The organism is Streptomyces sp. YS-3 (genome assembly GCF_045257485.1).
Classification (GTDB): domain Bacteria; phylum Actinomycetota; class Actinomycetes; order Streptomycetales; family Streptomycetaceae; genus Streptomyces.
In genome coordinates, this window is record NZ_JBJHPC010000004.1 from 1 (window position 1) to 53582 (window position 53582).

A 53582-nucleotide genomic window follows, 5' to 3' on the forward strand; every position below is an offset into this window, starting at 1 on the left:
CGTTCCTGACGGCCGCGTGTTCAGCCCGCGAACACGCGGTGCGGCTCAAGAGGTTGTGGGCACCGTTGGGCAGGCAATCGGTGTCCCCTGGGCGGGCCTCATGTACTGGTCACCGCTGTTTCGCTCATTCCCGCCATGAGGAGTTCACCGTGATGTACGAGGCGAACGTGCGGCTCGTCGACTTGCTGGGGAAGGCTCCTGGGAGTTACGAGTTGAGGGTCATTCCGTTGGTCAGCGCCACGGTCACCTGCATCGTGTCGGGGGCCGGATACACGGTCGTCCCCCTCGACCGGGGGGACTGCGTGGGGGAGGAGGATGTGCAGATTGTTGTCAGGTCGCGGACGCGGCCGGCCTCCGTGGTCGGGCGGGGCATTCTGCGCCTGCGATGGAGCGGCGGGCGCCGGCTCGTGCATGTCTGTACGAGTGACGATTTTCCGCCCAATCTGGATGTCGCCGCGGACGGCCGGGGCCTGGTGACGGTCCGGGTGCGCAGCGAGAGGTGACCGGGTTCAGAATCGGCCGTTCCTGACGGCCGCGTGTTCAGCCCGCGAACACGCGGTGCGGCTCAAGAGGTTGTGGGCACCGTTGGGCAGGCAATCGGTGTCCCCTGGGCGCCACGGGCGGCCCGTGCCCTGAGGGCCCGCCCGCAGCGCACGCCTCGCCACCTTTGGCGCCATGCAGAGGGTGCCGGCTGGACCGCTGTACGGGGGGTGGCCCAGCCGGCCGCCGCGTCAGTGCTCGCCAGGACGCGAACGTGCCCGCCGGTCCTTGTGCGGCGAACGCATGTCTTCAGCCGCCTGGGTGGGAGCCGGCGGACAGAGCGAGTGCCAGGGGGGCAGAGAGGCGGCGGGAGCCCGTCGGGCCTTCCACGACGTAGCTGACGCGCACGGTGCCGCCACCGCTGGCGGGAACCGAGAACTCCAGGTCTTTGCCCACAGCCTGCTCCGCCACCACCCGGCTCTGTGTCCATGAGGTGCGGACGACGCCGCTGTCCCACCGCAGCAGCACCTCGTCTCCGGCAGCCATGCCCTCATACGGCTCGACGCGCACCAAGACCGTCAACTTTCCCCCTTCGACGGCGAGACGGCCATCGACGGCCCCCCGCACGACAGGCTCGTCCAGCGGGCCGCGAACTGCCTGGTACCTGTCCCGTTCTTCTGGTGCACCATGATTCATGTCAACGCTCCCCAAGCGCCAGCGCGCTTCGTTGCACAGCAATCCTTCCGTCCATCATGGGCCGCCGAGGCGGCGCGAGGGACGGTAATGCCGAGTTAGGCCCCATGCGCCACGGAGGGGCGGAACAGCCATGTGCGGCGGAGTTGGCCAGGTAGCCGTAGCGACAGGCGGTTTTGCGAGAGCGGCGCAGCTCCCCGTCGAGGTTGTGTCCCGTTTGGAGCGGACCTGGCCGCCGTGAGCAAGCCGCTGCGTACTGTGTGCGCATGACCATGCAGGCGGCGACAGACGCTGCGATCGCCCAGGCCCGGCAGTGGCGGCAGACAGACGTATGGGTCGTCACCGACACCGATACAACCCTGGCCGCCGAACTGCTGCTCTCCCTGCCCTGGCCAGCCGGCCCGGCCGCACAGGCGGCTGCCGCGCCACTCGGCGACCGGCTCGACCATCTGCGCGAAGCCCTCGCCGCCCTCGCGCTCGCCACAGCGACCTCCCGCACTCCGATGGGCTGGTTCCTGGGCCATTGCGCTGTCGTCCTCGCCCCCGTCTTGCAGTGGTGGCCGGAGGGCTCCCCCGAACACGCCACTATCACCCCCACTGCCAGCCAGATCACCGAAGCCGAGACCGCCTTCGACCATGTCCACGTCTTCCTCGCCGCCCTCCAGCACGGCTGACGCATCGCCGGAGCCCGTTGGCCCATCCCTTGCGGTGCCGGGGAATAGGCCCGCGGCGCCGATGGTGGTGCCAGAGGCAGTTCGCGGGAGCGGGTGGAGCAGCCAAGGGCCTTGACGGGGGTGGCTTGTTCGGCGGTTTTTGGCCCGGAGGGCGCTGGGAGCGGCGCGGAAACGCGGAAGCAGCGGGACAGTCTGCTGTTGATCTTGAATATCGTCGACGAGGAGTCCCCGTCATGGCTCAGCACAGGGCCGTATACCGCCTTCAAGAACCCCTTACCGGCGGCAGGCTGGGGTGCGGGTCGTGACCATTGTTGTGTTCGATACCGGCTCTGGGTTGGTCAAAGCGGGCCGGGCGGGAGACGCCGGGCCTGTGGTGTTCCCGTCGCTCATCGGCCCGGTCCAGGATGCCGGTAAGAGCGGTACCCGTTTGGTGGGGGAGCAGGTGGCGGCCAGGCGGGGCGAGGTGGCGCTGACCAGCCCGGTGGAGAATGGGCGCATCCGGGATTGGGACGCCGTGGTGGCACTGTGGCGGCATGCGTTTGAGCGTCTCCGTGTCGATCCGGCAGGCTGCCAGGTGCTGCTGACCGAGTCCCCGCTCAGCCCGAAGACCGAGCGGGAAAGGGCGTCCAGATCCTGTTCGACGCCTTCGGGGTGCAGGGCTGCTATATCTCCAACACCGCCGTCTTGGCCCTGCACGCCAGCGGGCGTACCAATGGGCTGGTGGTGTCGGTGGGGGAGGGAGTCACCCACGTGACGCCGGTCTACGACGGTCACACGCTCCCTCACGCCACCGGGCAGCCCGGCTACGCCGGCGGAGATGTGCTCTTCTACCTGCGCCAGATGTTGACTGGCACCGTAGCCCTGGACACCTCGGCCGGCGGGCGGGAGGCCGCCCGGACCATCATGGAGACCTGCTGCTATGTGGCGGACGACCCGGAACGCGAAGTACAGAAGGACGTGACGATCGCCCACAAGCTCACCGACGGCAGGACCATCACGGTCGACTCTCCCCGCCACCGTGCGCCCGAGCTGCTCTTCTCACCCCGGATCGCCGGATTAGAACTGCATGGTTTGCACGAAAGCGCCCACCGCGCCGTCCTCGCCTGCGACGTCGACATCCGCCAGGACCTCTACAACAACGTCGTGCTCTCGGGCGTAGCCACATGTTTCCCGGCCTGCCCGGGCGCTTGGGCAAGGAGCTCTCCGCCCTTGCCGGAACCACGGCCAAGGTGCTCGCTTCCCCCGAGCGCGCACACGCCGCATGGGCGGGCGGCTCGGGCTTCGCCAGTCGCCCCGATTCCAGAGCAGGTGGATCACTCGCGCGGACTACGAGACGGGAGGCTTCTCGGTGGTGCACCGCAAGTGCCCCTGATACCTGAGGGTGCTCAACCACTGGGTGTTGTGGCTGCCCAGTGGGTGAGCGTCCGCGTCGCTAACACCCCTGCACCCTGCAGCTTGGCTGCCGTTTGCGGATCGTTGAGCGCACGGTTCCAGTGCATCGTGGCCTAGATCGAAGAGGCTGGCTGTCTGCGCAAGGTACGGGCCGACGGCCGCAATCCGTACATCATCACCGGCAGCAGGCGGTGGCGTCTCCCGCCTCGCTGCCCCCACCCCGTCCCCGCGTCGTCTTCGATCTCGCGAGGACGGACCCAGCGGGGTGCGTCACGCAACGGCTCCTCCCCTCCGCCTGGTTGCGGCGGGGCCACTGCGTGCAGTTCAGCCAGACGTCGTGCGTGCCGCTGCTCAACGAGGTGTTTCGGATCCGCCTTTGGCGTGGATCGCCGCGATGCTGCTGACTCCGCTGACGGTACTGACGGGGATGCCCAGTTCGTTGAGCTGCTCAGCGGTCGTGCCGCCGGTCAGCATGGGGCTGACCAGTTCCCTGCCGTGGTCATCGGCGGTCGCGGTGGCGGGGAACACGGCAAGCAGGGCGAGCATGGCAGCTGTTGCGGTGCCGGCCGCAGCTCGGCGGGCAGGTGAGAAGGTCATGATCGTCATGATGGGCGGGGCTGATGCGTCTGAAGGTGTCACAAGGGGTGGTGGCCCTCGGATGGGTGCCTGCTGGGATACGTGTGCGATGCGGGCCCCTCCCGCCCACCAGGCCCGTCCGAAAAGCGTGCTCGGGGCGCCGCGGGAGATGATCCCGTTAAGGACGCCTTCGAGCTGAGTGCCTCCGACCGGCGCGGGAGCAGGGACCTGGACAATCCTCATTCTCGCTGGTGAGAGGCCCTTTCTGTATTCCTGTTCACCCGTCAGCCAGCTGGTCTCATGAAGAAGCCGGGGCTGGGTAAGGCCTCCTGGAAGCTCTCCAGGAGGCGGGTCACCGGGACGTCATAGGCAGATGGTTATCTCGGTGTTCTCTCGGTCGCCCCGCACAAGGAACGTCAAGCGGTGGGACTGGGTGAACTGGGCTTCGTTCTGCTGCTCCCACAGGTCGGTCCAGACGTTCATCCGCAGCGTATAGGTCCCGGTCTTGCCCTCCAGGCCCATGTATGAGGGGTACTTGAGGGCGTACAGCTGGCAGAAGGCCGTGGCGGCGTCCATCCCGGCCGGCAGCAGGTTCCAGAAGGTCCGGAACTCGGGACTGTTCAGTACCTTCACCATGTCATCTCCAGTGCCGGCGAAGGTGATCCGGTCCCCGGTGTCCTTGATGTCCGGCGCCCACTTGGGGAACTCGGCCGCACACGAAAGGAAGTACTTCTTGAAGTCGTCGAACCCGGGCCAGGTCTGATCGCTCAGCTTGCGGACGATTGCGCTCATGTGATTCTCCTTGCCATGTTGGCACGGCGCTCGTCGCCGATATGGCATACCGTAGTCGCATGCCGGAAGAGAAATGTGATCTTCCGTCAAACCGTCCAGCGGCGAACTTCCGCCGCGGTCTGGGGAGCCGTTGGCGCATCAGCCCATGGCCGTGCCAGCCGAAAATGACGTCCCGAAGGTTTGAGCGCGGGGTGATCCGCCGGTCGGGGTCTCGGTTCGGCCCCTGGGTGGAGCCGTCGATATCACCGCGTCCAACCCTGTCTTGCGGGCGGTCTCGACCCAGCACAGCGCCGGCCTTTGAGACAACGTAGCGCCGGCGCGGGCGGCAAGGCTGAGCGCGGTGACTGCGACGGCCAGCATCCGCCGGGCCGGCCTGCTGTAGCCGTCATAGCAAGCCGGCCGACGCGGCCGGACTCACCCGCGACGAGCCCCCGTCACCCTCAACATCCCGAACGTGCCCGGCCGGGAACAGGACGGGGCCTGAACTTCGGGGTCGGCCAGTTCGAGTCCAAGGATCTCCAGCAACCCCTGTTGCCCGACTCTGAGCTGGTGTCGCGCGTCAGTGGAACTGAGTAGTCGTCACGCTTCTGATCTGGGGTTGTGCAGTTTGGTTGAATGGGTTGCCGACTGGCTGGCTCACTGAATTTGCGCAGGAAGCGATGCTGCCAGTCGTCTGACCTGCGGCGCTCCTAGCGTCGGGCGTGGCTGCGCCGTTTGGTTGAGCACTGCGCAGTTTCACTGATCCTCGACAGGCGTGTTTGATGGGTCGGTTACTCGCCGTCAGGCACCGGGGGCGCACGGGGGTCTGGTACGCCCCTGGGGGCTTCTGGGCGCCATTGCGTGTGGGTGCGAGGGGCTGAGGGGTGTGGAATGCTGCCGCCAATCCACCCCATGTGCCGATACGGCGCACGCCTTTGGGAGGCATCATGAGCACCATTCGCCGGTTGGTCGCCGCTAGTGCGGCAACTGTCTTTCTCGCGCTGTCAGGCATCGTGCTGGCCACTCCCGCTCACGCCGCCGACAACCCCCCCAGCCCCGGCCTCCTCGGCAGCTACGGTCTCCTCGGCACCGGCATCGGCGCCCGCCAGGGCCTCCTGGGCACCGGCCTCCTCGGCGAGAGCCTCCTCGGCGGCGAGGTCGGCAGCAGCAGCGGGAAGGGCCTCCTCGGCACCGGCATCGGCAGCAGGGAGGCCTCTCTCGGGTTCTGATCCCGATCGTGGTGTCCTGAACGGCCTGGGCGCCAGGCAGGTCATGGGCGTAGCCAGAGCCGGATCACGGTGAGCGTGACCGTGCCCGGGCCGGACCTCGTTCTCTCGGTTCACGTGCTGTCGAACCGGTTGGAGATCTGTTGCCGTCGGGGATCATCGCCCGCCCTGGAGAACGACACCATGAACCCGGAAACGGTCCTGGTGTTCGGGACGATGGCCGACGTGGCACCGGAACTCGTCGGCTCGCCTCGCCCCGACGGCCCGTCCTTTGCTGGCTGACCAGCCTGCTGCACCGCAGGCGTCCCCCGGCTCGCTCTGCTGTGGATTCCGTTCCCGTAGGGGGGGACAGGGCACCCGACCGGGCCCCAGCTACCCGCATACACCGCCGCGCCCTGTGCCGGTGGCTGGCAGCTGCCCACCGGGGCGCGTCGATGCCTGCCTGGTGCGGCGGCTGGATGCAGCGGCAACTCGCAATCGCCAACTGGAGGCGGAGGTGTGGGGGACTGAGGGTGAGCTCGCCCGGGGGCTGGGCCTGCGGCAGGCAGATCGTGGGGCCACGGGTCCTGCGCGGTCTGACCTTTTAGTGCGGATGTGCGGGAAGGCTCTCTTTCAGGTGAATTGCGCTGACGCGGTCGCGACGGTTGCGCGCGAAACTCATCCTGAACAGGACGGATTGGCCCATCGGGAGGAATGCGGCATGAGGCTTCGGTCATCTCGTTGGGCTCGTGCCGGCGTGGTAGCAGCGGTCATGGGCGTCTGTGTGACTGCCTTCGCCGGCACCGCTCACGCTGCCCCGTCGTCGACGCTGCTTTTCTCGGCCGATGGCGGTGCGACCTGGAGTTCGAGCGTCGACACAGCCCCAGGCGCCACGGTTCTGGTGAGGATTTGGTCGCGCAACGACACCGGCGCCACGATCCGCAACGCCTCGGTCACCACCTCGCTGCCCAGCGGTACGTCGCTGGTCAGCGAGTCCACGCAGGACTGTCTGAGCCCTCGTACCACCGACCCGGCCCAGCCCTCGGGCCCCGACACCACCTGCGGTGAGACGGTCAGCGACGCGGCCGTCTGGTCGGGCGCCAACCTCGCCACCAGCCCGACAGCAGGCATCCAAGGACGTTCGACCACTGCTACTTCGGGAGACCTCACGACAGGCTGGAGCTACGTGGGGTTCTCGATCGTCACGCCCTATGTGGACTCGGCTACCACCCTCACCGAAACCGCAAGCCTCAACGGGTCCGGGACAGGACATCCGTCATCCAGCGGGACGATCACCGTGTCGCCCTAGGGCTGTCCGGTGGGTCGCACGACCACCTCGCGGTGCCTCGTTCCGCTCAGCGCGGGGCGGGAGAGAGCGGGCTCGTATGGAGCCGCACTCCAGGGCGGGCAGCTCCCGCACGTTGCTTCAGGCCACGGAGCAAGCCGGCCAGCCAGTGGACAAGCGCCTGCATCAATGACTCTTTAGAGTGAAATACGCGAACCGATGGTGATTTGTATTGGCGTTTTTGCTGTTCTGGTGCTGCCCCCTGTTGGCCAGGGGATTCACGCGGAATCAGGGAGCCAACCCGTGAGACTCACTGGACGCACCGCCCCCGCATCAGCCGCTGCCTACGCTGCACAACGCAAGACCGTCACCGGACTGGCGAGTGCACTCATCGCACTGGCCGGCATGACTCTCGCCGCACCCGCCACGGCCGCCGAGCACCGCGCCGCAGTGCCATCGGGCGACTACTGCAATGCCAACCAGGGCTTCTACGGCGGCGGCCAGTACACCTACGCCGAGGTGCAGGTGTGCCTGCGCTTCGCATCCAGCGGCAACCAGGTGATCGTCAACGCCCGCAACAACCAGTACTACTACGGCGGTGCCTGGTACAACGCATCGTCCAGCTACCCCGCCCGCTGGAGTGCCACAGGCTCGGTCGGAATCGGCGGCCAGTCGGGCAACTACAACACCGGTACCGTCACGCAAGGGTCTCCCACCGGTTCGGCCAGCGGCGGCTCCCCCTCATCCATCGGCGCCTGCGGCACCTACAGCGTCACCCTGAACTTCCACCAGAACGGCCCGTACTGGACCGACGGCAGCAATGACATCAACTCCGGCCAGAAGTCCTACTCCATCAGCGTGGCCTGCTGAGGACTGTCCGGCGGATCGTCAACGGAGCCCCAACCGGATCGCGGCGAGGGTGACCGTTCCGTGAAAAACGTATGCTCACTTGTCGTACCGGGTGGCTACGGCCCGGGAGCCCTTGAGTGCATTGATGGTCCGCTCGACTTCGTTCCTGCGTCCATTATCGTGCCCGGTCGAAACCGGCGGGGCGACCGCCCCGGCTGCCGCGCCGTTGGCGGTTGGCCCGCTGGTCCCGGCGCTCGGGGATGTGCCGGATCCGCCGTCGCCGCAGGCCGGATCGCCGCTCGTTCGCCTCCCCACTCCGCCACGGCCCGGCCGGAGGGAACGCGCCTCTGCCGGGTTCAGGAAAGGGCGCGGTACCGCTGGAACTCCCCTCAGCGGAGGGTGAGTTGTCCGTGGAACTCCTGCGGCACGGGCGCGAAGCGATACGCCATGGTGACACGCTCGGCATCGGGCACGAGGAGCTGGTAGCGCATGCACATCAGATAGCACAGCGCCATCAGCTGGACGGTGCCGATATCGGCACCGATGCACTTCTTGGGCGCCCAGCCGAAGGGCACATAGCAGCCTCTGCCGAGGGGGCCGTGCGGGGTGCCGGGCAGGAAGCGGTCCGGATCGAAGGTGTCCGCGTCGCGCCAGAACCGGTGATCGCGATGGATCATGTGCGGGCTCAGTACATAACCACGTCCCTCCTCCAGCGTGGTGCTGCCGAGGTCGAACGAGGTCCGGGCATGCCGCATGAGCAGCAGCGGGGGACTCCACATACGCAGCACTTCCTTGACGAAACGGTGGGTGAGCGGCGCCGTTTTCACCGGGGCGGCGCAGAACTCGTCCGGATCGACCTTCCCCAGTTCGACGGTGAGCCGGTGGGCCCACTTCGGCTGTCGGGCGAGTTCGTACAACGTGCTCGCGGCTGCCGCGCCGGGCGGTCCGCCGATTGCTGTGAGCACCGCGGTAACCACGTCGAGCGCACGGTCCATGCCGAGTGCCGGCAACAGATCGACGAACGGGTCGGCGAGGTCGCACTCCCGTGCGCGGCGCCCGGAGGCACGCTCACGCAGCACCCGCCGTACGACGAGTCCCGCGCGGAACTGCACGGCGCCGAAGTGGAGCTGATGCCTCAGTCCGCTGCCGGGGGGACGGTCGATCAGCCGCGTCAGCTTCTGGTTCAGATCCTGGACGATCCACGCGGTCTCGCGGGCGGTGAGACCGGACAGGGCGATGGGCAGCAGGGCCTGTACGGCAGCATCCTGTGCGAGCAGGACCAGATCGATGTCGTCGCCGAGATGTGCATCGATGGTCTGTTGCATCCGGGTGATCAGGCCGGCGTGGTGCTCGGCGGTGGCGAGCGTGTGCAGCTTGGTGCGCCACTCGGTGCGCACATGGGCCCACGGCACCTGCGTGCTGCGGCGGCGCCGGATCATGTCGACGAAGCGGTCACTCATGAGGAGGCCCTGCCAGTTCGCGGCGCTGACCTTGCGTGCCGCGTCCGGCTCGAAGACGGCGAGCAGGTCGTCGTTGATCCAGAAGACTCCGCCTTCGGCTGCGCTGCGGGTCCGCAGGTCGTGCAGGAAATCGTTGGGATGGTGCGGAGTGGTCATGGTGTCGCCTCTCACGCCGCGCGGGAAGCCGCCCGTCGCAAGGCGACTTCCCGCACCCCGATGGATCAGATGTGGTGGTAGAGATACCAGAAGTGATAGATCCCGCCGTAGCCGGACCGGATGTTGAGGGCCGACTTGGCAGAGCGGTAGAGCTTCCTCATGCTGTTCACCTCCCCCCAGGCGAATCGACACGGTCGCTCAGCCGCATGGTGAAGCGCGGCGGAGCCAGCGCGGGGCCCAGATGGGGACCGCTCCCCGCGGCAGGGACCGACAAGCGCCAGTTGCGGGTGATGACGCGGACGAGATCATTCAGCAGTGCCATCGTCACTGTGGCGCCGGCGCACGTGTGTGGCCCGTATCCGAAGGGCATGAACGCCGGATCACGTGGGGGCGCCGCCCACCGCATCGGCACGAACTCCTCGGGACGGTCCCAGTGCAGCGGGTGCCGGTGCATCAGGTAGGAGCACACGTCCACGTCGTCGTGCGGACCGGCGGCGACCCCGGCCAGGTCGTGCGTATCCCTTGGCTTACGGGTGAACAGCCATGCCACCGGCCACAGCCGCATCGCCTCCCGAATGATCCACTCCGGTTCCGCGCTCTCGGTGCCGGGGTGCGTACCGACGAGGTAGACCGCCCAGCCCAGCGCGAAGCCGACCGAGCCCACCGTGGCGAACAAGAACGACAGATAGACCTCGGCGAGATCACCCGGCGACGCCGACGGGCCACCCCCGGAGACGACCACATCCAGCAGGTCACGTGGATCACCCACAGGAGCCGCACGGCGTGCCCGGATCTCCAAGGCCAGCACGTGCATGACCCTCCGGCGGAACACGAGCCGCGAGACCGTCCCATGGCGCCCGCGCGCCCCCGCCAGCACCGCACGCCCCACCACACCGTCAACTGCCTGCCGCAGTGCCCCCGGGGCGTCCCGGCACAGCAGCACATCCGCCAGGTGCTCGCGGACCAGCAGGTTGCCGGCGTCCGGCCAACGGCTGATCGGCGCCAGCCGATCCCTGACCAGCCGGGGCAGTTCGGCCTGAGTGGCATCGAGCCGGCGCCGTATCAGCGCACGTGCGCCGCGCCCGATGTCGATCTGTGCGCCTCGCGGGCCGAAGACGCCGGTACGGGTGTGGAAGAAGTCCGAGGTCTCCACGAACATGCCCTGCCGGTTACCCATCACCTCGCGTGCGGCCTCCGGTCCGGCCACACACAGACGCCCGGACGCGGAGCGCCAGACATCTCGCGTTCCGTCGAACTCCGCACTCAGGTAGGCCAGCGGGTCCCGGCGCCAGGAGGCCGTGCCGCGGTGCTTCGGGACGGGCCGCTCCTCCATCGCGCCAGTGGACGATTCCATGGCTTGCCTCCTCCGCTGAGCGGGGGAGGTTGCGCGCGACAGGACCGCATCCAATCGACGTATCCGCTACCCCGATGCCGGACGGCCAGCGTGCTCCGGCGAGGGCCGTCTGTCACTCCCCGCGCCGGTGCCGCCGCACCTGGGCCGGCGAACACACACCTCGCGGACCACGCCACAACACCAGCCCCAGCCCATGAGCTGCACAACTCGCGGGAGCGCGCTGTATGGCGCACGGCTCCTGCCGTCCGCCCGTTCTCCTGCGCTGGATGACTCGTCTTCGGCCCAGCTATGTAGAGCAGCGTCCACGGAGAGAGTAGCTACGGGCGACCTGCGGCCCCGGTCTTTCTGTTGTCTCGACGCGAACACCCACACATGCTCGTGGACAAGACCGACGGAAAGACATTGCGGAGTCCTACTAACGAGCCCGCCGGGGCCGAGCCGGGTGCGCGGCCCGACAGGCTCCAGTGGCCGGGGCCGGCCCTAAGGACTCACACACCATGCGGCGCGAGAACCGGCGCACGCAGCTGCTCGACGACAGTTCCGGCCACGGCCTGGCCGCCGACGGCGCCGTCGCTGTGGAGCACAGCGCACGTGGAGGCGGCCGGGGTGGGGCGGGGCCCCTGGGCGTTGGCGCCCAGGGGTCGTGCGGGTCATCACTGGATGATCCACCAGATGGCCAACTCGACCACGCTCCTTCCCAGGTTGCTGGTGGCGCCCTGGATGAAGCCGTGGGCCGCGGTGAGGCCGAGGGAGCGGCATAGAGCGCTGGGGGCGCTCGGCCGTGGTGGCGCGGGGCGTCGGCGGCCGGACCGTCTGGGTCGACGGCGGCGTGGGGGCCCCGTATTGTCGGGTGCGGAACTGGTGGCTCTCTCCTGTTCTGGGGAATGTGGCGCTCCGGGTGGGAGACCCTTCGGGCTACGTGTACGGCCCCCCGTTGGCGCGGGGGGCCGTAGTCATGCCGTCACCTCCGTGGTGAAGACCCGTCGTGGACTTCGCGCGGACAGCGACCCGTTGGCGCGGCGCCTGGCAAGAAGGTCCACGAACTCGTCCCGTATGCCTGGCTGTTGCTGTCCACGAAGGACTCTGAGTGACGACGCGAACAGAGCTATCTTGAAAGAAGACGTCGCGAGACATCAGGAGGTAAGGGGAGGTCAGAGGGCAGGAGGGCGTGCCGGAGCGGTGGAAAATCCCGGATCCCGACAGCGGGCAGGTCGGCCACGGTGGGGGTCCTGCTGCGCTGGTGGCTGGGCGACCCGGAGAAGGTGAGGCAGGATGTCCGAGCCGGCTCCGACGCGCCAAATCCGTTCGCCTGGGTGGACCGGCTCCCTGGTGACCTCCGGGAACTGCGCAGTCAGGTCGAGTACTGGATGTGGTGGCACGAGAATGCGGAGCGGATGCTGTCGGCACAGCGGCGGCCTCCCGCCCCGCGCGTGGTGATAGACATCCTGCCGGAGCAGAGGATCTTCATGGAAGAACTGCGCCGGGTGCTGGACTCGACAGGGCTCGGCGACCAGCCCCGGCAACTGCTCGGCCACGAACCCGGCGCCCGCGCCGCGCGGTACCTCAGCGGCCGAGTGATTCCCGGGGAGGACGAGATCTGGAGCATTGCCCGCCCCTGTGCCGAGGCCCTCAAGCCGCACTGGATCAGCCAGGAGGCGACCCTACATGAGCCAGGCGCGCGACTCCTTCCCTGAGCACTGTCTGAGCCGTCTGCTGCCCGCGACTCCCGCTCTGGGGAACGGGAACCGGACCCGGGCACTGCGGCCGGCTGCCAGAAGGGCATACGTCAGCTCGAACAACGCGTCCGCCCGTCGAAGATCCGATGTACTGCCGTATCACCCCCTGCTGATGTGGTGCCTTTCCTGACGAATCACGTGTCGTCGATGATCAGTACACCTTCCGACGTGCGCAAATCTGGGGACGCGCAGGTTCGGGGTCACAGCCCGTCTGCTTCGCGACCCTGCGCGCCGCGTTCACCAGCAGCCGCGCCAGTCCCGTGCGGTCAGCCATGCCCTGCTCCATGGTGCCTCGTCCGTGGCAACCGGGCAGGGGAGCGACCGTCCGGGACCGTTCTCCTGACCGTGAGTGGGCGGTGACCAGGCGCGCAGTGGCGTCGATGTGCCCCTGCACAGGGTCCATGCGACCCAGTGTCGTCCTCCCGCGACCCCCGCGGCTGGGGCGCGGCCAGTCGTGCCCGACCCACGGCCTCAGGGGAGGGCAGTGGCATGCGTCATCAGCGGCCTGTTCCCGACCGTCAGGCGGCTGACCAGGGCAGATGGAGAACTGGGACGGGAGTATCTAGGGTCAGCACGTGGCGTTCATCATGGTGTGCGAAGACGACGCGGCGGTCCGCGGCATCCTCAAGCGCGCCCTGGAACACGACGGCCACACCGTCTCCGTCGCCGCCACGGCCGGCAGCCTGCTGCGGCAGCTCGCGACGGTGCCCCATCTGGTCGTCCTGGATCTCGGGCTCCCGGACGCCGACGGCCGCGACGTCTGTCTGGCCCTTCGGGCGCGGGGCGTCGACGCCCCGGTGTTGATGCTTACCGCCCTGGACGGCCTGCATCATAAAGTGGGCGGCTTCGAGGCAGGCGCTGACGACTACATGACCAAACCATTCGACATCCCGGAACTGCTGGTCCGCGTCCGCGCGCTGCTGCGCCGGGCCACCGTGGCGCCCGCACCGCGCGAGGTCACCCTCGATCCGGCGAAGCACATGGTGACCTACGACTCGGTGAGCCAGAGCCTGACCCCGACCGAGTTCCGGCTACTGGGCCGCCTCATCGCCTCGCAGGGCGACGCGGTACGTCGACACGCCCTCATCGCTGCTGGCTGGCCGCACGGAGCGCAGGTCAGCGACAATACCCTCGACTCCTTCGTGCGCCGGCTGCGGACCAAACTCGGTCCGCTGGGTGTGGCGGAGCGTCTGGCGACCGTCCGAGGCGTGGGCTACCGATGGCACTGACACGGTTCCGCCGGAGGGTCGTCGCGCTCACGGTGCTGATCGCCACCGTCGTGGTAGCGGTCCTGGTCGTGGTGTCGCATGTGCTGCTGAGCCGGGTGACGGACACCGACGCGCACGACCTGGCGCGTACCCGCGCCGAGGCGGTCGCGGCGAATGTCACCGCGATGGGCGGCCGTGTCGTGCTGACGGAGAACAACAGTGAGGCGCTGGACGAGGTCGCCTGGGTCTATGCCGACGGCCGCCTGATCGACGGGAACGTTCCGGGCAGCATGGTCGAGCGCGTCGAAGCGCTGGCAGGCTCAGGGCGATCGCAGACCGCCATGGTCGCGCACTACCTCCTGTACGCGCGGGAGGTCCCGGTCGAGGGCCACCACGTCATGGTGATCGTCCGGGTGGACCTCACGCCTTATGAGACATCCGAGCAGCACAGCCTGACCTTGTCGCTGGTGCTGGGCGGCCTTGCCATCCTTCTCGCCGGCGGTGTCGCGCACCTAGTGGTGCGCCGCGCGCTGCGGGTCGTACACCAGATGGCTGCCCTTGCCGATGACTGGGGCCATCACGAACCTGGGCGCCGCTTCGACCTCGGAGCCCCGCGCGATGAGTTCGGGGAACTGGGACAGACCCTGGACCGTCTCCTGGAGCGTGTGGACAACGCTCTGGCGGACGAGCGTCGGCTTACCGATGAGATCGCCCACGAGCTGCGGACACCCCTCACCGTCCTTCGGGGCGAGGCGCAGCTCGCGCAGCTGTCCGGCGAACGGGTGGTGCCGGAGGTGGTGCTGAGCGAGGTCGACCGGCTCAATGCGGCGATCACGACGCTTCTGCGCGCCGCGCGCGCACGGACAGACGCCGGGACCCGGTGTGATCTGCGCTCCGCCGCGCGGCAGGCGATCGCCGGCCGCGCGGTCGAGGTCGCCTTTCCCTCCAAGGCCGACGTCGCTGTGGCTGCCGATGTCGCCGTGTCGCTGCTGTCGCCCCTGCTGGAGAACGGCCTGCGGCATGCACGGTCACGTGTGTGGATCACCGCGCGCATCCAGGGTGAGAAAGTCGTGGTCGATGTCCTGGACGACGGACCCGGGGTCGATCCCGCGGAGGTCGACCGGGTCTTCGAAGCAGGTGTGACCGGCGGCGACGGGCATGGGCTTGGGCTGCCGGTGGTCCGGCGCATCGCCGCCTCGGCCGGTGTGGAGGTCCGCGCGATCGCGGATGGCCGCGGTCACATCGAGGTGACGCTCCCGGCCGCGTAGTCAGGTTACTTGCAGGTTCCGCGCGCGAACCTCCCCGCATGACAACGACAACCGAATCACGCACGCGCAGCGGGCGGCTCATGCTCAACAAGGTCCCTGAGGTCACCATCTGGTTCTGGGTGATCAAGGTCCTGTGCACGACGGTTGGCGAGAGCTTCGCCGACTGGATCAACACCCAGCTGGGCGTCGGCCTGGTGAACACGGCCTGGATCTTCACCGCGGTCCTGGTGGCGGCCCTGGCCGTTCAACTGCGGCTGAAGCGGTACGTACCGTTCCCTTATTGGGTGACCGTGGTCGTTGTCAGCGTCACGGGCACCTTGTACACCGACATTCTGACCGATCAGCTGAACGTACCGCTGTGGATCAGCTGCGCGGTCTTCTCGGTGTTGCTCGCGGTGGTCTTCGGCGTGTGGTGGCTGCGTGAGCGCACGCTGTCGATCCACTCGGTCACGACGCTCCCTCGGGAGTCGTTCTACTGGATGACGGTCCTGGTCACCTTCGCGCTCGGCACCGCGACCGGCGACTGGACTCTGGAGCTGACCGGCTGGAGCCCGGGCGTTTCGGTGCTGCTGCCGCTCGGCCTCATCGCGGCGATCACGGCCCTGTGGCGGTTCGGCGCGAACCCGGTGCTGTCCTTCTGGCTCGCCTACATCCTGACCCGCCCGCTGGGCGCGAACATCGGCGACTGGCTCGCCTCCCCCAAGGCCGCCGAGAGCCCGGGCGACCCGACCGGTCTCGCGCTGGGCACGTTCACCACCAGCCTCATCTTCCTCGGCCTGATCCTGGCGACCGTGGTCTACCTGACGGTGACGCGCGCGGATGTGACCGAGACGCGTGAGGCGACCCATGCCGAGCAGGTCACCAGCAACCGGCGCACGGAGCGCATCGCGCTTGCCGGCTTCGGGGTACTGGCCGTCGCCACCGCGGCCCTGATGAGCTGGGCCCACGCTCAGCCGCACGTCGGTCCGGCGCCGGAGACCGACGCCGTCTCCACCGTTCATCTGCCTCCCGGCCAGGCGGTGAAGAACTTCCCGCCCGCGAAGGTCGGTGCGCTGCGGACCCTGGCGTCCACTTCGCTCAAGGACGCACGCTCGGGGGACGCGGCCGGGGCTCACGAGGCCGCCCAGTCGCTGCGTGACCTGTGGGATGCCGACCAGGACTCGCTCCAGCCGCTGGACGACACCGGCTGGACCTCCATCGACGCCCAGATGGACAAAGTGCTGAAGACCTTCGGCATCGACCACCAGAACCCCCCGATGCCACCGGCTCAACAGGAGAGCGAACTGGACGCCCTCCTCGCGGACCTGGGCTGACAGGCCGCACAACGCCCGGACGGCCCACTCGGCCGACGGGCTCAGTGTGCCGGCGCGGCGAGGAGAACCGCCCCCCGGCACACCCGACGAGCCGTGGACAGAGCAGGCGGACAGGGTGCCTTGGGCAGCGCGGGCATGTCCGCGGACTCCCGGTGGCAACGGTTTCTGCCGCCCCGCCGCTGTTGCACCGAGCTATCCAGTGGCGATGGTGGCGGGTGTCCCGGAAGCAGGCGTCGATGGTCACCGGGCTGGTCGCCGGTTTCCTTGTGCGACAGGGCCACGAGCAAGGTCAAGGCGGGGGGCATTCGGCTGGTCAGGGAGAGCCGTCTTCCGAGCGAGACGGCCAGGTCGCGGGTATGGGCGAAGCCGATACCCGTACCTTCCCCGCTTCCGGTGTGCCCCCGCTCGAACAGCCGCGCCGTGTCACCGTGTGTCTCGTCTCGCCCTCGTCGAGGTCGTCGAATGCCGGGGCGCCGTCGAGTGCGATGCCGGGCCGGGGTACTCACCGGCGGGTGGCCGTCCTGTGAGGGCAGCCCCGGGCCGCAGTCGTCTCTGGTCTTCAGTCCAGTGGCTGGGGCTATGACGTTCGCGGGGGGTGGTTCGGCTGCGTGGTTTCCAGACGGTAGCCGTGGCCCCGGAGGGTGGTGATCAGTGGGAGCAGGCTCGGGGAAGGCGATCGGTCGGCTGCTTCGCTGAGGCGGCGGCGCAGCGTGGCCATGGTGACGTCGAGGGTCTTGGTCGGGCCGAACCAGTTCTCGTCCCAGACTTCGGCCATGAGGGTTTCCCGGGAGACGGCCGATCCCGCGCGCCGGGCGAGGGTGGCGAGGAGCTCGAACTCCTTGGCGCGCAGGGACACTTCCCGACCGTGGAGGGTACAGCGTCGGGCTGCGGTGTCGATGAGGAGGTCACCGAGACGGATCGGCTCCTCCTCGGGCGAGGCGAGGGTATGGCGTCGAAGGTGGGCGCGGAGCCGGGCGAGGAGCACGGTCAGGCTGAAGGGTTTGACCAGATAGTCGTCGGCGCCGGCATCGAGTCCGGCGATGACGTCGATGTCGTCGGTGCGGGCGGTGAGGATGACGATGAGGAGGCCGGGGAAGCGGGCGCGGAGCCGGCGTGCGACGTCGAGGCCGTCCATGTCGGGTAGGCCCAGGTCCAGGAGGACGGCTTCGTAGGGGGCGCGTTCGGCTTCGGTGAGCGCGCCTGCGCCGGTGCGGCTCCAGGTCGGCAGGTAGTTGTTGCCGCGGAGCCCGGTATCGAGGTGGCGGCCGATGGTGGCATCGTCCTCGACGACGAGAACGCGGACGCGGGTGGGGGCGGCAGGCGTGCGCATGGTGTGCAGCGTAGGGGTGGGCGGGTCACAGGTCGCGGAGCTCTTCGACGGCGGGTCGCCCGGAGTGGCGGACGGCGTTGAGGCCGGCGGCGATGACCGCCGCGACGGCGGTTAGCGCGGTCAGTGCCAGGTAGGCGCCGGGGACCGCGATCGTGGCAGGTGGCGGGTCGAACACCCCGGTGAGTACCTTGACCAGCATCTCGGCCAGCGCCCAGCCGATCAGTGTGCCTCCGGCGAGGCCGCCTGTGGCAATCAGCAGTGCCTCGGTGAGGACCATGCCGCACAGTTGGCCTGGTTTGGCGCCGAGCACGGTGGCGATGGCGAAGGTGCGGCGGCGTTCGGCAAGGCCCAGGGCGAGCACGATCCCGCCGGCCCCGGCGGACAGGATCACCGCGAAGACCAGCTCGATTCGGGTGAGCCCGGAGAGGTCGACTGCAGTGAGGCTGGAGCCCACTTGGTTGCGGGTCTGGGTGAGGTCGGTGACGGTTGCGGTGGTGCCGAGCAGGTTGCGGACGCGGGCGGCGACGGTCTTCTGCTGGGTACCGCCGGTGTCCAGGAGGAACGCGCCGACGGCGTCACTGCCGGTGTTCTGGGCGATGTAGGAGGCGTTGGCGACGAAGAAGCTGTCCTTGGGGGCGGTGGGGAACTCTTTGACGATGCCCGCGTAGTGGAACGGCACGGTGCGCAGGGCCTTGGTGCGGCTGTCCTGGACCTTGAGATTGATCGTGTCGCCCGGGGACAGCTGGAAGTCGGCGACGGTTTCGGCGCTGACCAGCAGTGAATCGGGGTGCTGGGCGAGACGGGTCATCAGGGCGCGGGCGCTGCCGCCGGAGAAGTAGGCGTCCTGCAGGGGGGTCGCACCGGTGATGGTGTCGGGGCGTACCCCGTACAGGTCCTGGAGGTCGGATCCGATGTATGCGAACCGGTGTTGGACCGGTTCCACGTGGCGCACCCCGGGCACGGTGAGCGAGGTGCCGGCGCTCGGTGGGGTCTGGGCACCGGGGGGCTCGGTCACGGTGACGTCGGCGCCGTTGGTCAACTGGGCGTCGGCCTCGGCCTGTTGCCGGTAGGTGGCGTTGAAGGTGGCGGTGGACAGTGCGAAGGACACCGCGAGCGCGAGCAGGACGATCGAGCGTGCCAGGGGGCGTCGGCGGCGGCTCAGGGTGGCGACGGTGGCCCCGGACAGGGTTCCGGTCAGTGGCCGGGACAGAGTGGCCAAGAGGGGCCGGCCGTAGGCGAGGGCAAGAAGGCACAGCCGCCACAGGAGCAGGGCGGCACCCGTCCAGAGCAGCGCGGGCCCCAAGAAGGCCCAGTACGACACGGAGATGCTCGCCACTCCTTCCGGGGCGAGGACGAGGGCGTACTGGTTTGCCGAGGAGGCGCGGAAGACGAGCCAGGAAGCGATCAACAGGGCGAAGTCGACACCGATGCGCCGCCACCACGCCGATGCGGCCCGGTGGGCCGGCCTGCGGGTGTCCGCGACGGTGACGGCGCGAAGATCCCTCAGGGCGGGGGTGAGTACGGCCGCCATGGCCACCGCGACACCCAGGGCAACGGACAGCCCGAACCTTGTGGCCGCTGCACCCGTACCGGCTCCGAACGATGCCGTGCCGAAGGCGATCCGCCCCGCCAGCACCGCGACGCCGAGTCCGAGCAGTCCGCCGGTGATGCCGGTCAGGCCTGCTTCGAGTCCGGCCAGGGCGACGATCTGGCGGGGCCGCAGTCCCCGGGTGCGCAGCAAGCTCTGCTCCTGACGCCGCCGTTCACCGCCTGCGCCGGCAACCGCGGCGGTGAGCGCGGCGGCGAGCACGGCCCCGGGCAGACCGAGGAACAGGAAGAGAAGCTGCGCGTAGAGGGCGTCCTGGCGGGCGGCGTCCAGGGCCGCGCCGAGGTTGTCGCCGACTGTCGCGCCGCCGGAGGTGCGGGCTTCCAGATGGTGGGCGGCCCTGGTCGCTGCGGTGAACGCGGCGGCTGGATCGGCCGGCAGCCGGCCGTCTCGTGCTACGTGGATCTGGGTGGTGACGGCGGATGCGGGGTCCGGCGCCGGGGATGTGGTGAGGGAGGTGAAGAGAGAGGCGGGCAGCAGGACGACGTTGTCGGGTGGCGCGGGCGGTTGGGACTGGCTCGGCGCGCCGATCTTCTGGAACAGCGAATCAGCCTGCGGCAGATCGATGACGCCGTCGACGTGCACGGGGCGCGTGCTGCCGCCGAGCAGGGTGATCTGGATCGTGTCGCCCGGAGCGGCGTGCAGGTTGGAGGCGGTCTGCTGCGCCAGGAGTACCCCGGACGGCTGGCCGGTCAGGGGGCGGATCGCGTGGGGAAAGAGCGTGCGGTACTGGTTGGGGAGACCGAGGACCATGCCGGGGCCGGTGGTCTGTGTGGTTCCGGCGACGGTCGCGGCGAAGGCCGCACTGTGGGCGAAGCCGACCGGAAGGGCGGCCCGCACTCCCGGGGTGCTGCGAATGGTAGCCAGGATCGCCTGCGGGTCGGCCCCATTTTGCACCTCGACCTGCCAGTCCACGGCCACTGACTGGGCCGCGCGCTGCGTCATGGTTGCTTTGGAGGCGGTGAGGAACGAGCCCAGCGCGGCGATGAGGGAGACGGCCAGCGCGATGCCGGCGATCGTTGCCAGGAGCCGCCCGGTCCGGTGGCGGGCGAGTCCGCCGACCCATGCGGCGATCATGATGTCTCCTGGGCGGACAGCAGCCGTCCGTTATGCATGGGGCGCTGCTCGGCCAGTCGCGCGGCTATGGACGGATCGTGCGTGGTGACGACCAGGGCTGCACCAATCCGGTCCGCGGCGCCCAGCAGGGCAGCCAGTACGTGCTGTCCGGTGGTGTGGTCGAGTTGTCCGGTGGGTTCGTCGGCGAGGATGACGCGGGGGGCCTGGGCCAGCACGCGAGCGACGGCGACCCGTTGTCCCTGGCCGCCGGAGAGCTCCTCCGGGAGCCGGTCGGCCAGTTCGGCGGCGTCGACCAGAGCCAGCGCCGCCCCGGCGTTTTCCCGGGCGCGGTCTTGGCGTATCCCGGCGAGGACGAGCGGAAGCGCGACGTTCTCGGCGACATCCAGAGAGGGGATCAGGCTGTTGCCCTGGAAAACGAGGCCGATGTCGTGCGGACCGGTCGATGCCGGCCAGGAGACGGTTCCGCTGGTGGGCTGTTCCAGTCCGGCCAGCAGATGCAGGAAGGTGGACTTTCCCGAGCCTGAGGGGCCGGTGACAGCGAGGCGTGCGCCGGCCCGGACCTGGCAGGACGAGCCGTGCACAGCCACGACGGCGTAGGGTCCGCGGCCGAAGGTCCGGGCCACGTCCTGGCAGTCGATCAGTAGGTCAGTGGCCGGCATCGTGAACCCTCCCGTCAGACATGGCGATGACCCGGTCGGCGACCCTGACGGCCTCGGCGCTGTGCGTGACGATCAGAACCCCGCATCCGTCGTCGGCGCGGCTGCGCAGCAGTTCCAGCACCAGCCGCTCGCTGCCGCCGTCGAGTTCCCCCGTCGGCTCGTCGGCAAGCAGCACACCGGGGGAGTTGGCCAAGGCGACGGCCAGTCCCGCCCTGGCGAGCTCCCCGCCGGACAGCTGCCGGGACAGCGCTCGTGCCCGCCCGGCCAGACCGACCTGCTCCAGCAGGTCTTCCACCGTCACGGCGGGCCTGCCGCGGACGGCGCTGCGGGCGAGCCGCACGTTGTCCGTCACACTGAGATGGGCAACCAGGTTGCTGGACTGAAGCAGGACCCCGATGCCCCGCGCCCGCAGCCGGGCCCGTTCGGCCTCCGGCCGGTGGCTGATCCGTATGCCGTCGATGCGGACATCGCCTCCCGACGGCTCGTCGAGGCCGGCCAGACACCCCAGCAGGGTGGATTTGCCGGATCCCGATGGGCCGACGACGGCGACGGTTTCGCCACGCCGGACGCACAACGAGACACCCCGCAATGCCTGGGTCTCCTCCTCACCGGCCCGGAAGAACCGGTAGAGCTCCCGGGCCTCCAGGGCCACGGCCGTGGCGCTCATGGCCGTCACTGCCAGGTGAAGGAGTCGGTGACCAGGCGCCAGGGGTCGACGTTGTCGGCATGCACCGGTCCGGACAGTGTGAGGTCCACCTCAAACCCCTGACGGAAGAACGCGTACCGTTCAAACCCGTCCCGCACCACCTTGTTCGTGACCGCGTCGGGCGGTGAATTACCTTGATACGTGAGCAGCACGGCGCGGCCGGCGTGCCGGGTGACCTGCGATGCCGCGGGCGCGGCGAAGTTCGCGACCCGCTGCCGCAGCACGGGAACGATCTGCGCGCTCACGGACTGCACCGTGGGAGGCGCCGTGGCGCGCGCCGTGGCGATCTCGATCCGGTTCAGTTTGTCCGTGAACACTGCCGTGCCGCCCTGAGCCGTCTGGGCCCAGCCTTCCGGCACCTTCACGGTGAAGCCACCGGCTCGTGGGTGGTAGACGACGAACGCCTGGTTGTCGGGGATGTCACCGGGCGGATTCGCCTCGGTCGGCGCCGGTGTCCCGGGGGTGCGGGCGCCCGGGAGATGGCTGCGCGCCGCATTCACCGGATTCTCGAGCCCGGCGTTGTGACTCGAACCGGAGTCTGAGCAGCCGGCACTCACCGCTGTAGTGAGTACCAGTGCGGCGGCGGCAAGTGTGCGTCCGTGTTTCATGACACTGCCCTTCTCGGACCCCTCGGAGCCCCGCCGGGACTCGCCGGGGCGGACGGTGATGACAGCAACGCTAGTCAGCAGCGGGTTAACGTCCCGCCCGACGAGGGTTAGACGACGGCAAAACCGCGAGGCGCGACCCGGCCGGTGCATGGGCAGGCATCACCATGAAGGGCATGAGACAGCGTGTGGTGCGCGTGGCCGTCACGGCGGTGCTGGTTGCCCTGGTCCTGCTGGCCGTCCCGCTCGGCCTCGCCATCAAGTCCTACTTCTTCGCCCACCAGCGCGACGCGCTCGAACGCGATGCCCTTGCCGGTGCCGTCCGCGTCAGCCCGGACTTCACCACAGGCGACCCCGTGGAACTGCCCGCCGCGGCAGCGGGCGAGCACTTGGGCCTCTACGATGCGGGCCCGCGCCGGAAAGCGGGCGCTGGACCGCAGAGCGGGGACCGGGCCGTCCAGCAGGCGCTCGCCGCGGCCTCAGTCCGCTCCCAGACCGGCAATGAACTGGTCATCGCCGTACCCGTCTCCCACAACGAGCAGGTCATCGGTGTCGTCCGCGCCTCGGCGCCGACCCGTGGGATCTGGAAGCGCGTCCTCGCCGGCTGGGGAGCGCTGCTCGGTGTGGCCCTGCTGGCGCTGGGCGTGGCCATACTGGTCGCCCGCCGCCAGGCCCGCGCGCTCACAGCTCCGCTGGAAGACCTTTCACGCCAATGCCGCGCCGTCACCGACGGTGACCTCACCGCGCGCGCCAGGCACAGCCCCATTACGGAGATCGATCAGGTCGCGCGCACCCACAACGACATGCTGCAGAGCCTGTCGGAACTCCTGCAACACGAAAAGAACTTCACCGCCAATGCCTCCCACCAGTTGCGCACCCCGCTGACGGGTCTGCAGCTCACCCTGGAGTCGGCCCTTGCCCAGGAGGACTCCCGGCTGCGTCCTGCGATCGAGGAGGCCCTGGCATCCACCCGCCACCTCCACCAGACAGTGGAGGACGTGCTCCGTCTGACCAGGAAATCCCGTCACCCCGCAGCAGCGACCGCCCCCCGGGAAGCGGCGGGCCGCGTCCTTGAGGACCTCGCGAGCCGCTGGCACGGCGTCTTCGCCGACGATGGCCGACGCCTGGAATGCACCGCACCGGAGGCAGCCGCCCAGGCGTTGATCGCCGGCCGGGCCGTCACCCAGATCCTCGACATTCTGCTCGACAACGCCCGCCTTCACGGACGTGGAGCGGTCGAAGTGGCGGTCCGGGACTTCGAGGACGCCCTCGCCTTCGACGTGACCGACGAGGGAACACTCGACATCGCCCCGGCTCGGCTCTTCACCCGAGGCCACACGTCAGGTCCCGGCGAAGGCATTGGCCTGTCCTTGGCCCAAGACCTGGCAGACGCCCTGGACGGCAGACTCTCCCTTGCCTCCCACGCGCCCACCCGATTCACCCTCCTCGTCCCCCTCGGCTCCGTTGCAGGGAACAGCCACCGACTTGCCCGGACTACGCCTGAGCACGACTCAAGCGCACCGCCGGAGAACGGCAGGCCTTGACCGCACACGCGGGTGATCACGCCCGGACGTGGTCTGAGCCCCCGGCAGGACGGTGGAAGCTGTGACCGCCGCTGCCGGCTGTCTGTCAAAGGCGAATCTGTCCGGCAAAGGATCTGCCCGCTCGTGACAGAGCTGTCCGTGGACGGGACCCTTGTCACGGTCACGTGCGGGGTTTTCAGGCTCGTAAGGCAACCCTCCTGCCGCTGGATCGAACGGTCGGTGCCAGTGCGGAGTTCGCGCCGACAACCCGCGCGAATGCGCTGTTCGACGCCCACTGCGAGGCCCCGGAGTTCGGTTACCGTTTCCTGGCCGATGAGGCCCGCAGCGCGGGGGCTGTCGTGGCCGGCCGGACCGCGTGGCCGATCTGCCGGGACAGCCCGCTCGCGGAACGTGTTCGGGAAGAAACGCAGCAGGTGCAAGTGCAAGAAGGCCGGCCCACGACCTGGTTCGGCCGGGACGTCACCGTCGGCGGCCCGAGCTGGCTGTGGCGCGCCGGTACCACCGAACACGCCACCGACGAAAAAAGGCGTATCTCTGTGCGGTCAAGGATGTCTTCGGCACGAGGACCGTCGGGTACTCCCTCGGCGCGCGCATGAAGCCCTGCCTCGCTGTGACACCCCTGAACCAGCCTGCTGCCCGGCGCCAGTACGTCGCCGGGTGAATCGGCACACCGAGCCGCCGCAACGATCGCATTCGGAAAGACAACGGCTTCAATGGCTCACAGCACAGCCTCTGAATTCTCTGTCTGGCGATGGGGGTCCGCGATGAGCGCTGTCAGACAGGCGACTCAGCCAGTGCCGGCGTCAACGGGAGTGCAGGTGCCCTGCGCGGTTCCGCCGTGAGTGCGGAGGAAGGCCAGCAGGTCGCAGAGCGACTGGCCCAGGACCTGTACATGGCCTGCGCCGGGATAGGTGCGGTAGAGCACGGCTGGCGAGCCGAGCTTGCGCAGTTGGGCGACGACCTGGTTGGTCCAGGCGGCCGGCACGTCGAGGTCGGCCCCGCCTTGGATGATCAGTGCCGGGACGGGGACTGGGGCGCGGTCGGGGTCACCGTAGGCGCCCATCCGCTCCCCGATCCGCTTCAGATGGTCGGCACCCAGCGGCAGCATTTTCTCGGTGTCCACGTCCTTCAGTACCTGGGCACTGTTCGTGGCGCAGCTGGCGAGGACCCGCGAGGCGGTGGCGGCTGCCGCGTTACCCAGCAGCGTGCGCAGGCTCACCGACGCGTCGGTGGGGTCGATGGCCGCCAGCCCGGCCAGGGAGTACAGAGCGAAGGACAGCTTGCCGGGCACGTGGGACGCCTTCACCCCTATGAGCATCACCTCCAGATGGCTGGCCGGGGCAACTGCCACTACCCCACCCAGGCGCTGAGCGCCCGGTGGATGCGCCGCGTGTGCGGCGAACAAAGCGGCCTGGCCGCCTTGGGAGTGCCCGACCGCGAACCACACCCGCCCCAGGCCGGACGCCAACTGGTGGGCAGCGCTGACGATGTCGGCCACCGCATTGCCCTCGTCCGCGCCGACCAGATATGTGTGCGTCCCCGGTGTCCCGAGCCCGGGGTAGTCCGAGGCGGTGACCGCCTACTCGGCGCGCAACAGCGCACTGAGTTCCTGGGCGTAGGCGCCCGAGCCGAGATCGGCCAGCCGGGAGGGAGCGCAAGCGTCGGCCACCCCGGTGGTGCCGTGCGCCCATGACACCACCGGCCAGCCGCCACGAGAAGGGGGGCCGGGTGGCAGGAGCACGATGCCGCTCACCGGGACGTCCGCGCCACGGCCGTTGGTGGAGTGGTAGACCACAGTCCAGCGCCGGGCGCCGGCAAGCCGGGCATCAAGGCCGTGGTCGGTCGTAGCGATCAGCGCGCCCGGTGTTCCTGCCGGTAGCGGCTCGGGCACGCGGTAAGTGTCGCCCGTCAGGGCTACTGCCGGCGGCACAGCGCGATCCGATGGGCTGGTGGCCGTATGGGTGGAGGAGCAGCCGACCGCTGCGACCTCGACCGCAACCACGACCGTCAGCAGCCCAGCCATGCACCGGGGTGCCCTGTCCGAACGCGGTACCGCAGCGCACGGGGACCGGTTTGTCTCCATGTGGGCGACACCCCTTCCCGCGATCCCTCGGCTGATCTCACCCTGGCACCGCCACTCCTCCCTGCGCATCCAGGGTTCGCCGCCCGTGCTGTGTGACGCCTTCGCGAGCCACGAGGCCGACGTGGACGATTTCGTGCCCGTACGAGGTCTCGGGGCGCAGGCCGTGCAGCCTCGCGTGGTGGGTGTAGGTCTCGCCCTTGTTCAGGCGGCTGACGTAGGTGCGCGTCTCGGCCTGGAAGGTGTGCCCGAAACCCCGCCTCCGCCACTTGGCTGAACCAGGATGACAATCCTGAGGTCACTTGGAAGAAGTGAGGGGCGCGACCGGCGCGCCGCCGGGCCGCTGGGCCCGGCCGGTGCGGCGGTCCACTGGGGCCGGTAGGGGGGTTGGCGGATGGCGCCGCACAAGGACCGCCTGGACGCCGATCAACAGCGCAAGCAGGGCGGTCAGCGCCGCGCTGGTCCCGGCCGTGCCCCAGCCGAGGCCGCCTTCGACAGCCGGCTTGGTCAGCGAGTCCCCGCCGGCCGCCCCCAAGGGCCGGGTCAGAATGAAGGCGAGCCAGAACACCAGCGTCGTATTCACGGCCGTCAGGTAGTGCGCGGCCAGCAGGAGCAGCAGCACGCCGCAGATCACCAGGAAGGCCCCGGTGAAGCCCAGCCCGGTATCGTCCGAGAGCCAGTCGCCGGTGGAGGTGCCGAGTGTGTTGGAAGCCAGGATGGCGACCCAGTACAGTATCTCGCCGGTTCGGCTGGCGATGTTCTCAACGTCATAGGTCTGTCCGGTGCGCCACCACAGCAGGAAGACCGCTACCAGCACAAGGGTGAGGATCACCGCGCCCGCGGCATAGCCGACGCCGTGCTGCGCGCTGCCGTGCCCAAAACCGCGGTTGAGGAAGTCGGAGACCTCAGTACCGACCATGCTGGTGCCGAGCACGACCGACCAGTACAGCGCCGGATGGAAGCGGGCTGCACGCACCTGGGCAGTCACCACGGCAGCGAAGAAGCCGAGGAAGAGTATGGCGGTGGTGGCGTAGCCGAGGCCGAAGGTGATGCCGAGCAGATCGCCGGCGGTCTCGCCGAGGGTGACCGCCACCAACTTCAGCAGCCAGAACAGCAGCGTCACCTGGGGGAGTTTGCGGAATAGCAGATGGGAGGCCACCGAGCCCGGTTGTGTGAGTGCTTTCATCATCGGCCAGTGTAGGGATGCCCAGCCTCAAAGGCCCTCCCACCTGGGGCGATGAGCCGGTTATTCACTCGGATGAAGTAGACGGCGTTCAGGCGTTCTTCCCTGCGAGCCAGGGCCGGAGCCCTCGTGACGATCAGCGTCGGCGCCTGCTCACCGCCCGGCTGTGACGTGTCCGGTCCGAGGTGGGCCGTCAAGGACGCCTACGGTGTCGCTGCCGCGATGAACTGCGCTCGTCCGTGACGGCCGCATCTCCTCACCTCGGCGTCGTGCTGCCTCCCGCCGCCCTTCCGCCAAAGCGAAGCAGAGCAGCTGTAGCCGCGACGGTTCATCAATTCGCAGTGGACACCAGGTCGTACTCGGAGCACACTCCCACGGCGAGTGGCTGCTCGGCCGGCCCTGTCGTCCGCCACGACGAGTTCTTCGCTGCGGAACCTGCCCACCAGGTGCCCGCGTTCGGGTCGGCGGGGAGGCGGCTGCCTTCTTCCTGCAGCACCTCTGCTCCACCGCTCCCTGAGCAGTCAGTCGCACAGGGAGCGGGTGGCGCCCAATACCGCTCCGACGGCAAACGGACGGCGAAGGCAAGGACGGCCCTGAGGCGGTTGGTCGGGCCGGTCGCAGATCCGTTGTTCGTCATCGTGGGCTCCAGTGAGTTGAGTCGGCGGCTGGTCACCGCCGGGCGGCAGGGCAATGAAGGTGCTTCCGGGGGGTTTGCGAACTGCCCCGACCACGGCAGGGGATGACTAACCTGATGAGGGGGCGCATCCGGACTTTGCCGGGCCTGTTGCATCCACCCGGGGGAGGCATGGTGGGAGACGCGGCGGCCGGGCTCGAATGAACTCTGGAATTTACTTCGGGAGTTGTACGAAGCGGCGGGGAAACCTTCTCCGTCGGGGCCTGGCGATCGGCCTGCATGTCGGGAATTCCACGCTCTACGACTGGCTGTCCCCGAGACGGCGTGGGCAGGGCCTTGTGCGAGCACGCGTTCGGCGGGATCCGGAAGCTTGGCACGGAGGCTGTCCAGATCGGCATGGGCGGAGATTCCTTCCATGCGGGCGCCCGCGCCTTGTACGAGAGCCTCGGATGCGTCCAGGCCCCCGTAGCGGTCTACTTCCGGCAGCTCCGACGCGGGACGTTCCTGCTGGTGGTGCCGCCTGTGCGGCCCCACCACCGCTTGGTCGGTCAGTGCGGCAGGTGGCTCCAGAAGGGGCAGTGGTGGGCGGAGGCGGCATCGACGGGGTGGATTCCGCCTGGTCCGGGAGTCAATGACTGCACCGGCTGCGCGAGAGGTGACGAGGAGCGCAGGGCAGGCCAGGGCGGGGCGCCGGGGCTGTTCGGGTTGCCGGTGTGCGCGAAGTTCGTCCAGTAGTCGACCATGTGGTCGGACAGGGCGCGCTGGGCTTCGGTCAGCGGTCGCTCGGTGGGGAAGGAGGAGAACAGGAGCGGCAGCTCGAAGCCGTGCGCCGCGCCGTAGGGGAAGCCGGGGTTCGTGGGCAGGCCGGCGAGGACCGGAGCGTCCGGGTCGCTGAACTCGTAACCGTAGACGGGAAGGTCAGGTGCGTGAGCGGCGATGGCCCGATCGGCCGCCAAGGTGGTGCACGTGAGGGATCGGTCGGTCAGCACCACGGCCCAGGACAGGGCGGGCGTTGGGTGGCCCGTTGCCGGGTACCGCGCTTCGATGGCCGGGGCTGCCGGCCCGAAGGCGTCCACCAGACGGGCACGGTAGTCGTCCTCGGTGCGGATCGGGAACGCGGCGAGCGACAGACCGACGAACATCCGCATTTCATCGTGGTTGGTGCCCTGGATGACCGGCACGCGGTGAAAGTGCCCCGAAGCCAGCGCCCGACCCGGCGCCAGGGGCAGCAGCGTGTTGCCGAAGGCGGGCCGGTTGAAGGACTGCATCAGTTGCGTGGTGGCGAGGCGATCCGTGCTCTGCCCGCGCAGGCAGGCCAGCACCTCGTCTCTGGCGTCCGCGGTGCAGCCCAGCTGCCGGGCGGCTTGTGCACCGGCCGTCTGGACATCGCGCTGTGCGGCGAACGGTTCGTACGCCGGTGTTCCGGGTCCAAGGGCGCCGCGCGGGAAGGACATGAGGCAGGAACCGCTCTGGAGCACCGCCCGGTGGAAGAGTCCGACTGCTGTCGGTGAGGTGAGGTGCGCGCAGATGCTGAGGGCGCCTGCGGACTCACCGAACAGCGTGACACTGCCTGGATCACCGCCGAAGTGCCCCGCGTTCTCCCGTACCCAGCGCAGAGCGGCCTGCTGGTCCGCCAGGCCGAATGGTGGGGCGGAGCCCAATGCGGGGTGGCCGAAGTATCCGAAGATCCCCAACCGGTAGTTGACCGTGATGACGACCGTGTCACCCCGGACCGCCAGTTGTTCGGTGCGGTAGTCACTGCCGGCACCCCCCAGGAACGCACCGCCGTGCATCCACACCAGCACGGGCCGCTTGTGGCCGGACGGCTGGAATGTCGGCATCGTGACGTTGAGATAGAGGCAGTCTTCCGACCCGACGACCGCACCCCCTCCGGGAGTCGGCATCTGCACGCAGCGCTGAGCCGGCGCCGTCGCATCCCGAATTCCCTGCCACGGGGCGGCGGCCACCGGGGCACGCCAGCGCAGCGGTCCGGTCGGTGGTGCGGCGTAGGGAACGCCGTCGAAGGTGGTGTACGAGCCGTGCGGCACACCTCGCAGCAGGCCATGGTCGGTCCGTACGACGGTACTGGTCTGCCTCGCGGAGTGCGGGGTAGCGGGTTGTGCGCCGGTCGCCGGTACTGCGGCGGTGGCGGTGAGAAGGGCCACCGTGCTCAGCAAGGGGAAGAGCACCGCACGGAGCCTGCCCCGTCGGCGGGGCTGCGCTGCTGTCATGGTCGGGGACATACGTACCCACCGTTCTTGGTTGGACGGGGTCGGATGAGAGGGGACGAAGCCGGTCAGGCCGGAACGAGGCCTGGGCGGGGGGATGGTGCGGACCGGCTCGGTCAGTGCTCAATACGCTAGAACCTCCCGCGCACTGGAGGTTCAAGACACTGTGACGCACGACTCGTGGAGCATCGGAGAACTCGCGGCCGGAACCGGAGTTCCGGTCAAGACCCTCCGCTACTACTCCGACAGCGGTCTGCTGCCCGTGGCCGGCCGTAGCACCGGCGGGCATCGGCGATACGGCCCTGAGGCGTGGGAGCGGATCCAGCTCATCAGACGCCTGCGGGCGCTGGATACGCCGATCGCGACCATCACGCAGGTTGTCACCGGTGAGTGCTCCCTCGGCGAACTGGTGTCATCCGAGCTCGAAGCGGTGCAGGAGCGACTGGCCGAACTGCACTGGCGTCAGGCCGCCCTCCAGTCCCTGGACGACTGCCCGGGTGAGGAACGGCTCCGGCGTCTGGAGATCCTCTCGCGCGTGCAGCGGCTTCCGCAGGCGCATCGCACCCTCACCGATCACTGGCATCGCGAGCTGTCGGCGGCCATGCCCAAGCCGAGGCTGGACATCATGATCGCCATGCTGTCACCAGGCCCACCGCAGAATCCTGATCCCGCGACGGTCCTGGCCTACGCCCAGCTGCATCTGCTCATCTCCACACCGGATTTCAACCGCTGGACCCAGGATCACGGCGACGAGATGAGGGACGCCCGGGCTTTCTACGAGGAGATCGACGATGTTGCCGTCCTCACGGCAAGCGCTGTGGCGCGAGGTCTGCCGCCCAGTGCCGGGGAGGCGGTGAACGCGTTCGTATCCGCTCACGCACGGGCCCGGCGCGAGTCGGACTCCGCTGCCTTCCGCGTACACCTGCACGGGCTGGTGTCGAGGTCGTCCGGCTTCGACCCCCGCCTGGAACGCTATTGGGCCCTGGTCGGTACCGTCACGGGCGGGCGCGTGCTGAACATGACGGTAGCTCATAGATGGCTGACCCAAGGACTGTCGATCTCGATCGCCGAAGCTGCCCGAGCGAAATCTGTCTTCTGAGCCGCCGAGCCGCGATCAACACAAGCCCCGTCCGATCCGATGATCAGGCCACATCGCAGCGAACTCCTCGCATTTCGCCCTCAGTTCGCCCACCAGCGCGTGCAACGCGGCGTCCTCGGGGTACTGGGCCGCCACCCTGCGCAGGTTTCCCACCGCCGCCCTGGCCTTGCTCGGCCAGTCCGCGTACAGCTCACGGGTGTGGGCGTCGAGGCACACCAGCCGGGTCATGCTCGGGCGCCGCGCCGTCACGTCCGGGGTGGCGCGGTCGAGGTGCCCGGCGAACAACGCGTGACCCGGCAGGTTCCATCCCAGGACCTCACTGCGGTGGCCGGTGACGATCGCGGGGGTGGACGCCAGCGCGTCCAGCAGCTGACTGGTCGCCTCCGTCACCCGCTCGGGTGCCGGTCGTCTGCCCTCGGCCACGACCTGCCTCGCAAGCGAGCCAGGTCGTGCAGGTGCAGGCGCTCGGCCTCCTCCAGTCGCAGGGCGCGGGTAATCGTATCGAGCCTCGGGGAGGCGTTCAGCGACTGCCCCTGTTCCAGCCAGGTGTAGTAGGACGCGCTCACTCCCGCCAGCAGCGCCAATACTTCGCGCCGCAGACCTGGCACACGGCGCCGCTCCCGGCAGGGGGCACCCCCACATCCTCGGGCGTCAACGTCTCTTGAATCTTGGTTCTGGGGCACTTTCCCTGCCTCAGCACCGCCCCGGTCACCGCGCTGCCCACGACGTGACACGGGACGCCCCGAACCCTGCCCGGCTCCCCAAATCCCCTCAACTGCCGCACGGCCGCGAATCGCCCGCGCGGATGTCGCGGAACACCCGTCGCGGCGAGTCCCTACGGTGTTACCTTCCGTGTCAATCGATGCGGAAGGTACGCCTTGTGCGTGTCGATTCCGGGGGGCGGTGAGTGCGGTGGGGGATCTTGATGCGGCAGGGGGCGCCGATGCGTTCCTGCGGCACATGTTGTGGCGGTATCCGGGGCAACGGCAGCCGATTGTCGCGCTGTTGGGGCCTCGGCAGTCCGGCAAGACCGATCTGTTGCGTGCGGTGTCGCGGGCGTGCGGCGGGACCGTGGTGCACGCGGGGCTCGACTTCGAGGAGAACCCGGTCGACCCGGTCTCGGCGGCTGCCCTCGTCGCGTTCCAGATGATGCGCGGCTGGGACAACCTGCGCCGCGGGCCGGTGTTCCACCGCTTCGGACTCGGGCTGCTCGCCTTGAACGAGAACCTGGACGCGGACCGGGGCCGGGCCGCCGACCAGATACGTGAGCTCATACAGCAGTACACGCGCACCACCCGGTCGGGCAGGTTCGCCGCCGGGGTGGAGCACGCCGCGGCGACCACCATGGACGTCGTCGCCCAGGGAGCGTTGAGCCCCCTGGTCTCGGGGCCCACGCGGGAAGTCGTCTCCGCCGTGCGCGAGAAGGCCAAGCCCGTCATCGGATCCCTGTTGCAGAGCGCCGCCCGCTGGGGCGTGCGGGACGCGCTCAGGTGGCACATCAGCGTTCCCGAGGCGGAGTCCGCGCGCTCCATCGACGCGCTCATCAGGCTGAGTTCCACATCGCGGTCCGCCGCGGTCGGCCCCCTGATGGCCGCCTTCCTCGCCGATGTCAAGGACCAGGCCGAACGCCATCCGCCGCTCCGCTCCGCCTGCTCCTGCGTACTGCCCGCCCACGGCGCCCGTCGCGACCGGCACGACCACGCCTGGGTGCTCCTGGCCGACGGCGCGCAGACCCCGGCCGGACGCCGCTTCCTCACCGAACTCGCCGCCGCCCGTTCCCGCAACCAACTCGCCGACATGGACGGCTCGGGTGCGGCGGACCCGCTGCTTGTCCTTGCCGCGTGCGAGCAGTGGCAGTCCGAATGGACGTCCTGGTGGTGCGAGCCCTGGCGCTCGGCGCCGCTGACCGCTACGCCCCAGCGCCGGATCCCGCTGCTGTCCCGGGCGACCCGGACGCTGTGGGCCCGGGAGAACGACGCGGCCGTCGCCGTCGAGCGCGGGCCCGCGGCCGCCTGGTGGTACCCCGTATGGCTCGACCCGATGACCGAGGAGCAAGTCGGGTACGCGATGGACGGCTCCGACCCGTCGGCCGCCCGGCCGCTGCCCGCATCCGTCGTCCACCGGCTCACCGGAGGCCATCGGGGCGCCGTCTCCGCCGTACTCGACGAACCGTTCGCCGCGCACCCCGCCTCGCACGGTCCGGCCGTGTCACTGCTCGCGCCGGCCGACGAGGACGGCACCCCGTTGTGGTCGCACGCCCTGGAGACCAGCCTGCCCGAAGGGCTGCCCGTGCCCGGCGGCACCTGGCACACCGCCCCCGCGGTCGTCCTCGCCGCCGCCTACCTCGCCGACGTACGCACCGCACACGACCCCCGGCTGCCCGCGGCCTCGACGGAACTGCCGCGCGCCCTGGAACTCCTGCGCCGGCACCTGTGGGTGAGCACCTTCACCCACCGGCCCTCCCGCATCCGGGGGATCGGCTGGGGCGACGCCGACGGCCCCGCCACGCTGCACCCCTGGCTGGCCCGCTCCGCGCTCGCCGCGCTGAACGCCGCCCGGCCCGCGCGATCTGCGGGGACGGGCCCCTGGCACGAGGTGTTCGCCGCCCAGTCCTTCGAACTGACCGCGCTGCCACTTCCCGGAGGCGACGCGGCGGCCGTGGAGCGAAGTCTCTTCCACGACCTGGCGCTCGGCCGTTTCGCGCCGGTCGCCGCGGCGCTGGCCGACCGGTTCGACGAGGACCACCGTGCCTGGATCCGCCTGCTCGACTACCTCTCCTCGGCGCCCTGCCGACTGCTGTACGAGCATTCGCCCCAGGAGGCGTACGCCACCCTGCTCGGCGGGGTCGAGGACGGCGGGCAGACCGTCCTCGCGGTGGCCACGGCCAAACTGCTCGCTCTGCTGTGGCTCTACAACGATCCGCTGACCGAGCACACCCGGCGCTGGGACGGCGAGATCCAGGAATGCTTCACCCGCCTCGCGCACAACTCCCGCCTGCTGGACGTCAGTCCGCTCCAGCAGGCGGCGGCTGCCTTCGCCTAGCCCCGCGACGGGCGCGGCAACCCCGCACCCGTCGACCGCACCGCAAGGAGTGTCCATGCCACCTGCTGTAGGCAACCCCCGCTTCGGCCGGCTGCGCCGTCACCCGGTCCTCTCGCTCCTCGCGGCGCTCGCAATCCTGACCGGGCTCGTGTTCGGCGGCCGCTGGGGCTACGGCCGTCTCTTCCCGCCCTCGCTGACCTGCGGCACGGGCATGACCGCGACAGGGACGCCACTCGCCTGCGCGGGCGTGAACATCGACAGCGCGCCGTTCGCCGACCACGAACCCGCCCGGATGCGGGAGCTGGAGCAAATGGTCAAGTCGGCCAACGACACGGTGAAGGGCCCGTACACCAGCGTCGTCCTGATGCTGGACCTCTCGCCCGTCTCCGATGTGGACACCCTGACCTACGACTCCCTCTACCCCAACATCGAGGGCGCGCTCACCGCCGTGTGGCGGGCCAACAACACCGCTGCCTACGGCAGTACGCCCGCCATCAAGCTGTACCTCGCCAACATGGGCAGCCAGTACGGCTCGTGGGCCTCGACCGTGGCCAGCCTGAAGAAGCAGATGAGCGCCGAACGCATCTCGGCGGTCGTCGGACTCGGCCAGTCCACCGAGCAGACCCGGCACGCCGCCGCGGCGATCTCCACGCAGCTGCACATTCCCGTCATCGGATCGACGGTGACGGGCGATTCGATGAACCTCGACCCGGCCGACCCCACCGGCAAGAAGCAGATCGTCGACATGTTCCGGGTCTCCCCGACCAACGCGGACTCGGTGATCGCCGCGAACCAATACGTGTCCACCCTGAAGCCGGCCGTGACTTCCCTCGCTGTCGTCGCGGACAGTGTCACGGGCGACGACTACACACAGACGCTCGCCGAGGCGGCCAAAAGCAAGTTCACGGCGCCGAAACGCACCGTGACCGTGCTCCCGTACACCTCACCCAGCGATCTGCCCGCCGGAACGGGCCGCCAGGACTACCTGGTCCAGCAGTTCAACCTCATGCACGCCAACCTGTGCCAGGCCGCCCCATCCGTGGTCTACTTCGCGGGCCGGGGCCGCGACCTCGGGGCGTTCGTGGAGAACTGGGTGCAGGGCGCGCCCTGCGGGATTCCCCAGCTGCACATCCTCGCCGGTGACGACGCCTCGGAGTCCATCCATGACAAGGGCGTGCTGAACGGCATCGCCTCGGGCCGGGTCACCGTCGCTTACACCGCGCTCGCCAGCCCCGACGAGTGGGGCAAGGACTGCCCCGGATCCGACGCCAAGCACAACTACGACCAGTTCTGGGCCGCGTTCACCGGCCGGCCCGACCCCTGCACCGGCCAGCCGCTCACCGCCGACAAGGACGTGGCGACCCTCACCTTCGACCCATCCGACCTGGGCAGCGGGCAGGCCATGCTCACCCACGACGCGGCCGTCGCGGCGATCAGTGCGGGCCGGCGCGACGCCGTCGGGCTCAAGAACCCGGGCCTGCAGACCGGCATCCTGCACCAGTTCTACTGCGCACAGATGCTGCCGGGTGCCAGCGGCTGGCTGTCGTTCCGTGCCGACGGCAAACCCGCGGGCAAGCCCGCCCCGGTGGTCCAGCTCGGCTCCGATGGCTCGGCCAGGACGATCGCCCTCACCTGGCCCGACGGGACCCCCAATCTGAGCCTGCCGCAGCGCGGCGGCAAGGGGGCACCCGGCTGCTGAACCTCACATGAGCAGCCCGGGGCACGGTACCCGGGGGAGTGACGAGGCGGCCGGCCCGGTCGCCGGGGCCTTCCGCGCGGAGCTGGCTTCGCATCAGCGAGCCCGGGATCCCCGGGAGCCGGCTTGCCGACCGCTACCGGATCGGTACGATGGGCCTCTTCCCCACCGCTCCGGCGCCCTCGCCAACTGGCCCGTGGAGACACGTAGCCTGGGGGGGATCGCGAGTTGTCCTGGCGCTCGCGCGGCGAGCAGACCAGCAAGGTCCGCGTAGCCGGCCGCAAGTACCGCCCGCTCGCGCTCATTCTGACCGCCAGGCAGGCCGCCGACAGCCCTCATCCCGGTCCTCAAGAAGGTGCGGGTCCGCCAGCCAGTCGGGCGTTCCCGCACCCGGCCCGACGCGGTTGCCGGGGACAAGACGTACTCGTCTCGCGGCAGCCGCACCTACCTGCGACGACGTCAGATCAAGACGGTCATCTTGGAGAAGGAGGACCAGGCCGCCAACCGGAAGAAGTGAGGGCAGCCGAGGCGGTCGGCCGGCCTCCACAAGGAGAGGAACACCGTCGAGCGCCTGATCAACCACTGAAAGCCTGACGCGGCATCGCCACCCGCTACGGCAAGACCCCGCAGAGCTACCTCGCCGGCGTGCATCTCCGCGCGTCTATGATCTGGATCAACGACCTCACGCGAACCACCCTCTGATCACCACCAGATACAGGCCCTCGTGCTACTGCGCCCAGCGTCCCATGTCTGGCGCAGAGCCGATCAGGCATTCGAGGTCATTCGGGAAGCCCACGAGCGCGCAGGCGGTCAGGCGCAGGTGGCCCTCCAGACAGACCAGGTTATCCTGCCCCTCGCCTACGAGGATGAGCGGAGGGAATCGCTCACCTCTTCTGAGCGCGCGGGCTGCTTCGACGAATGGTTCGTTGGGCACGTCGAACGCCCGTAGCCCTGCCTTGATGCGTGCCGCCGCGTCGGTCGGCCGGCGGCTGCCACCCGACAGTTCCACCCAGTAGGAATAGCCGACGTAACGCGCGTCGGCCGCCTCGTCGGCGGACAGAAGTGCCCTGTTCCACGTGACGTGCGTGGGGAAGTTCTCGAACAGGTCGCGGTTCTCGCCGTACCCACGCGTAGCAGCGAGCAGAGCGCGACGTGCGAAGTTCGCCCCAGCGTCAGAGAAGTCCGGATACGTCAGCAACTGCTCGGCCTGTCCGCTTTCGGCCAGGTGGGACCGGAGGTTCTGGCCGAACCTCTTGCTGGACAGCTCGCCGCTCAAGAAGCAGGCGACCATCTCGTCCTCGCTGCTCACACCCGGTACCTGCACGACCGCCAGCATAGGATCCAACTCGCTGGCGGAGCCGCAGCCTCGTCCAGAGGTCTTGACTATTGCTCGACCTTCGGCCTGGGCCGGGGCACATCGTCGCGGTTACGCTGGCGGGACTGAAGTCGCCGATGCGGGTGTAGCGGCTGTACCTCTACAAAGAGCGGAACGCCGTCGAGCTCCTGATCAGCAAGGTGAAGGCCTGGCGAGGCATCTCCACGCGCTGTGACAAGACGCCGGAGAGCTACCTCGCCGGCCTCCACCTTCGCACTTCGATGATCTGGATCAAGGGCCTCACGCGGACCGCCCATTGACCACAATCGAATACGCGCCCTGGAGCGTACTTCCGCCGAAGTCACGCCGTGCAACGGCAGCGACGTCGGGCGTACTGTCGTGCCGCCCGTGACCTCGCCGGTTGAGCGGCTCCTCACCGGTCAGTCGAGTTGTCGTAGCAGGGCCACGTCGCGCTCGTGGGCTTCCGGAAGTTCGTAGCCACGATGCATCGCGACCTGAGTCTGTGCCGACAGGCAGGCAACCGGCCTACCATCAATGACACCGCGTCCTTCCAAAGAGCCCGCATCGAACGGCCAGGGAACGTCACACAATGGGACGACGACGCCTGCCTCCACCTCGATCACGTGGACGTCCAACTCCACGCCCTCCGCTGTTCCCGCTACAAAGGCGGTCGGCCGCGTGCTTCCGTCCACCTCGATCCATCGGTTCTCGGCCTCCCATACCCGCTGGACTCCGAAGCCGTGGTCGCGGAACACCTCGTCGAGGAGAGGTACGTCTTCGGCAAGCACCAGTACGTCCAGGTCGTGGTGCTCTCGCGTCTGCGCGCCGAGCAGCGCATCGACTCCCCAGCCACCCATGACCCAGCACCGGATGCCCCTCCCACGAAGCACTTCATAGAGATCTGCGGCAGCCTGTGCGCTCAAGTTCACCAGGCCAAGTCTGCCTCGAACTGGTGCGATTCCGAGGCACTCTCGCGTCACGCGAGACGGTCTACCGGATCAGGCCTCGACCCGAGGGCAAACCCAAAGGTTGATCGCGACTGATACGCGCCCTGGTGGGATACCGGCCCTGATCCTCAAGGAGCTCACGCACGGGCTCGGAGTTGGCTGCCCGGGGAGAGGGTGTTCCCGGGCGCTTCGTCACAGTTCGACGAGGTTGCGGCCTCCTCTGCGGAGTGGCAGGTCACCGAAGGCGGCGTCGTTGGGGGTGAGTTCTGTCGTGCGGGCGCTCTTGTACTCGTTGATGAGGATGGAGCGGTGGCATGACGTCAGGTTGGTGCTGGCGCGATGCAGGGTGAGGCAGTGCAGGAAGAGGACGGAGCCTGGGCGGGCAGGCACCGGGATGGCCTCGTGGTCGGCGGGCGTGTCCTTGTTATGGAGGTGGCTGCCGGGCCAGACCAGGGTGGCGCCGGACTCGGTGTCCATGTCGTCCAGGTAGATGAGCGCGGTGACCAGTTCCGGCAGGGTGTGCCGGTCGGTGTCGAGGTCGCGGTGCCAGCCTTCCTCGGCCCGCAGCCCGGAGGGGCGCATGCGGGCGAACCCCATGTGGAGATTGATGTCGGGCCCCAGGAGCTCACCGACGACGTCGAGGACGCGCCGGTCATTGATGAGGGCGTACCAGTCGTCACCGGCGAGGGGTGTGTTGACGATTTTCCAGACGGCGTAGGGGTTGTACGGGTCGAGCCGGGGCAGGGGGGTTTCCGACGCGGCGTGGACGTGCAGGCGGGGATGCCGGTCGGTGGCCGGCGGGTTGATCAGGGCGGAGAGCATGTGCTTCATCCGCGCCACCTCGTCCTTGGAGAAGAGGTCCAGGACGAGGTATCCGTCGCGCTCGAATGCCGCGAGATGGTTCACTTCAGGGCTCCTCATCAGGTGCCGGTGCTGCTGTAACGGGTGAGACCGCGTCGCCAGAGCACGACTGCGGGGATCATGAGCAGGGGGCCCGCCAGGGGGAACGCCCACACGAGGGGCGAGTGCGTCTTGCCGAGGATGTAGAGGCAAGGGTAGTAACCGACGAAGGCGAAGGGGACGACCGTTGAGAACGCGGCGAGGACCCACTTCGGGTAGAAGCTCATGGGCAGTTGCGCGAAACTGTCGAGCCGCCAGATCAGCATGGACAGCATGGCGTCCTGGCGCAGCCAGAAGGACAGCGAGGTGACGGCCAGGTGCAGGGCGGCGAAGACGAGCGCGGCGCCGAGGAGAGCCACGGGGATGAACAGCAGTACCTGTGCGCTCAGTTCGGCGCCGCTGACCTGGAGGGCCACTCCCATCGTGGCGAGGCCGACCACGATCTCGATCCAGACGTCCGTGTCGACCTTGGAGAAGAGGATGAGCATCAGAGGGTTGGCGGGGCGGACGAGGTAGTGGTCGAGTTCGCCGGAGCGCACCATGTCGGGGATGTCCAGGGTGCCGAAGAAGACCGTGTTCCACAGGGCACGGGCCACGGCGGTGAAGCCGGTGAGTACGGCCCACTGTGCGAGGGACCAGCCGTGGATCATGCCGGTGGTGGACAGCGCCAGCATGAACACGGCTGCGCCGGACACTGCCTGGACGAGGGCGCCCAGATTGGCGAGCGCCACCTCGCCGGGGTGCACCAGATGGCTGCGGAAGTTCATTCGGGTCGCGAAGAAGGCGACGTCCAGCGACCTCTTCCACTGCGTGAGGGGTTCAGCCACCGGCGATCACCAGCTTTCGCAGGCTGCTGCGGGTGCACAGAGCGCTCGCCGCTGTCAGCAGCGCGGACCAGATGATCCCGATGACGATGATGTGGGTGTCGACGAACGGGTCCTTCACCAGGGTGCCAAGGGGGGTATAGAAGCCGTGCGCGAACGGAGTCCACACCACGGCGTCGCGCAGGGGTGCGGGATAGAGGGAGATGGGCATCATCGACCCTCCGAGGAGGAGGAGCAGTGCTTCGCGTACCTCATTGAGGCCCTCGACACGGCGGATGAAGAACGCTGAGAGGCCGGTCATGTAGCTGAGGTTGAACAGGATGACGAAGGCGATGGCGCTCGTCAGGGCGAGCTGGAGGAGGTAGCCCACGCTGAGGTCGAAGGGGAGCAGGAGTGCGCCGCCGACGGCTGCGGCGGGCAGTCCCACCAGCGCGGTGATGCCCAGGGAACGGCCGACCGCGGCGGAGAACCACTGGCTGAAGAAACCCATGGGCATGAGTAGTTCGGTGGTGATGCGCCCGTCTCTGATCTTGGTTTCGAGCTGGCGCGCGAGACCGAGGTTGGGCAGGCACAGCACCCAAATGGTGCCCGTCGCGGCGTAGACCATGGTTTGGCGCAGGCTCAGCCAGCCCGCCGGGGTGTCGTCGCCGGCGCCCGAATACACGGCCTTCCACAGTGCGGCCTGGAGAGCGATCAGGAGCAGGGCGCCGACGCCTTGGGAGAAGGCCCTGGTCCGGTAGTGGAAGGAGAGGCGGATCTGCATGCGGGCCACGGCGAGGTGGGGGCGCAGGGTGTGGGGCGAGTGCACCGTCAGCCGGCCTTCCCGTAGAGGGCCTTGATCAGCTGTTCCAGGCTTGGCGCCTCCAGCTGGACGTCGTGGACGTGGTGATCGGAGAAGAGGGCGGAGAGTATCTCCGGGGGGAGGTCGCCGTGGGCGTACTCGAAGGTGGTGACAGTTTTTGCTGCCGTTTTGACCGGGACGAGGCCGGGCGCCGAGGGCAGGGTGTGGCCTTCGGCGTGGTGGACGACCAGGCGGCGGGTGCCGCCGCCGAGCGCGCGCAGGTCGGCGATCTTGCCGTCGTGGACGAGCCGACCGGTGTCGATCATGACGATGCGGTCGCAGACGGCCTCCACGTCGCGCAGGTCGTGGCTGGCCATCATGATGGTGGGCGCGCTGGTCTCACGGATGTCTTTGAGGAGACCGCAGATGGCCTCGCGCGCGAAGATGTCGAGCCCGATCGTCGGTTCGTCCAGGAGCAGCAGTTTCGGGGCGTGGAGCAGGGTTCCGACAAGTTCGGCGCGTGTCCTGTTGCCGAGGGAGAGCTCGCGTACGGGGGTGTTGAGGTGCTTGCCGATGTCGAGCCGGGCCACCAGCTCCTCGCTGCGGCGCCGGAAGAGGGCTGGCTCAATTCCGTAGACGCGCCGGATCAGTTCGTAGGAGTCCTTGACGGGCAGATCCCACCAGAGGCTGGCGCGCTGGGCTGCGAGATATCCCAGGTCGGCGGAGAGCCTGCGGCGCTCGCGGTGCGGGTCGCGGCCGTCGACGGTGACCCGGCCGGCCGTTGGGGTCAGAATGCCGGAGACCAGTTTCATCGTCGTCGACTTGCCCGCGCCGTTGAGCCCGATGTAGCCGACGGACTCGCCCGGTTCGATCCGTAGGTCGATACCGCACAGCGCTTCGACCTCAGTGTGCTCACGGCGGATGAGTCGGGTGAGCTTCGAACCCGTCGCGGGGCGGCGCCGTACCTGGTAGGAGCGCCGCACGGCGTCCAGTTGAACTCTCATGCTTGCTGTCCCGGGGTGGGGTTGATGCCCAGACCGTCGAGGGCTGCCACGTCCGCGGGGTCGAGCGGGTGGCCGGTGGCGTCCAGGTTCTCGGTCAGGTGGGTACGGGAGAGGGACTTGGCGACGGTGGGAATGCCGTGCGCCCGGTGCCAGCGCAGCAGGACTTGGCGCACCGTGCACCCGTACTTGTCGGCGATCGTGCGCAGCACGGGGTGGGCCAGGTCGTTCTCGCTGAAGGGGCTGTGGGCCTGGAGCGCGATGCCGCGCGCTGCGTGATGCGGGGCGGTGACGGCGTCGTAGTAGTGGGGGCCGAAGGCGATCTGGTTCACCGCGGGGGCCACTCCAGAGGCTTCGATCAGCTCGTCCACCTGCTGCGGGAGGAAGTTGCTCACGCCGATGGCGCGGACCAGGCCCTCCTCCCGGGCTTCGATGAACCGCTCCCAGATGCGCAGTGATCCGGCTGCGTCCAGGGGGGCGTGGATCAGCCACAGGTCGATCTGCCCGATGCCGAGGAGGTCGAGGCTGGTTCGCAGGACGTCTCGTTCGCGGCCCGCGTCCTCCTCGGGGAACTTGGTGACCACGATGAGCTCGCCGGGGTCGATTCCGCTGCTGCGGATTCCCGCACCGACCGCCTTCTCGTTGTGGTAGGCGGCGGCCGTGTCGATCAGTCGGTAGCCGAGTTCGATCGCCTCGCGGACGCCGCGCTCGGCGTCCTCGCCCCGCATCTGCCAGGTGCCGAGACCTGTGGCGGGCAGCTCGAACGGCAGGTCGTGCCGCTTCACTGTCCGCCGCCCTCCCCCTGCTGGGCGAAGGCCGCGCCGACGGCGGTGAGTACGTCGTGCGCGTCGGTGTCGCCGATCAGATCGAAGTAGCGCAGGGCGAAGTCGAGGTTGGAATGGTTGATGAAGTTGCTGGTGACGGCGATCGAACCGGTGACGTTGTGCACCTCGTGCGCCCAGCCGCTGGGCGTGACGACGATGTCGCCGGGTCGTTGGACGAACTCGCGGGGACGCGGGTCATGGTGGCCGTCGGCGCACCCGGGTGGGAGCAGCTGCCATTGCTCGGCCTGTTGTGGGGGGTGGAAAGTCCAGCGCTTGGTCCCGGCACAGAGCAGGTTCCAGGCGGCGCTCGCCATCACATCGACGTGCAGGGGCGAGCTCGTGCCGGCGGCGCCGATCATCAGCCAGCTCCAGTCCGGGCGTGCGTCGGGTTCGAGGGCCATCAGCCAGTTGAGTCGACGTACTTCTCTGGGTACGAGGGCCGGCAGCGCGGGATCGAACCGCGCCACCGACTGGTGGCGCAGATACAGCCCCTGGGGGTGGGCGGCGCGCATGTCGTCGAGGACTGCCGCTAGGGAGACCGTCACGGGGCGGCGCTCCCGGTCCTCGGCCTCGACCAGGCGGTCGGCACGGGCCCGCAGGTTCTCCTCGCTGAGCGCGGCGTACACCGGCCAGTGGCGTCCGGCGTCCTCCAGGAGAGCCGGTTCGGCGCCGCAGAGCAGAGCCGGGAGTGCGGTGGCGGCCTCAACGGATGCTTCATGCATAGAAGGGATCGACACGGGACACCTCCATCCGCTGGCGGCTCCAGTCGTCGCGGTGCCCGTCGAGGGCCTCGTCTCCGTACTCCTGCTCGATGTCGACACGGGCGCGCAGCGCCTGCGCCAGGTTTTCCCGTTCCGACATGCACCTGGCCCGCTTGGTCAGGACCTTCTCGCGCACCGCTTCGGCGGAGTCCGATCGCCGGAAGGGGGCCTCGGGCACCGTGACGGTGCACAGGGGGGCCGCCCAGCAGGTGGTGCAGGAGCCGGCCTGGACGGAGTCGCGGAACATGGCTAGCTGCTCGGCCCCGGCCAGGGGGTCGACTCCCCGGTCGGTGTGGCCGACAGCGAAGTCGGGAGACTGGTACTCGTAGGAGGAGTAGAGGGTGCCGTCGGAGCCGAGGACCAGGTAGTCGTTGCCGGGGATCAGCTGCATGCCGAGGAGGTGTCCGAGGCGGGCGCCGCCCTCGCGTTCTGGCTGGTTGAGCACGCGGTGGAAGGAGCGGTGCAGGAATCCGTGGCTGAAGGCGAAGTGGTAGCGCCCCGACTGCTCGCGCTCGGCATAGGTCTGGCGGTGGGAGCGTACGAAGAGGTCCCACACCCGGCGCTGCTCGCCGAAGATCTGCTCGAAGTCCGCGTAGGACTGGTCGCCGCCCGGCAGGATCAGGTCGAAGTCCCAGGCCAGAGCACGGTGTGCGGTCGGCCATTCGGAGAAGTAGCGGTAGAGGGAGGCCGCGTCGAGCGGGGCGGACAGGACGCAGATGAGCGCGACCCGGGAGGAGAAGTACTCGGGCCAGTTCTCGGCGAGCCAGTCGGTGCGCTCGCGCACGCGGTCGTGTGTGCCCTTGCCTCGCCGGTCAACGCGGTAGCGGTCGTGGTTGGGGCCGTCGATGGAGATGTTGAGGTAGATGTCGTGCTCGACGAGGAAGTCGACGATCTTCGGGGTGAGCAGCATGCCGTTGGAGTTGACCTGGAGGACGAGGTTGTCCAGCTGGGCTCCGACTTCGCGCTTGCGCTCCTCCAGGGCCAGCACGGCCTTTTTCAGCTCGTCGAACGCGAGGAGCGGTTCGCCGCCGAAGAAGTACACGGCCCGGGGGGCGGAGTCGAGCTTTTCCTCGCCCGTCACGAACAGGTCGATAGCGGCTTTCACTGCGTCAGCCTGCGGCGACGCTGTCTGGTGGGGGCGGGTGTCGGCGTAGGCGCCCCCGTAGTAGCAGTAGGTGCAGCGGATGTTGCACTGCTCGGTGGGGTTGAGCATCAGGACGCGGACGCGTGGTGTGTCCACTCGCGCGTCGGGCGGCAGGTCCGGGAACTGCCAGCCGGGCTCCTCGAACGGCATGACCAGGGATGCCAGACGGCTGATCGTCGTGGCCGGTGCCGCTGACCAGTCGGGTGCCTGGAGCAGTTGCGCTTCCTCTTGGCTGATGGCATGGATGCGGCCGGTGACGGGTGTGTAGAGGTGGTGGGTGTCCTGGTCGCGGTCGCCCTGCCACACCTTGTAGATCCAGGTGCGTTCCTGGTGGACGCGGAGGGTGACATCGCGCTCTCCGGCGTTCACGCCGGTGGCCGTCGCCGCGTGCGTGCGCAGGGTGGGCTGGTCATGTTGCGCTATCAGCTGTCGCTGCCAGGGGTGCAGGGAGCGGATGCCGGTACCGCCGGATGTCTCCTCGTCAGGTGAGGTCTGCTCGGGGTTGGTTTCTACCGTGGTGCCCGTGTTCATCCGGTTGTCTCCCGTTCCCGAGGGTGTTCCAGCAGTGCCCGCAGGCAGGTCATGACCAGGGCCGAGACTGTCGCGCTGGTGGCGCGGTTCTCCCGGTCGTCCTGGAGCGCCTCCACGATGTCGATCGCCACCACCCGCCGGGTGCGGCAGACATGCTCGACTGCGGTGAGCAGCTCGCGCAGCCGGTAGCCGCCGGCTTCCGGATGCCCGGTGGCCGGGAAGTCCGCAGGCTCGATGACGTCCAGGTCGATCGACAGGTAGGTCGGACGTTCGTCCAGGTCTGTTGCGTCCTCGGCCGGGCCGTAGGGGTAGGCGTAGGCGCAAGTCAGGGCGTCAGGTAGTGGTCCGTGGCCGGCGGGCAGGTAGGTGCGTACGCCGTACAGTTCCGCATCCGTGATGGCACCGGTCTGGAGCAGGTGGCCGAGGAAGTCGGCGTGGGTGATGTCGGTGGCGTCCGGCATCGGCCGGGCGCTGAAGTCGCAGTGCGCGTCGAAACAGAGGAACCGCAGGGGGCCGTGCACCGCCGCCGCTCCACTGGCGGCCGGGGCCGAGAGGCTGTGGTCACCGCCGATGAAGAGGGGCAGGGCGCCGCTCTGGGCGAGCTGTTTCGAGAGGCGGGTGAGGGTCTGGTAATAGGTGCCGCGGCCGACTCGTGGATCGATCGGTACGGAGCCGAGGTCGCCTATGTCGAACACCTTGCGGCCCAACAGCACCGCGCCGCGGGTCACCGGGTCGATTACTCCGCCCAGGGCGCCGTTCTCGTCAACGGTCCAGCCGTGGTCGGGGCTGAGCTTGCGGAAGATCTCCGGGCCGTGACGCTGGCCGGGAACGCCTGGCACTCCGGCGTCGAAGGGCAGTCCCAGGACGACGGCGTCGGCGGTCAGTTCCCCGCTGATTACGGCGTGCAGGTCGGCGGAGGGAAATCCGAGCGCGCCCGTGCCTGGACGGATCGGGGCCGTCACTGGATGTCCTGGTGGGTGGGGCCCGCGTGGGAGACGGTGACCAGTTGGCATTGCAGCAGGGCCACCACCAGTGCGGACACGGCCGCCACGGGTGTTCCGGCCTGCGCGGCCAGTTGGGCGACGGTCAGTCTGCGGGCCGTGATGAGGGCCTCGATCGTCGGGTGGTGCTGGGCGGGCAGGGCGAACTCCTGGTCTTTGGCCGTGATGATGACCTGGTCGCCCGCGACGTGGATCAGTGGCGGCAGCACGGGGGCCAGCTCCACCACGTCGTGCTCGGAGGGGCGGGCCCTGCTCACGTCCCAGGGCAGGCTGGCCAGGCCGCGCCCGCCGGCGGCACGGCGCTCCGCGGCGAAGAAGTCGCTCAGGGGCAGGTCTTTCGCCTCGCCCAGGAACGCCTCGATGATCCTTTCGAGCTGGGCCTGGTGGGCCTCGGGGGAGGCGTTGCGGTCGAGGCTCTCGCGGATCTCTGCCCGGGACAGTGCTTGGCGGGCGGCCCAGCGCAGCCAGTCGTATCCGGTGCGGCGGGTGAACGTGAAGGTGAGGTGCAGGCTGGTCTCCCCCCCTCCACGGACGGTGTGCCACCAGCCCCGGGGTACGTGGATCACGTCGCCCGGTACCAGGGTCTTCTCGAACAGGGTGGTCTCGGGGCAGTTCACCGGGTCGCTGTCGCCGTATTCGGGCAGCGGGAACTCCTCAGACGGCCCGTGGACCTTCCAGTGCTTGGTGCCCAGGAGTTGGACGACGAAGGTGTCGACCTCGTCGAAATGGCTGTCGAATGCCTGGGCGTCGTCGAAGGTGACGAACAGGTTGCAGGCGGCGGTCTCTCCGGTGATGCGCATGACGTCGTCGGTCGCGGCCCGGACGCCGGGATGGATGCGGTCCAGGGAGTCGATGATCAGTGTGGCGCCGGACCGCATGAGTGCGAACACCCGTGGCAGGTCGAAGACTTGGTGCCCGTCCAGGGACGTCTTGTACTGGTGCTCGGGCAGTCGCTTTCCCTGTGCACACAGAAAGAAGTCTGCCGGCACGGCGGAGCCCCGGGACAGGATCTCGTTGAGGCCGCCCCAGGAGAAGCAGTCACTCAGAAGCGAGGGGTTCAGGTGCCGGAACACGACATCATTACTGACCTGATGGGTTGAGAAGTCCGGTCCGAGCTCCGCCGACAGGGCACGGCCGAACTGCGAGGCAAGTTTTGTCATATTACCTGAATCACCCTCATACGGCTGCGGAATGCCTGCACAGCGAATTCCGTGCGCGCCGAACCGCAAGGATCGGTGCGCACGGAACCCATAACTTGTCGCTAACCTACTTTGCCGACCTGCTTACTTCGTCGAGTCGGCGAACAACTTCGCGAAGTCCGGGACGCTCGGGCGGGAGTGCGTCTTGGCGAAGGTCGCGCGAGCCCGGTCGGCTACCGGGGAAACGCGGACCTCGACCTCGGGGAATTCGAGGTCGGTTGCAGTGCGGTCATTGGAAGAACTTGCCATGGTTGCCTCCGTTGGTAGGTGCGTTGGCACTTCCCTTTGAGGCTATGACACGGAAAGACCGCGATCAAGGGAGCAGATTTTCGACGAATGGAATATGGAGGTCCGTTTATTTGCGGGCTGCACGAGAAGATGTGGCGCCGGGTCGACTTTGGCTGGTTGTAACTCACATTAGGCTTGTTAGTGCATGGGCCAGGGTGAACTTTCGGCCACTCCTGAAGTGTGGGCGGCTGCATTCTTCACAACTGAGAGATCCTCCTACCGGTTACTTGAGGCCTCAAATGCTCAACGATGTGACGGGATGCTACTTGTGCGGCAGTTCAGATGTTGCATCCCGGTGTTGATGCTTCTGGTGGGAACCTGGAGGTACAGGGGGCGGGTGGTGCTGACGGCCTCGGCCACAGCGTGGGATGCCGATGGGGATGGCCGCACTTACCGCCGCCCTCCGTCGCGGAGACAAACCAGCTGTGCAGGCCCTCACCCCCCGGCCGACGCCGTCGCTGAACGGGGTGCCCAGTCACTGGTTCGCGCCGGCCATGAAACCGGAGGGAGATCGTCACGTTGTGTACGCGTGGTCGACGGCGGTATCGGCTTCCCCGCGTCCTCGTCCCGTGGGGCGTTCCGTAGGACCCTGGGCACTGTGGCGAGCGGTAGTCAGCCCTGCCCCTCGTCGCATTCGTCGTCTTCGGGCCCCCACAAGGGGATGCTGAGCACGGTGTGGTCGGCGGGTGCTTCTGCCGCCTGGGCTTGTGCCGGCACGGCCTGCAAGATCCGCCCGGCAAACCCTCGCTGGACGGGATCGCCATGCCTGCTCACACTGCAGGGTCGATCCGGCCGCTGCAGGCGTCGCGCAGTATCAGTAGATCGTCCACGACCTTTTTGTGCTCCGCGTCCGCCTGGGCAGCGTCCAGCGATGCCATTACCCGTGTTCTGAGGTCCACGACTGCCGGTTCGGGCAGTACACATACACCGAGCGGGCTGATCCCCGTGTCGGCTCGGGCAAGTAGGTACTCCTCCAACTCGTCCCATGTCCGTCTCGCGGCCTGCTGGGCCTTCCGCCGTTCGGTATCCGTGTCCGCTTCCCCCAGCTCTTCAAGCCCCCGCAGCAAGCGCTGAACGTTGCGGTGCAACCCAGTGCATACTTTTCGGAACCGTGCTTGCACCTTGAGGGACGCCGCCACTCCACCGAGTATGAGAGTCAACGACGCCCCCGCCAGGAACACCCTGTATCTGCCGTCGTCGATGAATGCCAGTGCCCATACCAGGCGCAGGACGCCCGCCAGCCCGCACCAGAGCGTGAGTATCCGAAGGTGCACCCCGCGGCCCAGCCGTCGTCTCGTGCGCAGGAGCGCGAACTCCATCGGCTCGAAGGTGGTGGCGTAGACCGAATGAACAGCCCACAGCCCGACCAGCAGGATGGCTGAGGCACCTCCGCTTGTTGTGATCGTGAGGGCTGCGCAGAGAAGGAGCCCACCGACCCATACCGCGTAGACGGCCAAGGGCAGCCCTGTGATTCGCAACTTGGTCGTGTCACGGCTTGCTTGGTACCAGGGGTTGATGAGCCAGGAGCCGTAGATGAAGGCGGCGCCTGCCGGAAACAGGGCCAGTGGCCCCCAGCTACTCCCCAGGAAGGTCACGTTGAACCCAAGGAGGCCAACGATGGAAATGACGAGGCCAACGGCAGCCCGTCTGTTGGGGTTCGTCGGGGCACTGACGCGTATGAGTCGCAACATCTAGCAGGCGGCCTTTCTCCCATGGAACTGGCCGTTCTATCAGACCTCTCAGGACCCTCCGCCACCCGCGCCTACCGTCTGCCAAGCGGCACGGTCGGAATCGGAAATGCGGAATACCTCAGCTGCGCCCCTTCATGGCAGACGCCGGGCCCTGGGTGACGTGCTCCTTCGCCTGACACCCGACCAGGAGGCGGAGACGGCCGACTCCGGGGAGTGGGGCCGTGACAGCTGCTGAGCCCGCGAGCCGCTGCCCGGCCGCCAGGTGGCCCTCGTCGATCTCCTCGGTCGGCTGCTCAGCGGGGGAGTGAGTGGTCGTCGCGGGCAACATCGTCCTGCCCCTCATCGTGTCCGTCGGCTCCCTGGCCGGGCCCTCCGCGTTGCCCGGCTGCGCGGCAGGCGGACGTGCGGGGGACCTCCGCAGGAGCCACCGGGACAGGCAGGCCGCTCTCGCCCACCGCATCCACACTGACCCCGACACTGTCGGGGAGGACCTGCTCAAACTCGTCCTCACCCTCGTCGAGCTCCTGCGCCAGCTCATCGAACGCCAGACTTTGCGCCGGGTGGACGTCGGCAACCGACGACCAGGAAGAAGAGCTGGGAGCCACCTGCTCGCCCTCCACGACAGCCTCGCTGCCCTGTGCACCGAGCACGGCTACGCGGAGGAAGACCTCAATCTCGGCCTCGGCCAGCTCGGTACCCTGCTCCGCGCGAGGAGTGAGGCGCCCCGCACTCGCGGGACGCCTCACTCGTGCCGTACTACCGCGCTCGTGTGGGGGTCCGTGTCCGCGCCGGTGACATCTCGAAACGGGAGCCGCACGAGGCGGGGCTAGAAGCCCTTGACCACCCAGTCCTGGACGTCGGGCGTGGGGCTGCCCTGGGTCCACAGGGTCAGCCACACGCCGTTGCCCAGGGAGTTGCCCTTGGGTGTGATGGCCTTGCCGTAGGCGTTGACGGCGACGCCGTCCGCGGCCGGGGAGAACCTCTGGACGTCGCTGGCGGGGTTGCAGGTCCACAGGGTCAGCAGCGCGCCGTTGGTGTTGGCTCCGTTGGCCTCGGGCGTGATGCACTTGCCGCTCGCCTTGTGGACGATCAGGCCGTTCTCGTACTTCCATCGCTGGCTGTCCGAGCCCGTGCAGCTCCACACGGTGATGGGGGTGCCGTTGGCGGTGGCGTTGCCCTGGGGGGTCGCGCAGACGGATCCCGCCTGGTGGAAGTTGGTGAGCCAGCTCCAGCCGTCGACGGGCTTACCGGCTTCAGGGTCGACGTTGAAGACGACCCGGCGCGGTCCGCTGGAGTCCACCAGTGCCTCGTTGGCGCCCCAGATCCGCTTGGCATGGGGGTCCCATGACAGGCCCTGGGTCAGCTGTGGTGCCTGGGTGAGGACGTGCGGCGCCTCACCGGGCTTGGCCGCGTGGATGCAGGAGTAGAGGTCGGTGCCGCCCGGCCAGTACCTCGGGCAGGTGCCGCTCATGTAGTAGGTGGTGCCGTCGGTGGCCGTGCCCTGGATTCCCCACACGGGAGAGGTGTAGCCCGTGGTCTCCGAGGCAACGGTGGTGGGCAGACCCGTTCCGAGGGCCGACAGGGGCCAGCGGACGATGCGCGCACCCGCGCCGTTCCGGTTCTCCGCCGAGACCAGGACCGGAGTCGCACCGGAACTGTCGATGCTCAGGCTGCTCAGGCACAGCTCGCTTCCGACGGACGGGCCGCAGGCGCGGGGGCTGTTGTTGACGTACGCCGTGGAGAGCTTGTCGACCTGGGCGGTGCTGACGGTGCTGTAACGCGCGACGAGCGGCATGGCCCAGAGGTGGTAGCGGGCGGAAGTCTTGCCCGCGGCCAGACCGGTGGAGGCGCTCGTGGTGTCGGTCATGCGCCACATACGCGTCAGATCGAAGACCTGCAGTTCCGCGCCGTTGGCGACGAACAGCCGGTTGCCGTACCAGGCGACGCCGTCCGAGTGCGAGGGGTACTGGAGCGACTTGAAGTTGCCGCTCATCGGTTCCACAAGGGCGATGTGGCCGTACTTGACCTGGCCGCCGGCCGACTCCGCGATCGAGACCCTCGCATAGTCCTCGATGGTCGACGGAGTGCGGCCGCTGACATACGTGCCGTGGTACCAGGAGGTGGCGGTCAGGGAACGCCCCTGGTAGAGCCCGTCAGGGGTGGCGGCATGCGAGCCCGCGAAGCCCTGCGGCATCCAACCGCCGGCACCATCGGCGTAGTTGGACCGGTCGTCCTCGTCGTCCCAGCAGTAGCCGTCGGGCTTGAGGGCGGCGTTGAGGCCGGTGGCGTGGCAGAGGCCCGGGCGTCCCGTGCGGGTGCCCAGGACGTCGGTGACGGACGCCTTGGTGACGCCGGAGGTCTCGGCCGAGTCGATGAGGCTGGTCTTGTCCCCGTCCACGCGCGTGAGGGTGAAGTTCGCGGCGAACGGGTCCAGGCCGGAGGCGGCCTGGGCACTCTGGACGGGGAGCAGGAAGGAGGCGGCTACGGTCGCCCAGAGTGTCAGCTGGGCGAGGCGGCTTCTTCGCCCGAACAAAAGTTTCATTCGGCGAGGTTAACCGCTGGCTGCGCGCCATGATCATTTGTTTCACATAGTCTCCACGCGGACTGTGAGCCCGCGCAGCCCAGGACGCGGCGAGTGCACGGTTTCCGCTGTGGCCCGGCCCGTCGAGGGGGCGGGGACAGCAAGGGCGACGGCGGGACTCAGTAGAGCTCCCACCGCGTGACGGCGGCGATAGTGGTCATGTACGCCTGACTTGCAGTCCCTTCCTCCCGACTGATTCGTCGCTGGACACAGAACGCTATTCCGCGAGACTGATATTCGGTGACGTTCCCGTCAGGAGGGGCGGGGTTACGACGAGCGGACCCACGGCGTGCATGGCACCGTGCCGTCTCCGCGATCTGGCTGTGGCTCCGCCCCTGACCTGCCAGGCGGTGACTGGGCCTCACCCTGTACAGGACTCCGCCCCCGCACGGGCTTGGGGCCAGCTCGTGCCGGTGCGGGTCACGCGCGAGTCAGTGCACGCGGTGGTTGCTGTTGTCGGCCAGGTGCAAGTCCTCGCCGAGATCGACGCTCATGGACCTTGCCTTCACCGCAGGGCCCGCCGCATCAACCGCCACGGGGGCGCCGGAGTCGTGGACGACCGTGAGAGAAGCCGGAACGGCTTCCCCGCCGCTGCGCAGTGCTCAGCCAAACTGCGCAGCCAGGCCCGAGGCTGGGAGCGCCGCAGGTCAGTTGATGGGCAGCATTATTTCCTGCGCAGATTCAGTGAGCCAGCCGGTCGGCAGCCCACTCAGCCAACGTGCGCATCCGCGGATCAGAAGCGTGACGACTGCTCAGTTCCACTGACCTGCGACGGGAGGTGCGTGCACGGCCCCAGGGCGGTGGAACCCCGACAGGTGTCTGGGCTGGGGTGAGGGGTTCAGGCGCCGGTCAGGACCGCGTTGGCGCGTTCCAGGACGGTTGCGAGGACGCGGCCGACGACAGCCAGGTCCTCTTGGGGCAGGTCGCCCCACAGCCCCTGGATGATCGGGCCGAGTGCGGTGCGGACCTCGGACCACCGTGCTCGGCCCTCGTCGGTGGCTTGGACACGGCCCTCGCCGCCGTCGGTCAGGAACCCCGCGGTGGTCAGCTCGGTGATGCGCTCGGTCACCGCCTCCTCGCTGAACTGCGTGGCACCGCTGACCTTGGCGATGAGTTCGGCGCGGTCGACGTTCCCGCCGCTGACGATGGTCAGTGTCAGGGTCGCCCACTGGGGCTCGGTGATGCCGGTCCCGGCGAGTTGGCGCTCCAAGATGGCGTTGAGGGCCTTCTCGGTCTGGCCGACGAGTGCGGTGCCGAAGGGCTGGGTGCTGGTCATGATCTGGCCTCAATTCGTTCACTGACATAACGTTTATTCACCGAACGTTTATGACTTGAACGAACTTACATCGTTAGTCCGACTAACACAACCGGTAGGATCATCGTCATGACCAGCAGGACCGAACCGATGGACATCCCAGACCCCGAGCGGCGGACGCCGGACAGACTGCGCACACGGGCCAGCCGACTGCTGGCACAGATGTCCGCGCAGTCGGACCGGCTGATCAGCGACGGGCTGGCCCAGGCCGACGCCCGCAAATGGCACTACGCCGTGCTCGCCTCGCTGCACGAGCACGGCCCCGGCAGCCAGGCGACACTGAGCCGGCGCACCGGCATCTACCGCAGCGACATGGTCGGCGTCCTCAACGAACTGGCCGAGCGCGGCCTCATCGAACGAGCGCCAGATCCCGACGACCGCCGACGCAACGTCATCACCATCACCCCCCAGGGCCTCCGGCACCTCCGCCACCTGGACAAGGTCCTGGACGCCCTCCACGACGAACTGCTCGCCCCGCTGACCCCCGCCGAACGCACCCAGCTCGTGCACCTGCTCACCCGACTCCTGGACCATCACACCCAGCAGGCA

47 protein-coding genes and 3 pseudogenes are annotated in these 53582 nt (G+C 68.7%); 18 read left to right on the plus strand and 32 right to left on the minus strand.

Annotated features, from left to right (window positions below):
- On the plus strand, positions 1-503 hold a 503-nt coding region (locus tag ACJA3G_RS00735), incomplete at its 5' end, for a hypothetical protein (protein ID WP_406550859.1).
- Positions 504-789: 286 nt separating this feature from the next.
- Here the strand turns inward: ACJA3G_RS00735 and ACJA3G_RS00740 are convergent.
- The gene (locus tag ACJA3G_RS00740) at positions 790-1062 is read right to left on the minus strand and encodes a hypothetical protein (protein WP_406550860.1); all 273 of its coding nucleotides are present in this window, start codon (positions 1060-1062) and stop codon (positions 790-792) included.
- 377 nt (positions 1063-1439) lie between these two features.
- Here ACJA3G_RS00740 and ACJA3G_RS00745 point away from each other — a divergent pair, with 377 nt between their 5' ends.
- On the plus strand, positions 1440-1847 hold the full coding sequence (locus ACJA3G_RS00745) for a hypothetical protein (protein WP_406550861.1): 408 nt from the start codon (positions 1440-1442) through the stop codon (positions 1845-1847).
- Between the two features lie 313 nt (positions 1848-2160).
- Positions 2161-3356 (plus strand): annotated as a pseudogene (locus ACJA3G_RS00750) (actin, cytoplasmic 2).
- A 234-nt stretch (positions 3357-3590) separates the two neighbouring features.
- On the opposite strand, the gene ACJA3G_RS00755 reads toward ACJA3G_RS00750, so the two are convergent.
- Both ACJA3G_RS00755 and ACJA3G_RS00760 read right to left on the minus strand, forming a co-directional pair.
- On the minus strand, positions 3591-3845 hold the full coding sequence (locus ACJA3G_RS00755; RefSeq protein ID WP_406550862.1) for a hypothetical protein: 255 nt from the start codon (positions 3843-3845) through the stop codon (positions 3591-3593).
- Between the two features lie 333 nt (positions 3846-4178).
- Entirely contained in the window at positions 4179-4607 is a 429-nt protein-coding gene (locus ACJA3G_RS00760) for a hypothetical protein (RefSeq protein ID WP_406550863.1), read from the minus strand.
- Positions 4608-5533: 926 nt separating this feature from the next.
- On the opposite strand from ACJA3G_RS00760, the gene ACJA3G_RS00765 reads away from it, so the two are divergent.
- From ACJA3G_RS00765 to ACJA3G_RS00780, 4 genes are all read left to right on the plus strand, one after another.
- Positions 5534-5815 carry a hypothetical protein gene (locus tag ACJA3G_RS00765; RefSeq protein WP_406550864.1) on the plus strand — a complete coding sequence of 94 codons (282 nt, stop codon included), beginning with the start codon at positions 5534-5536 and terminating at the stop codon, positions 5813-5815.
- A 69-nt stretch (positions 5816-5884) separates the two neighbouring features.
- A complete protein-coding gene (locus tag ACJA3G_RS00770; RefSeq protein WP_406550865.1) occupies positions 5885-6094 on the plus strand; it encodes a hypothetical protein in 210 nt (69 codons plus the stop codon).
- A 598-nt stretch (positions 6095-6692) separates the two neighbouring features.
- Positions 6693-7100, plus strand: a complete 408-nt coding sequence (locus ACJA3G_RS00775; RefSeq protein ID WP_406550866.1) for a hypothetical protein — start codon at positions 6693-6695, stop codon at positions 7098-7100.
- Positions 7101-7379: 279 nt separating this feature from the next.
- A complete protein-coding gene (locus ACJA3G_RS00780; protein WP_406550867.1) occupies positions 7380-7946 on the plus strand; it encodes a hypothetical protein in 567 nt (188 codons plus the stop codon).
- Between the two features lie 75 nt (positions 7947-8021).
- Here ACJA3G_RS00780 and ACJA3G_RS00785 read toward each other — a convergent pair.
- The 3 genes and pseudogenes from ACJA3G_RS00785 to ACJA3G_RS00795 all read right to left on the minus strand — a co-directional run.
- Positions 8022-8220 (minus strand): annotated as a pseudogene (locus tag ACJA3G_RS00785) (IS5/IS1182 family transposase); the annotation flags it as partial.
- Between the two features lie 94 nt (positions 8221-8314).
- Positions 8315-9541, minus strand: coding sequence for a cytochrome P450 (locus ACJA3G_RS00790; RefSeq protein WP_406550868.1), 1227 nt, complete (start codon positions 9539-9541; stop codon positions 8315-8317).
- A 166-nt stretch (positions 9542-9707) separates the two neighbouring features.
- A complete protein-coding gene (locus tag ACJA3G_RS00795; RefSeq protein WP_406550869.1) occupies positions 9708-10895 on the minus strand; it encodes a cytochrome P450 in 1188 nt (395 codons plus the stop codon).
- Positions 10896-12115: 1220 nt separating this feature from the next.
- Between ACJA3G_RS00795 and ACJA3G_RS00800 the strand changes: the two genes are divergently transcribed.
- The 4 genes from ACJA3G_RS00800 to ACJA3G_RS00815 all read left to right on the plus strand — a co-directional run bounded on the left by ACJA3G_RS00800 (position 12116) and on the right by ACJA3G_RS00815 (position 16420).
- On the plus strand, positions 12116-12589 hold the full coding sequence (locus ACJA3G_RS00800; protein ID WP_406550870.1) for a hypothetical protein: 474 nt from the start codon (positions 12116-12118) through the stop codon (positions 12587-12589).
- Positions 12590-13206: 617 nt separating this feature from the next.
- Positions 13207-13860, plus strand: a complete 654-nt coding sequence (locus ACJA3G_RS00805) for a response regulator transcription factor (RefSeq protein WP_406550871.1) — start codon at positions 13207-13209, stop codon at positions 13858-13860.
- A complete protein-coding gene (locus tag ACJA3G_RS00810) occupies positions 13851-15107 on the plus strand; it encodes a sensor histidine kinase (RefSeq protein ID WP_406550872.1) in 1257 nt (418 codons plus the stop codon). The genes ACJA3G_RS00805 and ACJA3G_RS00810 overlap by 10 nt, the downstream gene beginning before the upstream one ends.
- Before the next feature lie 38 nt (positions 15108-15145).
- Positions 15146-16420: a hypothetical protein gene (locus ACJA3G_RS00815; protein WP_406550873.1), complete on the plus strand. Its 1275-nt coding sequence runs from the start codon at positions 15146-15148 to the stop codon at positions 16418-16420.
- A gap of 577 nt (positions 16421-16997) precedes the next feature.
- Here the strand turns inward: ACJA3G_RS00815 and ACJA3G_RS00820 are convergent.
- Genes ACJA3G_RS00820 through ACJA3G_RS00840 form a run of 5 tightly spaced genes read right to left on the minus strand, consistent with a single transcriptional unit; the run spans position 16998 to position 22406 of the window.
- Positions 16998-17750, minus strand: coding sequence for a response regulator transcription factor (locus ACJA3G_RS00820; protein WP_406550874.1), 753 nt, complete (start codon positions 17748-17750; stop codon positions 16998-17000).
- Positions 17751-17775: 25 nt separating this feature from the next.
- Positions 17776-20433, minus strand: a complete 2658-nt coding sequence (locus tag ACJA3G_RS00825; protein WP_406550875.1) for an ABC transporter permease — start codon at positions 20431-20433, stop codon at positions 17776-17778.
- The gene (locus ACJA3G_RS00830) at positions 20430-21092 is read right to left on the minus strand and encodes an ABC transporter ATP-binding protein (RefSeq protein ID WP_406550876.1); all 663 of its coding nucleotides are present in this window, start codon (positions 21090-21092) and stop codon (positions 20430-20432) included. The genes ACJA3G_RS00825 and ACJA3G_RS00830 overlap by 4 nt, the downstream gene beginning before the upstream one ends.
- Positions 21079-21759, minus strand: coding sequence for an ABC transporter ATP-binding protein (locus ACJA3G_RS00835; RefSeq protein WP_406550877.1), 681 nt, complete (start codon positions 21757-21759; stop codon positions 21079-21081). The genes ACJA3G_RS00830 and ACJA3G_RS00835 overlap by 14 nt, the downstream gene beginning before the upstream one ends.
- 5 nt (positions 21760-21764) lie before the next feature.
- Complete coding sequence (locus ACJA3G_RS00840) at positions 21765-22406, minus strand: hypothetical protein (RefSeq protein ID WP_406550878.1); 642 nt, start codon at positions 22404-22406, stop codon at positions 21765-21767.
- Positions 22407-22591: 185 nt separating this feature from the next.
- On the opposite strand from ACJA3G_RS00840, the gene ACJA3G_RS00845 reads away from it, so the two are divergent.
- Positions 22592-23947, plus strand: coding sequence for a sensor histidine kinase (locus ACJA3G_RS00845; RefSeq protein WP_406550879.1), 1356 nt, complete (start codon positions 22592-22594; stop codon positions 23945-23947).
- A gap of 787 nt (positions 23948-24734) precedes the next feature.
- On the opposite strand, the gene ACJA3G_RS00850 is transcribed toward ACJA3G_RS00845, so the two are convergent.
- From ACJA3G_RS00850 to ACJA3G_RS00865, 4 genes are all read right to left on the minus strand, one after another.
- The gene (locus ACJA3G_RS00850) at positions 24735-25445 is read right to left on the minus strand and encodes an alpha/beta fold hydrolase (RefSeq protein ID WP_406550880.1); all 711 of its coding nucleotides are present in this window, start codon (positions 25443-25445) and stop codon (positions 24735-24737) included.
- 81 nt (positions 25446-25526) lie between these two features.
- Positions 25527-25838 (minus strand): hypothetical protein, encoded by a 312-nt coding sequence (locus ACJA3G_RS00855; RefSeq protein WP_406550881.1) that lies wholly within the window; start codon positions 25836-25838, stop codon positions 25527-25529.
- 487 nt (positions 25839-26325) lie between these two features.
- A complete protein-coding gene (locus ACJA3G_RS00860; protein WP_406550882.1) occupies positions 26326-27150 on the minus strand; it encodes a hypothetical protein in 825 nt (274 codons plus the stop codon).
- 1242 nt (positions 27151-28392) lie between these two features.
- Positions 28393-30033, minus strand: a complete 1641-nt coding sequence (locus tag ACJA3G_RS00865; RefSeq protein WP_406550883.1) for a carboxylesterase/lipase family protein — start codon at positions 30031-30033, stop codon at positions 28393-28395.
- A 205-nt stretch (positions 30034-30238) separates the two neighbouring features.
- On the opposite strand from ACJA3G_RS00865, the gene ACJA3G_RS00870 reads away from it, so the two are divergent.
- Positions 30239-31171 carry a MerR family transcriptional regulator gene (locus ACJA3G_RS00870; RefSeq protein ID WP_406550884.1) on the plus strand — a complete coding sequence of 311 codons (933 nt, stop codon included), beginning with the start codon at positions 30239-30241 and terminating at the stop codon, positions 31169-31171.
- Between the two features lie 15 nt (positions 31172-31186).
- Here the strand turns inward: ACJA3G_RS00870 and ACJA3G_RS00875 are convergent, their stop codons facing one another.
- Complete coding sequence (locus ACJA3G_RS00875; RefSeq protein ID WP_406550885.1) at positions 31187-31594, minus strand: hypothetical protein; 408 nt, start codon at positions 31592-31594, stop codon at positions 31187-31189.
- Positions 31558-32133: a helix-turn-helix domain-containing protein gene (locus ACJA3G_RS00880; protein ID WP_406550886.1), complete on the minus strand. Its 576-nt coding sequence runs from the start codon at positions 32131-32133 to the stop codon at positions 31558-31560. Before ACJA3G_RS00880 ends, ACJA3G_RS00875 begins: the two co-directional genes overlap by 37 nt.
- A gap of 43 nt (positions 32134-32176) precedes the next feature.
- Here ACJA3G_RS00880 and ACJA3G_RS00885 point away from each other — a divergent pair, with 43 nt between their 5' ends.
- The 3 genes and pseudogenes from ACJA3G_RS00885 to ACJA3G_RS00895 all read left to right on the plus strand — a co-directional run.
- On the plus strand, positions 32177-34213 hold the full coding sequence (locus ACJA3G_RS00885; RefSeq protein ID WP_406550887.1) for a hypothetical protein: 2037 nt from the start codon (positions 32177-32179) through the stop codon (positions 34211-34213).
- 55 nt (positions 34214-34268) lie between these two features.
- On the plus strand, positions 34269-35912 hold the full coding sequence (locus tag ACJA3G_RS00890) for a hypothetical protein (protein ID WP_406550888.1): 1644 nt from the start codon (positions 34269-34271) through the stop codon (positions 35910-35912).
- Between the two features lie 234 nt (positions 35913-36146).
- A pseudogene (locus tag ACJA3G_RS00895) lies at positions 36147-36611 on the plus strand (IS5/IS1182 family transposase); the annotation flags it as partial.
- 25 nt (positions 36612-36636) lie between these two features.
- On the opposite strand, the gene ACJA3G_RS00900 reads toward ACJA3G_RS00895, so the two are convergent.
- From ACJA3G_RS00900 to ACJA3G_RS00960, 13 genes are all read right to left on the minus strand, one after another.
- Positions 36637-37218 (minus strand): hypothetical protein, encoded by a 582-nt coding sequence (locus ACJA3G_RS00900; RefSeq protein WP_406550889.1) that lies wholly within the window; start codon positions 37216-37218, stop codon positions 36637-36639.
- Between the two features lie 446 nt (positions 37219-37664).
- The gene (locus tag ACJA3G_RS00905) at positions 37665-38174 is read right to left on the minus strand and encodes a nucleotidyltransferase domain-containing protein (protein ID WP_406550890.1); all 510 of its coding nucleotides are present in this window, start codon (positions 38172-38174) and stop codon (positions 37665-37667) included.
- A 210-nt stretch (positions 38175-38384) separates the two neighbouring features.
- Complete coding sequence (locus ACJA3G_RS00910; protein WP_406550891.1) at positions 38385-39098, minus strand: phytanoyl-CoA dioxygenase family protein; 714 nt, start codon at positions 39096-39098, stop codon at positions 38385-38387.
- 14 nt (positions 39099-39112) lie between these two features.
- Positions 39113-39919 (minus strand): ABC transporter permease, encoded by an 807-nt coding sequence (locus ACJA3G_RS00915; RefSeq protein ID WP_406550892.1) that lies wholly within the window; start codon positions 39917-39919, stop codon positions 39113-39115.
- Complete coding sequence (locus tag ACJA3G_RS00920) at positions 39912-40724, minus strand: ABC-2 family transporter protein (protein WP_406550893.1); 813 nt, start codon at positions 40722-40724, stop codon at positions 39912-39914. The genes ACJA3G_RS00915 and ACJA3G_RS00920 overlap by 8 nt, the downstream gene beginning before the upstream one ends.
- A gap of 2 nt (positions 40725-40726) precedes the next feature.
- Positions 40727-41701 (minus strand): ATP-binding cassette domain-containing protein, encoded by a 975-nt coding sequence (locus ACJA3G_RS00925; RefSeq protein WP_406550894.1) that lies wholly within the window; start codon positions 41699-41701, stop codon positions 40727-40729.
- The gene (locus tag ACJA3G_RS00930) at positions 41698-42483 is read right to left on the minus strand and encodes an aldo/keto reductase (RefSeq protein ID WP_406550895.1); all 786 of its coding nucleotides are present in this window, start codon (positions 42481-42483) and stop codon (positions 41698-41700) included. The genes ACJA3G_RS00925 and ACJA3G_RS00930 overlap by 4 nt, the downstream gene beginning before the upstream one ends.
- Positions 42480-43244: a cupin-like domain-containing protein gene (locus ACJA3G_RS00935; RefSeq protein ID WP_406550896.1), complete on the minus strand. Its 765-nt coding sequence runs from the start codon at positions 43242-43244 to the stop codon at positions 42480-42482. The genes ACJA3G_RS00930 and ACJA3G_RS00935 overlap by 4 nt, the downstream gene beginning before the upstream one ends.
- Complete coding sequence (locus ACJA3G_RS00940) at positions 43237-44958, minus strand: radical SAM protein (protein ID WP_406550897.1); 1722 nt, start codon at positions 44956-44958, stop codon at positions 43237-43239. Before ACJA3G_RS00940 ends, ACJA3G_RS00935 begins: the two co-directional genes overlap by 8 nt.
- Positions 44955-45920: an arginase family protein gene (locus ACJA3G_RS00945; RefSeq protein WP_406550898.1), complete on the minus strand. Its 966-nt coding sequence runs from the start codon at positions 45918-45920 to the stop codon at positions 44955-44957. Before ACJA3G_RS00945 ends, ACJA3G_RS00940 begins: the two co-directional genes overlap by 4 nt.
- Positions 45917-47119, minus strand: a complete 1203-nt coding sequence (locus ACJA3G_RS00950) for a JmjC domain-containing protein (protein WP_406550899.1) — start codon at positions 47117-47119, stop codon at positions 45917-45919. The genes ACJA3G_RS00945 and ACJA3G_RS00950 overlap by 4 nt, the downstream gene beginning before the upstream one ends.
- A 123-nt stretch (positions 47120-47242) precedes the next feature.
- Positions 47243-47407: a hypothetical protein gene (locus tag ACJA3G_RS00955; RefSeq protein WP_406550900.1), complete on the minus strand. Its 165-nt coding sequence runs from the start codon at positions 47405-47407 to the stop codon at positions 47243-47245.
- 809 nt (positions 47408-48216) lie between these two features.
- Positions 48217-49137 carry a hypothetical protein gene (locus ACJA3G_RS00960; RefSeq protein WP_406550901.1) on the minus strand — a complete coding sequence of 307 codons (921 nt, stop codon included), beginning with the start codon at positions 49135-49137 and terminating at the stop codon, positions 48217-48219.
- 344 nt (positions 49138-49481) lie between these two features.
- Between ACJA3G_RS00960 and ACJA3G_RS00965 the strand changes: the two genes are divergently transcribed.
- On the plus strand, positions 49482-49967 hold the full coding sequence (locus ACJA3G_RS00965) for a gas vesicle protein K (protein ID WP_406550905.1): 486 nt from the start codon (positions 49482-49484) through the stop codon (positions 49965-49967).
- On the opposite strand, the gene ACJA3G_RS00970 is transcribed toward ACJA3G_RS00965, so the two are convergent.
- The gene (locus ACJA3G_RS00970; RefSeq protein WP_406550902.1) at positions 49964-51679 is read right to left on the minus strand and encodes an RICIN domain-containing protein; all 1716 of its coding nucleotides are present in this window, start codon (positions 51677-51679) and stop codon (positions 49964-49966) included. The two genes, ACJA3G_RS00965 and ACJA3G_RS00970, sit on opposite strands and share 4 nt — an antisense overlap.
- A gap of 877 nt (positions 51680-52556) precedes the next feature.
- Positions 52557-52994 (minus strand): MarR family winged helix-turn-helix transcriptional regulator, encoded by a 438-nt coding sequence (locus ACJA3G_RS00975; RefSeq protein ID WP_406550903.1) that lies wholly within the window; start codon positions 52992-52994, stop codon positions 52557-52559.
- Between the two features lie 108 nt (positions 52995-53102).
- Between ACJA3G_RS00975 and ACJA3G_RS00980 the strand changes: the two genes are divergently transcribed.
- Positions 53103-53582: MarR family winged helix-turn-helix transcriptional regulator (locus ACJA3G_RS00980; RefSeq protein WP_406550904.1), on the plus strand; the 480-nt coding region annotated here is incomplete at its 3' end.

Excerpts from the sequence above, each read along its gene's own strand:
- ACJA3G_RS00745 (WP_406550861.1), top strand. The coding sequence starts at position 1,440 with ATGACCATGCAGGCGGCGACAGACGCTGCGATCGCCCAGGCCCGGCAG.
- ACJA3G_RS00755 (WP_406550862.1), bottom strand. The coding sequence starts at position 3,845 with ATGACGATCATGACCTTCTCACCTGCCCGCCGAGCTGCGGCCGGCACC.
- ACJA3G_RS00760 (WP_406550863.1), bottom strand. The coding sequence starts at position 4,607 with ATGAGCGCAATCGTCCGCAAGCTGAGCGATCAGACCTGGCCCGGGTTC.
- ACJA3G_RS00765 (WP_406550864.1), top strand. The coding sequence starts at position 5,534 with ATGAGCACCATTCGCCGGTTGGTCGCCGCTAGTGCGGCAACTGTCTTT.
- ACJA3G_RS00790 (WP_406550868.1), bottom strand. The coding sequence starts at position 9,541 with ATGACCACTCCGCACCATCCCAACGATTTCCTGCACGACCTGCGGACC.
- ACJA3G_RS00795 (WP_406550869.1), bottom strand. The coding sequence starts at position 10,895 with ATGGAATCGTCCACTGGCGCGATGGAGGAGCGGCCCGTCCCGAAGCAC.
- ACJA3G_RS00810 (WP_406550872.1), top strand. The coding sequence starts at position 13,851 with ATGGCACTGACACGGTTCCGCCGGAGGGTCGTCGCGCTCACGGTGCTG.
- ACJA3G_RS00815 (WP_406550873.1), top strand. The coding sequence starts at position 15,146 with ATGACAACGACAACCGAATCACGCACGCGCAGCGGGCGGCTCATGCTC.
- ACJA3G_RS00820 (WP_406550874.1), bottom strand. The coding sequence starts at position 17,750 with ATGCGCACGCCTGCCGCCCCCACCCGCGTCCGCGTTCTCGTCGTCGAG.
- ACJA3G_RS00825 (WP_406550875.1), bottom strand. The coding sequence starts at position 20,433 with ATGATCGCCGCATGGGTCGGCGGACTCGCCCGCCACCGGACCGGGCGG.
- ACJA3G_RS00830 (WP_406550876.1), bottom strand. The coding sequence starts at position 21,092 with ATGCCGGCCACTGACCTACTGATCGACTGCCAGGACGTGGCCCGGACC.
- ACJA3G_RS00835 (WP_406550877.1), bottom strand. The coding sequence starts at position 21,759 with ATGAGCGCCACGGCCGTGGCCCTGGAGGCCCGGGAGCTCTACCGGTTC.
- ACJA3G_RS00840 (WP_406550878.1), bottom strand. The coding sequence starts at position 22,406 with ATGAAACACGGACGCACACTTGCCGCCGCCGCACTGGTACTCACTACA.
- ACJA3G_RS00880 (WP_406550886.1), bottom strand. The coding sequence starts at position 32,133 with ATGTGCCGCAGGAACGCATCGGCGCCCCCTGCCGCATCAAGATCCCCC.
- ACJA3G_RS00890 (WP_406550888.1), top strand. The coding sequence starts at position 34,269 with ATGCCACCTGCTGTAGGCAACCCCCGCTTCGGCCGGCTGCGCCGTCAC.
- ACJA3G_RS00925 (WP_406550894.1), bottom strand. The coding sequence starts at position 41,701 with ATGAGAGTTCAACTGGACGCCGTGCGGCGCTCCTACCAGGTACGGCGC.
- ACJA3G_RS00935 (WP_406550896.1), bottom strand. The coding sequence starts at position 43,244 with ATGCATGAAGCATCCGTTGAGGCCGCCACCGCACTCCCGGCTCTGCTC.
- ACJA3G_RS00940 (WP_406550897.1), bottom strand. The coding sequence starts at position 44,958 with ATGAACACGGGCACCACGGTAGAAACCAACCCCGAGCAGACCTCACCT.
- ACJA3G_RS00950 (WP_406550899.1), bottom strand. The coding sequence starts at position 47,119 with ATGACAAAACTTGCCTCGCAGTTCGGCCGTGCCCTGTCGGCGGAGCTC.
- ACJA3G_RS00955 (WP_406550900.1), bottom strand. The coding sequence starts at position 47,407 with ATGGCAAGTTCTTCCAATGACCGCACTGCAACCGACCTCGAATTCCCC.
- ACJA3G_RS00960 (WP_406550901.1), bottom strand. The coding sequence starts at position 49,137 with ATGTTGCGACTCATACGCGTCAGTGCCCCGACGAACCCCAACAGACGG.
- ACJA3G_RS00970 (WP_406550902.1), bottom strand. The coding sequence starts at position 51,679 with ATGAAACTTTTGTTCGGGCGAAGAAGCCGCCTCGCCCAGCTGACACTC.
- ACJA3G_RS00975 (WP_406550903.1), bottom strand. The coding sequence starts at position 52,994 with ATGACCAGCACCCAGCCCTTCGGCACCGCACTCGTCGGCCAGACCGAG.